Raw genomic sequence first — 57,671 nt, 5'->3', positions numbered from 1 at the left:
CGTAGATATGGTCCTCCGCGACGCCGCGGCCGGTCAGGTCCGTGACGCCGGCGCGCATCATTGCTTCCGGTCCGCACATCATCACGAAGGTGCGCTCCGCCGCAATGTCTGCGACGTTGAAGACTTCGGTGACGCGGCCGACATGCCACGGCCACACCGGTCCGCCGTGGTCGGCCGACAGCAGCACCTGCGTGTCGGGCAAGGTGTTCCAGTAGGCATAGCGCTCGCGCCACAACAGATCTTCCGCATGCTTCACGCCCTGGATGATGGTCAGTTTGCCGAACAGGGTGCGGCGCATGATGACGTAATTGATCACCGACACCACCGGCGCGCAGCCCAGCCCGCCGGTCACGATCAGCACATCATGGCCCGGCGCCTGCCGCAGCGGCCATCCACGTCCGTACGGACCGCGAAGGCCGATGCGGTCGCCCGGTTTCAGTTCCGCCAGGCCGCGCGTGACGCGGCCGACCACGCGTATCGTGTGGTCGAGCACGGCGGGATCGTGCGGGTCGGACACGATGGAAATCGGCACCTCGCCCACGCCGTAGAGGTAAAGCATATTGAACTGCCCCGGCTCGAAGCTGTAGTCGCTGCGCACGGCCGGATCGCAAAACCGCAGGCGCAGCGTGAAGATCGTCGTAGACTCCTGCACCCGCTCGACCACCTCCGCCTCTGCCGGCAGGTAGGGATTCATGGCTTGTCTCCGCAGATCGCTGCTGCTTCTTCGGTAATGTCGATGCCGACCGGGCACCAGGTGATGCAGCGTCCGCATCCGACGCATCCGCTGCGCCCGAACTGGTCGTGCCAGCTGCCGAGCTTGTGCGTCAGCCATTGGCGATAGCGGGTGCGCGTGTCGGGGCGCACGGTAAGCCCGTGAATGTAACTGTGGCCGTGCGTGAAGCAGGAATCCCATTCGCGGACATGCGCCGATTGCGCGCCGTCGATCTGCTGCTGATCATGTTCGCTGTGGCAGAAGCAGGTCGGACAAACCGAGGTGCAATTGGCACAGGACAGGCAGCGATCGGCGACCTCTTCCCAGCGCGGGTGTTCAAGATTGGCGAACAGGGCGTCGCGCAGGTTACGGCTGGGCAGGCTGCGCGTCATGCGCTGCGCGGCCTGCTCCGTCGCCTGGATTGCCTCATCGATCTGCTCGGGCGTTGCCGGTGCCAGGCCCATCTTTTCAACGATGGCGCATGCGCGATCGCTGCCGCATTCGGCCAGGAAACCATCGTCGCGCTCGTCGAGCGCCAGGTCGAAGCCCCGCTGGGCGCGCGGCCCGTCTCCGGTCGAGGCGCAGAAGCAGGTGGATGCGGGATGCGTGCAGTTCACTGCGACGAGGAACATTTCTTCGCGGCGTTTTGCGTAATACGGATCGACGCAAGCGCCATGCGCCTGCTGCATGAAATGCTGGTCATGGATCGCCAGCGCGGCCAGATCGCAGGCACGGACACCGAACACCGCCAGCGGCTTCTCGTTTGGCAACTCCGCCGCGAATACCACTCCGCCATCGGCTTGCCGCTGCGCGCGCCACAGCGTTTCGCGCGACGTGAACAGCCATGGCTTGAGCGCCTGCGGGCCGTTGGCCCAGGCAAACATGCGCGGGCTGCCTGTCTGCTTGAGGCGATAACTGCCCGGCGCCTGTTCATCCTGCATGCCTGCCGGCAGTTCCGCCATGGAATGCAAGCGCTCGTACACGATGGCACCATCGCGAACGCGCGGGCCGACGCACAGAAAACCCGCGTCGCTCAATGCGTCGATCAATGCCTGCAATTGAGCGCGCGGCATGAAAAAGGGCGCGGCGCCTTGTCCGCCGCCTTGCATGGTGTTCATGGCGTTGATTTGCTATCCATCGAGCATCCGTCAGCACGGTTGAGGGCCACATTAGCAAACTGCGGCGCGATTGCCACGGTGCGAGATCAAACGCGCCGCAGACAGCCTGTTGGATTGCGCTATCGGTGCTGAAAGCCCGATAGCCCTTGCTTACTCCGTATCGCCATCCGTTTGAACCAGCTCAAGGCACGGCGACCTGCTGCGCGTAGTGTCTTTATTGCCGCAGCACCTCCACACGAGCGGCAATCCAGACAGGGCGGCCATCATGAACAAACCGATTTCCTCGATCATGCACAGGGTCCTCAGCCCAGCCAGCATGGACGATTCCGTGGAGGAAGTGGAAGCGCAGATGCAAGCACATCATGTTTCCTCCGCTCCCGTCTATGATAGCGACGGCGCCGTCCTCGGTATCGTCACCGCAACCGACCTGCTCAAGTTCCATGCGACGGGAAGAGACCCGAAAACCGTGAAGGCGTGGGAGATCTGCACTTACCGGCCGATCGAGGTCGCGCCCGAGGCATCGATTGCGGAAGTCGCCGAACTGATGCTCACGCACAAGATTCATCACGTGGTGGTAATGCAGGGCAAATCGATGGTCGGCATCGTGTCCTCGCTCGACTTCGTCAGGCTGTTCCTCGACAAGAATATGACCTAGCAAGCTGTTGAAAAACGTTGCGAGCGGGGCGAGATTGGGGTCGAGGAGCGCAAGCGTACGACTGGTACGCAGAGCACCGCAGACCCCAGAATCGGCCCGCGCAGTAGTTTTTCAACAGCCTGCTAGCGCGGCGCCCGCCCGAGCCGCTTCTCCACCTCCAGCACCAGTCGCGTCGTCTTGAGCAGCGTGTCCGGATTCAGGCTCATCGAATCGATGCCGATTTCCACCAGGTACTCGGCCATTTCCGGATAGTCGGACGGCGCCTGTCCGCAGATGCCGGAATGACGTCCGTTGCGCCGCGCGCCCTCCACCGTCAGCCGGATCATTTCCTTGACGCCGGGATCGCGCTCGTCGAAATCGAAGGCGACGATTTCCGAATCCCTGTCCACGCCCAGCACGAGTTGCGTGAGGTCATTGGAGCCGATCGAGAAACCGTCGAACAGACGCGAGAAGGCGTCGATCTGCACGACGTTGTTCGGTATCTCGCACATGACGTAGATTTCCAGGCCGTTCTCTCCACGCCGCAAGCCTTGCTGTGCCATCGCGTCCAGCACGGTTTGCGCTTCCTGGATGCGCCGGCAGAATGGAATCATGAGCTTGACGTTGGTCAGCCCCATGGTGTTGCGCACGCGCTTCATGGCTTCGCATTCCAGCGCGAAGCCGTCGGCATAGGCCGGGTGCGCATAGCGCGCTGCCCCGCGGAAGCCGATCATCGGATTGGCTTCCTGCGGCTCGAACCAGCGCCCTCCCAGCAAGCTGGCGTACTCGTTGGTCTTGAAGTCGGACATGCGCACAATCACCGGCTTGGGATAAAACGCCGCGGCAATGGTGGCGACGCCTTCGGCAAGTTGCCGTACGAAATAATCGGCCGGCCGCGCATAGTCGCGTGTCATCCTGGCGATTTCTTCACGCACTTTTTCATCGTCGATGCGCTCCGGATGTACCAGGGCCATCGGATGCACCTTGATATGTTCGGCAACGATGAATTCCATGCGCGCCAGCCCGACGCCGTCGGTCGGAAGGAAGCTGGTCTGAAAGGCAATATCGGGATTGCCGAGATTGACCATCAGTCGCGTGTGCGGATGTGCCAGTGAAGAGAGGTCGGTGCGTATGGTCTTGAACGGGATCAGGCCGCCATACACATGCCCCACGTCGCCCTCTGCGCAAGCCACCGTCACTTCGTCGCCGCTGCGGATCTCTTCGGTTGCATTGTCACAACCCACCACCGCCGGGATGCCGATCTCGCGCGCGACGATCGCGGCGTGGCAGGTGCGTCCGCCGCGATTGGTCACCACTGCCGCGGCGGTTTTCATGACCGTGCCCCAGTCGGGCGTGGTAGTGTCGGCGACCAGCACTTCGCCGGGCCGGAACTGGTTGAGCTGCGAGACGTCGGTGATCACGCGCGCCACGCCGCTGGCGACCTTGCCGCCCACTGCCCGGCCTTGCGCGCGCACCGGCCCCTTCCCTTCCAGCACGTATTCCTCAAGCATGCCGGCCGTCTTGCGCGAGGCGACGGTTTCCGGCCGCGCCTGCACGATGTACAACTTGCCATCGATGCCATCCTTGGCCCACTCCATGTCCATCGGCATCGGATGACCGGCCTTCGCACTGTAGTGGTCTTCGATCTTGATGGTCGCCTCAGCCAGTTGCAGCACCTCCTCGTCATTCAGGCAGAAACGCCGCCGCTCATCCTTGGGCGTGGATACGTTGCGCGTGGTCTCGCGCCCCGCCGAGCTGGCGTACACCATGCGGATCTTCTTCGCGCCGAGCGAACGGCGCAGCACGGCGCGATGGCCGGCATTGAAGGTCGGTTTGAAGACGTAGAACTCGTCGGGATCGACCGTGCCTTGCACGACGTTTTCGCCCAGGCCGTAGGCGCCGGTGATGAAGACGACATCGCGAAAACCGGATTCGGTGTCGAGGGAAAATGCCACGCCGCTCGTCGCCAGGTCCGAGCGCACCATTTTCATGACACCGACGGAAAGAAAAACCTTGAAATGATCGAAACCGTTGTCGATCCGATAGCGGATCGCGCGGTCCGTAAACAGACTGGCAAAGCAGTGCCGCACGGCTTCCAGCAAACGCGCTTCGCCGGCGATATTGAGAAAAGTCTCGTGCTGTCCCGCGAAGCTGGCGGTCGGCAAGTCCTCGGCGGTGGCGGAGCTGCGCACGGCAACCGTGAGTTCGTTGCCGTATTCCTTCTTCAAGCTCGCATAGGCCGCGGTGATCTGCGCCGCCAGATCCTCGGGCATGGCGGCACGATAAACGATTTCACGCGCTTGCCGCGCGCGGCGCGCAAGGTCATCGACATCGTCCGCCTTCAAGCCGTCCAGCGCATCGTGCAAGGCGGGCCATGCATTGGCCCGGTCGAGCAGGTAGCGATAGGCGGCGGCGGTAATCGCAAAGCCGTTCGGCACGCGCACGCCTTTCGGCGCCAGTTCGCGCACCATCTCGCCCAGCGACGCGTTCTTGCCGCCGACGAGAGCGACGTCGCCGATGCCCAGGTCAGCGAACCAGCGAACCCAGGATGCGCTATCGTTTGCCATGCCGGCGCGGCGCCGCAGGCAGCCGTTACTGGATGGTGATCTGCTTGGTGGTGCCGCCGGCCTTCTTCGGCAGCATCAGGCTCAGCACGCCATCCTGATACTTGGCTTCGACCTTGGATTCATCCACATCCTGCGGCAGCGTGAAGCTGCGATACTGCTCGCCGTAGTGGCGCTCCTTGCGCACCATGTTGCCTTCCATCTTCTCTTCTTTTTCTTCCTTGGTTTCCGCACGGATGGAAACCACGTTGCCGTCGATCGCGACCTTGATGTCTTCTTTCTTCACGCCCGGAATATCGGCCTTGATCTGATAAGCCTGTTCGGTTTCCGATACGTCCATGCGGATGCGCGGCTCGGCTTCCATGCCGCGCAGCGAAGGCATCATGGAAAACTCCTTGAAAAAATCATCCATGTTGCGGAAGGGATCAAACCGCATCATGTCGCTGAAGGGATCAAAGCGGGTCAAATTAGCCATAGTGGCCTCCATCGTGAGTGCGAATCAATTGAAACAACCCGAATAACGCCATGCTCCCCGGCGCGTACGGCCATGCAGTGAACATCCGCACGCCGCAGAGGACAACCGCCCCGGCTCCGCTCGTCGCGAGACGCAAGCCGACCCGGAGCACTGCACTCATCATAGGTATTGGGCCGCACCCCGCCATGAGCGAGGTCAATCGAAACCGCTGCGCGACACAATCGCGGCCCATTGAAGCTTGCCGCAAACTTTGGTCGGATTGCGCCGGATTAATCCGCGCCAATTTATCTTTCCGCAAATCCAGATCCGCAAAGCTGCGCAAACTGACACTTGGCGTTCAACATGTTGTCTTATCTCTTTCTGACCAACGCCTGGGTAGCCATCCTCTATGGAAAATTCCCTGCAGGCGCGCATCGACTCCCTCACGGAGGCGATCAAGCGCTTAAGAAAAGACCTTGCACGCAGCAAGCAAGCGGAAGCAGTGCTGCGCGCCAGCGAAAAACGTTTCCGTGCCTTCTTCAGCGACACGCCGATCGGCTTTGCGCAATTCGCACCGAACGGCCACTTTCTCGAAGTCAACCAGCGGTTCTGTGACATGCTGGGTTACAGTCGCAACGAATTGCTCGAACGCACCATCCTGGACGTGACCCATCCTGACGACCGAGTAAAAGACCAGGAACTTCGAAAACAGATTCTGGACGGCCGTGTCCCTGGTGTCACCTGGGAGAAACGTTACGTCCGCAAGGACGGTACCATCGTCTGGGCCAGCCTGAGCCTGTGGGTGACCCGCTCCAGCAACGGCGGCATGCGCTATTTGCTGGCTGCGGTCGAAAACATCAGTGACCGCAGAGCCTTGCAGGAATCGCTACGTCGGATTGCGACCAATCTGGCGAAGACGGAAACCATGTCCTTGTCGGGGACCTGGAAGTGGGAAATCGACACCAATACGGTGACGGCATCGCCGGAAGTCCTTCCTCTGTTCGGGCTGTCGCCGGATCGTGCATCCGTGCCGCTCGACATGATCCTGCAGCGTGTCCACCCGGAGGACAGGTCTACCTTGAGGGAAGCGCTGCGCCTTGCGACAACCGAACAGAAGCCGTATCAGCTCGAATATCGGGTCTGCCTGCCGCAGGGCACCGAAAGGCTGGTACTGGCAAGCGGCGATATCTACAGCCGCGACAAGGACGGAAAGCCTCTCGTCATGGTGGGCATGGTGCAGGACATCACCTTGCGCAAGCAATCGGAGCGCGCGCTCGAAGAGAGTGAAAGGCTTTTTCGCCAGCTGTTCGACAACGCGGCAGATGGCATCTTCATTGCGAACAGGGATGGCAAGTACACCGATGTGAACATGAGCGCCTGCCGCATGCTCGGATACAACCGCGACGAGCTGATCGGCATGCACATTACGGACCTGATTCCCGACAAGGACAAGGAGCGGCTCGCTCAGTCCCGGGAGTACTTTCTGCAGAGCAGCGAACACGCCCAAGTCGGCGAATGGGAGCTGCGGAACAAGTCTGGCGAATTCGTTCCCGTCGAGGTGAACGCACGAATCCTGGCCGACGGGCGATGGATGGCGATCGTGCGCGACATCGGCGAGCGCATGCGTATCCAGCGCGAACTGGAGCATTACGCCGAGGAATTGCAGGACCTGTATGACCACGCGCCTTGCGGCTATCACACGCTCGACGGCGACGGCGTGTTCTTGCAGATCAACAAGACGGAGCTGGACTGGCTGGGCTACGACAGCGAGGAACTGATCGGCAAGAAGAAGGTGACCGAACTGCTCACAGAGGAAAGCAAGAAGAAGTTCAGCGAAAACTTTCCCAAATTCCTCGACCCCGGGCGCGTGCGCGACCTGGAAGTCGAATTCATACGCAAGGATGGCAGCATCCTGCCAGTGATGCTGAGCGCGTCCATCGTTTTCGACCTCGACGGCGGCATCGTCAGCAGCCGCACCACGCTGTTCGACATGACCGAACTGGCGGAAGCGCAAAAGAAATTGCGGCAAGCCGCCACCGTATTCGAGCACACCACCGACGCCATCCTCATCACCGACGCGGGCGGCACCATCGTCGCCGTGAACAAGGCGTTCTCCCAGATCACCGGCTACCAGCCCGAGGAAGTGATCGGCAGGAATCCGCGCATTTTGAAGTCGGACCGGCAGGACCACGAATTCTATCGAAGCCTGTGGTCCAGCATCGAGCAGACGGGCTCATGGCAGGGCGAAATCTGGGATCGCCGGAAATCCGGCGAGCACTTCCCCGCCTGGGAGACCATCACCGCGGTCAGGGATGACAGCGGCCGGATCACCGATTTCATTTCGGTCTTTTCCGACATTACGACCATCAAGGCGACCGAAGAGAAACTGACGCAACTGGCCTACCATGACGTTCTCACCGGCCTTCCCAACCGGCTTCTGTTCAACGACCGGATCACCCAGGCGCTGGCGCATGCCAAGCGCCATCACACGCGCGCCGCGCTGCTGCTGCTCGACCTCGACCGCTTCAAGCTGATCAATGACACGCTGGGCCATGCGGCGGGCGACCAGTTGCTGCAGGTCATTGCCGCGCGTCTGAAAACGGCGATCCGCGAGGAAGATACGGTCGCCCGCCTTGGCGGGGACGAGTTCGCAATCATCCTGCCGCAGGTCGACAGCATCGAGGATGCGGCGATGTTCGCGCAGAAACTGACCAAGCTGGTCTCCCTGCCCCTGCCGCTGTCCAACCAGATGCTCACCATTTCCACCAGCGTGGGCATCGGCATCTTTCCGGACGACGCGCTCGACCCGGAAACGCTTTCCAAGTCGGCCGACATGGCCTTGTACGGCGCGAAGGACAAGGGACGCAACGCGTACGAGTTCTATACGCCGGAGATGACGCGCACCGCGACCGAGACCCTGCTGATCGACCGCGACCTGCGCCACGCCCTCACACTGAACCAGCTGGAATTGTTCTATCAGCCGCAAGTCAGCCTTGCCACCGGACGTATCGTTGGCGTCGAGGCGCTGATTCGCTGGAATCGCCCGCATCACGGCCTTCAGCTTCCAGGGCGTTTCATTCCAATCGCGGAAGAAACCGACCTGATCGAGTCGATCGGCGACTGGGTGTTCGACACGGCCTGGGCGCAGTTGCAGCTCTGGCGCGCGGAAGGCATGCCGCCGGTTCGCCTGGCAATCAACCTGTCGGTGCGCCAGATCAAGCGGCCGCACCTGGTCGACGAGATCCGCAAGAAACTGGGAGCCGTGCCGCCCTATACCGATATCGGCCTCGACCTGGAAGTCACCGAGACGGCCATGCAGATCGAACCGGATACCGTGGACGCGCTCAGAGAGCTCAAGGCCTTGGGCCTGAACATCGTGATCGACGATTTCGGCACCGGATACTCGTCGCTCAACTCCTTGAAGCATCTCCCCGTCGACATCCTGAAGATCGACCGTTCCTTCATCCGCGGCATTCCGATGGATTCCGGCGACAAGGCCATCGCCAGCGCGATCGTCGCCATGGGGCACAGCCTCGGCATGCGCGTCGTGGCCGAAGGCGTGGAGACGCACGAACAGCTGCAATTCGTGATGGAACAGCATTGCGACGACGTACAGGGTTTCCTGCTCTACCCGCCGATGCCGGCCGATGAATGCGGGCGCTTCCTGATGTCGGGCATGCCCATTGATCTTCATCAAAACGAACAGCGGATGTCGCATTAAATTGAAAGTGCGGCAGCTCGGGGGAAGACGTGGCGCGTACACCAAGTGTCAGGCACTCGATGTAAAAGTGCATTTCTTCATCAACCGGGTCTGCCGCCTCGCCGTCCGCTCCACTTCATTCTTCCCCCCGGAACAACATGACGCCCATTCGCTGGCGCTATTTTGTCGTGCATCATTTACGGGCAGGCAATGAATAGTTTCTCCGACAACAATCGTCTGCCCGACCAGCATTTCTCCCTGGTCAAAACGCTCAGCACCGTTGCCAATGCCGTCTTCGTTACCGATGAAGCGGGCAGCATCATCTGGGTCAACGACGCGTTCTGCAGCCTGAGCGGCTTTGCACCTTCCGAAGCGATCGGCCACACGCCCGCCCTGCTTCAGTCGGGCATGCAGAGCCCCTCCTTCTACACCCGCTTGTGGGAAACCATCCTGGCAGGCCACGTGTGGCAAGGCGAAGTGGTCGACCGGCGCAAGGACGGCTCGTTCTATACCGTGGAAGAAGTGATCACACCGCTGTTCAATGAAGATGGTCTTGTTGTCAATTTCATCGCCATCCAGCGCGACATCAGCAAGCGCAAGAAGGATAGGGAAACCGACCACTACCTCGCCTACCATGATGCGCTGACGGGCTTGCCGAACCGGCTGTTTTTCCTCAGCGTCCTGCAGCTCGCGGTCGCCCACGCCGAACGCGCGCAGCAGATGCTTGCAACCCTGTTCATCGACCTTGACGAATTCGCATCCATCAACGAAAGGCTGGGATCCCGCATCGGCGACCGCTTGCTTGCCGCCGTCGCGGACCGCCTGCGTTCGACCCTGCGCAAGGAGGACACCCTCGCCCGGTTTGGCGGCGACGCCTTCACGGTCCTGATGATCGACATTCACGACAGGGAGGTCGCCATGACCATGGCAAGCGCACTGCTGGAGGCGCTTTCCCATTCGTTCATCATTGAAGGCCAAAAAATCGAACTTGGCGCCAGCATCGGCGTCTCAATCTATCCGGCTGACGGCAACGATGCGAAAAGCTTGCTCAGCCGCGCGGACCAGGCCATGAACGCGGTGAAACGCGAAGGCGGAAATGCCTTTCGCTTTTGTCACACGCCTTGAGCCTTTTTCGGCGGGGGACTGCCTGCAGAGCGGCACCTGCTGCCGCTGCCGGTTTTTTTTGACGAAGCCCTCGAATTCCGGCGCTTCATCCCCATATCGCACACAGGAAAAAAGACCTCGATCAGTTTGCATTTTTGAGGTTGCATTTTTGGCTCTTCCGGCTGTCACGTGGTGTCACACAAACCACACTTAACTACTCCGGATGAACCTCATTCTTTATCAGGAGTAGCAAGAAGCAGTGACTACACGAACCGACACCCCCGCAAACAAGAGCCGCCAGTCGCTTCGCGACATGCCGGAAGCCGCGCGCGAACATCATCGCCAGGACTTCAAGACATTATTGGAGCTGGGCAAGCAGCGCGGCTATCTGACGCACGCCGAAATCATCGACCACTTGCCGGACGACATCGCTGAAGGCGACGCGATCGAAGGCATCATTGCCAGCCTGACGGACATGGGCATCGCCGTCTACGAGCAGACCCCGGATGCGGAAACGCTCCTGTGGTCTGATAACACAACGGCAACTGCCGTCGATGAGGAAGCCGAAGCCGCGATCGAAGCCGCGCTGTCCACCAACGGCAGCGACTTCGGCCGCAGCACCGACCCCGTGCGCCTGTACATGAGCCGCATGGGCACGGCCAGCCTGCTCACGCGCCAGAACGAAATCGACATTGCCAAGCGCATCGAAGCCGGTCTGAACGACATGATGCATGCATTGTCGGCCTGCCCGGCGATCGTACGCGAGATCCTCGCTACGGCGGAAAAGATCGCGCACGATGAAATCAAGGTGAATGCCTTCATCGGCGGAATGGCAGAGCTGCCGGCGTCCGATGATGACAGTTCGACATCAGTCGCCGCCGCGCATGGCAAGGGCGAAAAGGATGACGAACTGGAAAGCGATGCGGAAAGCACGGATGAGGACGACGACGGTGCGACGCTGTCGCCGCGCCAGTTGCAGCAATTGAAAGCCGACGCGCTTGCGACATTTGATCGCATCGCGACGTCCTTCAACGCCATGGACAAGGCCCGCGCCCGCTACGGCTATCGTTCCAGGCCCTATCTCAAGGCACAGGAAGCCATCTCATCCGAGCTGGCCGGCATCCGCCTCGCACCCAAGGCCATCGAGCAGCTGGCCGCGTCCCTGCGCGCGCAAGTCGATCGCATGCGCGAGAGCGAAAAGGCTATCACCGACATCGTGATCGACCGGTGCGGCATGCCGCGTGCGCATTTCAATGCCGTCTTCCCCGGCAACGCCACCAACACGCAGTGGGTGGATGACGAAGCCGCCGCCGGCAAGTCCTACAGTGCCGGCCTGGTGCGTCATGCACCCGCGGTGAAAGAGGCGCAGGAGCGGCTGCAGGAAGTGCAGGCGCATGTGGCGATTCCGCTCACGGATCTGCGCAACATCCAGCGGCAGGTAGCGGCCGCGGAAATGCGCGTGCGCCGCGCGAAGAACGAGATGATCGAGGCGAACCTGCGCCTGGTGGTCTCGATCGCGAAGAAATACGTCAACCGCGGCTTGCCCTTCCTCGACCTGATCCAGGAAGGCAATATCGGCTTGATGAAAGCGGTCGACAAGTTTGAATACCGCCGCGGCTTCAAGTTTTCCACCTATGCGACATGGTGGATTCGCCAGGGGATCATGCGCGCGGTCGCGGACACGGCGCGGACCATCCGGGTGCCGGTGCACATGATGGAAATGGTGAACAAGCTCAATCGCATCGCGCGATCGATCCGCAGCGAAACCGGTGTATCGCCCGACGCGGCTACCCTGGCCGTCAAGATGAAACTGCCGGAAGCCAAAGTGCGCGAGATCATGAAGATCGTTCGCGAACCGATATCGCTGGATATCCCGGTCGGTGAAGAAGGCGACATGGAGCTCGGCGACATGATCGAGGATACGCATACGACGGCGCCGGAAGATGCGGCGGTACAGGCATCGATGAGGACCATCATCAAGGACATGCTGGCCTCGCTGACGCCGCGTGAGGCGAAAGTGCTGCGCATGCGCTACGGGCTCGACACCTCGCGCGACCATACGCTGGAAGAAGTCGGCAAACAACTCGACGCCTCGCGCGAACGCGTTCGCCAGATCGAAGCCGCCGCAATGAGCAAGCTGCGCCATCCGTCGCGTGCCGAGAAGCTGAGAAGCTTTCTGGAAGCCGACTGAGAAAAACTGGTGCGCATGTGCTGTTAGCGAATGAAAAAGCCGCCGATTGCCCGGCGGCTTTTTCATTCTCGGCGCCTTGTTTCAAGGCACTGTTGAGCGTTAGCCGCGCTGGTGTTGCCGGACTGCCTTCTTTTTTGTCCCGATAGCTCCCGACGCGGCCGCCTTCAGAATGCGACGAAAAGTCGGGCATTCCAGATGGCTTGGCGCCGGGCAGACAGCGGCATGACGCAGGCCGTCGCGCATGGCGCAAAGCGTCTTGATGGTCCTGTCCAGATCCTCCGCCTTGCTCGCCAGCATCTGGCGGTCGATATGCAATTCGCCGTTCGGCGCGAACATGACCGCGATCTCATCGAGCGAAAAGCCCGATGCACGCCCCAGGGCGATCAGCGCCAATCGCTCCAATACACCCTGGTCGAACAGGCGGCGCAAGCCACGCCTGCCGATGGAGACGATCAGCCCCTTCTCTTCGTAGAAACGCAGTGTTGACGCGGGTAAGCCGGATTGGCGGACCACCTCGGCGATGTCCAGGCTTTTCACCACTTGACCTCAAGTTGACTTGAAGTGGCACAGTATCACTTCCGTTTTTCGAAAACAAGCGAAAGGAAGCACGATGAATGCGAAGCATATGGGCAATAACGAGCAGGCAACGCTGTGGAACGGCGTCGCCGGACGCGCCTGGGTCGAAGCGCAGGATCTGCTCGATCAGATGTTCCAACCCATCGAGGACATGCTGGTGCAAGCGGTCTCTGCCGAATCCGGACAACGGATACTTGACGTCGGCTGCGGGACCGGCAGCACGACGCTCGCGCTGGCACGGCGCATCGGGACAAGGGGTCGCTGTGTCGGCATCGATATCTCGGAGCCGATGATCAATGCCGCCCGGACTCGCGCGGCACTGGAAGACTCCACTGCCAGCTTTATATGCGACGACGCGCAAAAGCATGCCTTCGAGCCTGGAAGCTTCGACGCGATCGTTTCCCGCTTCGGGGTGATGTTCTTCGATGATCCTATCGCTGCGTTTGCCAACTTGCGGTTTGCCGCACGAGGCAACGCAAGGCTGCAGTTTTACGCCTGGCGAGGTGCCGAGGAAAATCCGTTTATGACAACTGCAGAGCGTGCAGCGGCAGGCGTCCTGTCAAACATTCCCGTGCGGCGGCCGGATGAGCCGGGACAATTTGCATTTGCGAACCAGAGCCGGGTTTACCGCATTCTTGAAGAGAGTGGCTGGGCCGAAATCGAGATCGATCCGATCGACATTGTCTGCACCTTCCCCGAGAAAGGGCTGCTTCGCTATCTGACCCAGCTCGGCCCTCTTGGCCGGGTTTTTCAGGAAGTCGACGAGCAAACTCGCCAACAACTGATCGAAACAGTTCGTGCCGCATTTGATCCTTATGTCGACGGTACTGAAGTTCGCTTTGTTGCGGCCTGCTGGAAAGTGGGTGCTCGAGTGCCGTCCGTGGCAATCGCCTCAAAATAAGCAGAGACATCAGCCAAGAGAACCAATGTTTGAATGGGATTTAGTGAATGGTGGCGACCACCGCCGAAAACTCACTCTGCGGTTGGTCCTGAAAACCCAAGCGGATCACCCTTTTGCGGAAACTCGCCGAGATATCGGCACGCACTACCGGCAGCATGTTGAATTGGAGTTCACATTTCCCTGCAGCAGGCGTGACATTACTGCATTCGATATACGCGCCCGCTTCGCCATTCTGATTGCGATGAAAATAGACGTTTCTGTTGTCATAGCTAGTCTTTCCGGGATCACTGCGCTTTGATTCATCGAAGCCCACTGGCGTATAAACAGCTAGTCCATAAACCGTATTCGGTGATTTCATATAGCGATATGGCGGAGTTTTTTGCTCAAGCGTGATCTTGTAGTTGGCGCTGTAAATCAGACGAATGGCGGCCCCTTCGGCTGTCCCCGGATGGTCTACAATCGGGATTGTCACGGCTGTTACGACAACCGGCTTGTGACGGTAGACTGCGGGGAGGAGCACTTTTCGCAGGTTTCAAATCGACCTAAAGTCAGGAATTCCTCAATGAGACTTACGGCTTACACTGACTATACATTGCGTGTACTGATGTATCTTGGCGTCAATCGCGACCGGTTGGTGACAGCACAGGATATCGCCGACGTGCACGACATCTCCAAGAACCATCTGATGAAGATCGTGTATCAACTGAGTGTTGCCGAGATCATCGAGACAGTACGTGGCCGTAACGGCGGCATCCGGCTAAAAATGGAATCGCAGAGCATCAATATCGGGGAAATAATACGCAGCACCGAGAGCGATTTCTTCATGGTCGAGTGCTTCGATCGGATCAACAACAAGTGTGTGCTGACCCCGACGTGCAAGCTCAGAGGTTTATTGCACCGGGCGACCGATGCCTATCTCGCGATACTTGACAGCGCCACGCTGGATGACTTGATTAACGATAGCCGTCCGCCTGTCAAACGCGTGGTCACCCCACAGCCGATACGGATCCACCGCACCCCCAGAAAGAAGACCGGATAGCGTCGCTGCTTCACTATCCGTCCATCCGGTCCCCTGCGCTGCAATCACGGCAAGGGTCATACGGCACAGCACCAGCCAATACCGGGGAACGACACTGTGTATTTGAGCGGGCATATGCCATCGCCTTCCGCCACTGCTCATCCTCATGTCGCAGGCAGGCCGCAGCCTCCCTGTCGGATGCTTAGTCTATCCTCCACGCCAATCAATAGCCTTGCATGACGTAGCAGAATTCTACATTTTCATTGCAGAAAAATTTAAACATGTATACGATTTACTTGTTTTAAAATTGACCCAGATCAAGAACCGACAAGAAATCGAAGTCATTTTTTTTGCATTTAAAGTGGTATTTAATATACCTGTTTATATAAGGGGGAATTATGCATAGTTGGGGAACGAGATTGCGAAAACTCCTCGCAGCGGGAAGCATCCTGCTCGTAGGCGCTCTCTCTGTCACACAAGCGGTCGCCGCCAAGCGGAACTTCGAGATGAATATTGAAGATACGCGCATCACTTTGGTGGAAAAGCAGCAGTACCACACCTTCGCTTATGGCGGCCAGGTACCCGGTCCCCTGTTTTATGTCGATGAAGGCGATGAGCTGACGGTCAACGTCAACAACATGACGGCCCTGCCGCACACCATCCACTGGCACGGCATGCTGCAACGTGGTACCTGGCGCAATGATGGCGTACCGGGCGTGACGCAAACCGCGATCGAGCCCGGCGACAGCTTCACGTACAAATTCACTGCCGAGCCATCCGGAACATTCTGGTATCACTGCCATGTCAATGTGAATGAACACGTTACCCTGCGCGGCATGTTCGGCCCGTTTATCGTTCGCCCGAAAAAACCGACAGCCCTGGAAAAATCCGTCACCAAGGACTTCATCCTGATGCTATCCGACTGGGAATCGGAATACGCGGAGAAACCCGGCTTCGGCGGCGTTCCCGGTGGCGTCTACAACTACTTCACCATCAACGGCAAATCCTATCCGGAGACGCAACCATTGCGCGTCAACAAGGGCGATGTCGTACGTCTTCGGTTTATCGGCGCAGGCGATCTGGTCCACAGCATTCACTTGCATGGCCACGTCATGAAGATTGCCTTCAAGGATGGCTTCCCGCTGGCCAACCCGATCTCCGGCGATACCGTATCGATCTCGCCCGGCGAGCGCTACGACGTCATCTTCACCGCAGACAATCCCGGCCGCTGGATGATTCACGACCACGTCGATACCCACACCATGAACGGCAACCGCCCAATGGGTGGAATCATGAGCGTGCTCGAATACAACGAGATCAAGAACAACGATACCTGGTACGACTGGAAGGACAAGAAATTCCAGCCCGACTTCTACTACGAAGAATCGTTGAAAAAGGGTCCTGGCATCTACACCAACGAGGTCTTCAAAGGTCAGGCAATTCAATAAACAGGGAGTGACAAATGAATTTCAATCTTGTAGTGGGGGCGTTGGCACTCGGCGCGACGACGCTGACTGCGTGGGCCGGCAGCGGGCAGGATCTTCTGAAGCAGCAGTGCGTTGCCTGCCACGCAGTCAGCAAGCCCGAAAAAGCATCGCTCGACCATCTGTGGGAACGCAAGGGCCCGGATCTGCATTATGCGGGCAACAAGTTCAACCGCGAATGGCTGGTCAGCTGGTTGCAGAACCCGACCACCTTGCGGCCTGGCGGCGTCATGTATTCGAAGGTCGTCAAGGCCAGCGCCAACAAGGAAGCCGACGCCATCGATAGCAGCAAACTGGCGGAGCATATCAAGCTGTCGAAAGAGGACGCCGTATCGGCCGCCGACGCGCTGATGGCATTGAAGGATGACGCGCTGGTCGAGAAAGGCGCATTCAAGAGCGCACCGGTCAACGCGTCGATGGCAGCGATGCTGTTCTCGAAACTGCGCGGCTGTACCTCCTGCCATGCGGCCAAACCCGGCAGTGGCGGCGCATCCGGACCCGAGATGTACACCGCGGGCAACCGCTTGCAACCGGACTTTGTCGTTTCCTACTTGAAGGACCCGCAAAAATTCGATCCGCATGTGTGGATGCCGACACTCGATCTGAACGACGGCGATGTGCAAAAACTGGCCGGCTATATCGCAACCCTCAAGTCCACGGAGAAGAAATGATGCGCCACCCAACCACGCTGGCCCTGGTGGCCGCTTCATTAACGAGTCTGTTGTCAGCTGCCGCATGGGCGGACGATACGCATGCCGCCTCGATCAAGATCTACAACACTTACTGCGTGCAGTGCCATGGCGTCAATCGCGACGGCAATGGCATCAACAGCAAGAGCATGTCGGTCAAGCCGCGCGACCATACCGATTCAAAAGCGATGGGCGATACGCCTGACGCGACCTTGTTCAAGGCGATCAAGGAAGGTGGCCTGGCCGTGAGCAAATCCGTTCTTATGCCGAAATGGGGGGGAGTGTTAAACGACGATCAAATCAAGGAGATGGTGAGTTACCTGCGCTTCGTCAGCAAGACTGCGAGCAATTGAATATCCAAACCAAACAAGGGGAAAAAAGATGAAAATGAAAATAGCACTGGCCGCCGTGTCCGCGGCACTGGCGATGCTGGCGGCGACCGGCGTCGAGGCCAAAACGGTCAAGATATCGATGACGGCAAAGGAAGTTGATTTGCCGATCGATAACAAGGGCACGATGTACCGCAGCTGGACGTTTGAGGGTCAGGTTCCGGGCCCCGTGGTGCATGTCGCCGAAGGCGACACCGTCGAATTCACGCTGTTCAACGACAAGAACAACAAGAATTCCCATTCGATGGACATGCACGCCGGTCAGTTCGACGTCCTCAAGGATTTCGAAGCAGTGAAGCCAGGGGAAAAAGGCAGCTTCACCTTCAATGCCTCGCATCCCGGCATCTTCTTCTACCACTGCGGCGCCGATCCGATGATCCAGCACATCGCGCGCGGCATGTACGGTGCGATCATCGTCGATCCGAAGGATGCCAACGCAATGCCGAAAGCGGATCGCGAATACGTCTTGATCCAGTCCGAGCTTTATCCGAACCCGGACAACCAGAAAGACATGATGGCGAAGAAATGGAGCAACGTCATGTTCAACGGCGGCGTTTTCAAGTATGACCCGGTACACGATCCGGCGGCCACGCGCATGCTGCAGGCAAAGCCGGGCGAACGTGTTCGCATTTACTTCATCAATGCCGGCCCCAACGAGTTTTCGTCGTTCCATGCGATCGCCGGCATCTGGGACAAGGTCTACCCGAGCGGCAATCCGAAAAATGCGATCACCGGCCTGCAGACCTATGTGGTCGGCCCGGGCGATGCAGCAACCTTCGATATCGTTTCACCGATTGAAGGCGCCAACGCGCTGGTATCGCATTCGATGCAGCAGGCGCTGACCGGCGCGATCGCGGTGCTGCAATTCACCAAGGATGCCGATCCCAAGATGGGCCGCGGCGAAAACATCCTGGTCCGCTGATCCTGCGAGATATGAAGGGCGAGGCCCGCCTTTCATATCTCTCCCCATGAGCATTTCGACGGAAGGTATTTTCATGAACATCAAACGACGACTCTTCATCGGTGCCGGTGCAACAATGGCACTATCTTCGGCCATGGTCTACGCCCGGATCAATCACGCGCCGCGCGAAGCCAACCCGCCTATGCCGACCCAGGCGCCCGCGACTTCAGCCGACGCCGGGCACGGCGTGTCGGCGAAGCTTGCCGCGACCCAGGACAAATACACATGCTCCATGCACCCGCGCGTCATGAGCGACAAACCGGGCAACTGCCCGATCTGCAACATGCGGCTGGTCAAGGTCAAGCCGACGTGACACGACGCCGAGCGGCAACATCATGAATACAACACGGAAACGGCTTCTTGGCTGGGGCGTCACGGCGGCGGTTTCGGCAGCACTCGGCTATGGCGCCGCGCTATATCGCCCACTGCCTGCCAGCGTCGCTGCCGGCCCGGCAACCGCCCATCGTGGTGTGCCGGATGCTGTCGGCCTCGGTGAGATATATACCTGCTCGATGCATCCCGACGTATTGCACGACAAACCCGGCGACTGCCCGATCTGCGGAATGACACTGATCAAGACCGCCGCTGAAGCCAGGGATCCTGCACATGACCAGGTGCACATCGATGAAGCGACGCGGATGCGCATGGGAGTCAGAACGGAAGTTGCGTCCCTCACGCAGATGCACCATACCGCCAGCACCTACGCGTCGATCCACGCCGATGAAAGCCGAAGTATTGTCGTGACGCCAAAGTTCGACGGCTGGATACGGCGCTTGCACGTGCAGGGCGTCGGGCAGGCGATCAAGAAGGGGCAGGTCTTGTTTGAGATCTACTCGCCGGAACTGCAGCAGAGGCAGCGCGACTACATCGACCTGCTGACCCGGCGCGATGCGCTCACCGGCGCCGGCATGGAAATCGGCGGACCCAGCGGCACGATGCTGGGAAGCCTGGCGAGGGAGCGCTTCAGGGCGCGGGACCGCCTGCTCGCAGCCGACGTGCCGCCCGAGGTGATTCAGGTCCTGGACAAGCAGCGCCGTATCTTCGATGTCGTTCCAGTACGCGCATCGCAGGACGGCATCGTGACCGGGGTATCCGCGCGCGAAGGCAATGCCGTCAATCCGATGCAGCCCATCCTGACCTATGCGGACTATCGTCGGGTGTGGGCCGAAGTCACGGTGTTTCCGGACCAGCTCAACTGGATCCGGAATGGCGACGACATCGTGTTGACGTCGAGCTTTCAAGAAACGAAACAGCTCAGGACCAAAGTGGATCTGTCGACCTTGCAGATCGATCCGGTCACCAGAACGGCGAAGCTGAAGATCGCGCTGGCCAATGACGGTCAAGCGTTTCTTCCCGGCGCATTCGCCGACGTGGAAATCCACAGCCAGGCGCGGCGCGCGCTGGCTGTGCCGAGAGATGCACTCATTCGCACCGGCCACGGCGACTTTGTCGTCATCAGCGAGGCAGACGGCCGCTTTCACACCGTTGAAGTGAAGCCTGGGCTGGAAGACCACGAGATGGTCGAGGTCCTGGACGGATTACGCGCGGGTACGCGCGTGGCCACCAACGGACAGTTCCTGCTCGATTCCGCGTCATCGATTCAGTCCATGCAGCGCCGCCAGACGGCCGAAGACGCCACCGTTTCCCGCCAAGAGCCGCAAGCCGGCGGTTCTGACAAGGAGATCGCCGCCGTGCAGCATCGCCATCACTCCGGAGAGATGTAAGCGTGATTAAGCGGATCATCGACTGGTCGATCAACAATCGCGTGCTTGTGCTGATGTTCAGCCTGGTACTGACGATACTCGGCATCGAGTCGCTGTCACGGCTTGCGCTCGATGCTTTGCCGGACCTGTCCGATGTGCAGGTTATCGTGAAGACCGAGTTTCCGGGGCAGGCACCGCAGTTCGTCGAAGATCAGATTACCTATCCGCTGACGGCATCGCTGCTTTCCGTGCCGGGCACAAAGGCCGTACGCGGGTTTTCGATGTTCGGCGAATCGTATGTCTATGTGATTTTCAAGGACCGGACCGATCTCTACTGGGCCCGCTCGCGGGTTCTCGAAAACCTCGCTCAAATCAGCAGCCGCTTGCCCCCCGGCGCGACACCGGCGCTCGGGCCCGATGCAACCGGAGTCGGCTGGGTCTATGAATACGCGCTGGTCGACAAGACCGGAGAAACCGCTCCAGACCAGTTGCGCGCCTTGCAGGATTTCTTCCTGAAGTTCGAATTGCAAAGCGTTCCCGGCGTTGCCGAGGTCGCCAGCGTCGGCGGCATGGCCAGGCAATTTCAGGTTGAAATCGATCCGCTTCGCTTGCTCGCCCACGGCGTGACGACAGACCAGGTCGCACAGGCCATCAAGGACGCCAACCAGTCGAGCGGAGGCGCTTCATTCGAAATGGCGCGCTCCGAATATCTGGTGCGTGCGAATGGCTACCTGCGTCATCGTGCGGACTTCGGGGACATCCCCGTGATGACTGATAGCGCTGGTAACGTTATCCGGTTGCGTCAAGTCGCCGATGTGACGCTAGGTCCGCAGGCACGCCGCGGCGTGGCCGATCTCGATGGCAAGGGCGAGACAACCGGGGGCATCATCGTCATGCGCCATGGCGAGAATGCCTTGAGCACCGTCGCCGCAGTCAAGGCGCGCCTTGAAGAACTCAAGCGCGGCCTGCCGCCCGGGGTCGAGATCATCACCACCTACGACCGTTCGCGGTTGATCAAAAGCACGGTTACCACCCTGCGTGACAAGCTGCTGGAAGAATCGCTGGTGGTGGCTTTGATATGCGGGGTTTTCCTGTTTCATCTTCGATCCTCGCTTGTTGCCATCGTCACGCTGCCGATCGGTATTCTGGCCGCGCTGTATGTAATGCGCGCGCAAGGCATCTCGGCCAATATCATGTCGCTCGGCGGAATTGCCATTGCCGTAGGCGCGATGGTCGACGCGGCCATCGTCATGATCGAGAACATGCATCGCCACCTTGAACTACGCGGCCAGCGCGCTGCCGACCGCAGGGACATTTGGCCCGTCGTGAGGCAGGCGGCGGGCGAAGTCGGTCCTGCCCTGTTTTTTTCGCTTTTGATCATTACCGTGTCGTTCTTGCCGGTGTTTACCCTGACCGGGCAGGAAGGCAAGCTGTTCACCCCGCTGGCCTACACCAAGACCTATGCGATGGCCGCCGCCGCCATGCTGGCGATCACCCTGACACCGGTCCTGATGGGCTATGCAATCCGCGGGCGCATTCGCGCCGAAGCGGACAATCCCGTCAACCGAGTGCTGATGCGACTGTACGCGCCTGCACTCAAGGGCGCGCTGCGTCATCCCTGGCTCGTGATATGTGTCGCAGCCTTGACACTGGCGACGCTGATCGTGCCGGTCACCCGACTGGGCAGCGAATTCATGCCGCCTCTGGATGAAGGTGACCTGCTGTACATGCCGACCACGATGCCAGGGGTGTCGGTAGACGAAGCGGGGGATATCCTGCGCCGGACCGACAGCCTGATTGCGACGATGCCCGAAGTCGAACGGGTATTCGGCAAGGCGGGACGGGCCGATACTGCGACCGACAATGCGCCGCTCTCGATGCTGGAAACGACCATCATGCTCAAGCCAAAGTCGCAATGGCCGTCCGGCAGCAGCACCGACGACCTGATCCAGAAGCTGGAAGATGCGGTGCAACTGGCAGGACTGACCAACTCCTGGGGATATCCAATCAAGACGCGGATCGACATGTTGTCTACCGGGATCCGCACACCGCTGGGCATCAAGATCAGCGGGCCGGATCTCAGACAGTTGGAACGCAGCTCGATCGAAATCGAGTCGCTGTTGCGTACATTGCCGGGGACCCGTTCCGTCTTTGCCGAGCGCATTAATGCAGGCCGTTACATCGATATCGACATCCAGCGCGAGAAAGCGGCACGCCACGGGCTGAGTGTCGCCGACATTCAGAAAGTGGTCCAGGGAGCGCTCGGTGGTGAATCGGCCGGAACCATTGTCAGCGGCCGGGAACGCTTCCCGATCACCTTGCGTTATCCGCGTAGCAGCCGCGATTCGGTGGCCGCGCTGGGCGATATCCGGATCAAGGCGCCGGGCGGCGCGATCGTCACCTTGCGCGATGTTGCCCGGCTGCAGATCAACGACGGTCCGACCGAGATCAAGAGCGAAGGTGCGCGGCCTGTGGCCTATGTCTTCATCGACCTGGAAACACAGGATGTCGGCGGTTACCTGGCCGCGGCGCGCGCCTTGCTCGACCAGAAGATCAAGCTCGCGCCGGGCTACAGCATGGCATGGCAGGGTCAGTACCTCAATTTCGAACAAGGCAAGGCGCACCTGTGGACAACGGTCTCCTTCACGCTCTTGCTGATCGTGACACTGCTCTACATTCATTTTCGCAATTTCATCAAGGTGGGCCTTGTGCTGCTTTGCCTGCCCTTCTCGCTGATCGGCGGGCTGTGGTTCACCTATCTGATCGGTTACGAGCTGTCGGTCGCGGTGGTGATCGGATTGATTGCCCTGGCCGGCGTCGCTACCGAATTCGGCATTGTCATGTTGCTGTATCTGGACCATGCATTGGCAGCCGAGCGGAGCAATGCAGCTGCGTCCAGCCCCGATGTCATGCGTGCGCTGATCAACGGCGCATTGTTGCGCCTGCGTCCGAAAGCCATGACCGTCACGGTGATTCTGGGCGGATTGTTGCCCATCATGTTTTCCGACCAGCCCGGCGCCGACGTCATGAAGCGCATTGCGGCACCGCTGGTCGGCGGCATGGTGTCCGCACCGCTGTTTTCGCTGATCGTGATCCCGGTGGCGTATTCGCTGCTGCTCACGCAGGACCGGCGCAGGCAACCCGGCGGTCTGGCTGCCGAACCCTTGGACATGCTCGCTTGAAGGACCTCTTGCGCCTGTTGCGCTCGATGCGCTTCGCCGTTGCGATCCTGACGGTTGTCGCCATGGCGGCATCCATCGGTTCCGTGCTCGAGCAAGGAAAGCCGGCGAGCCTGTACATCAGCGAGTACGGCGAGTTCTGGGCGGAGCTGCTGTCGCTCGCCGGCCTGACCGATATTTATCATGCGTGGTGGTTCTTCGTCCTGCTGGGGTTCATGGCGTCGTCGACGGCGTTGTGCCTGATCCAGAACACGCCATCCATGCTGCGCGAGATGCGCGCTTTCCGGCAGCACAAAGGACTCGACGGATTACGACGTACTCCGCATTGTCGGGAATTCACGCTGGACGCCGGGGACGGCGCCGGCCATGCTGCCCTGCTGGCCGCACTCGGCAGCTACCTGCAGACCAAACGATTCAGCTTCAGAACGCGTGCGCTCAACGGCGGTGGCCAGCTGTTTGCCGCACGTGCCGGCGGTTTGCGGCGCCTCGGCTATTTGCTTGTGCATGGCGCGATCGTGATGATTTGCGTTGGCGGGCTGATCGACGGGAATGTCATGTTACGCCTTCAGTTATGGTCAGGCCTGCTGCAAACCGAGACGCGCGATCTGCCGCTGGACGAGGTGCCGCAGCACAGCAGATTGGCTGCGGATTCCGGATCGTTTCGTGCAACGATGAATCTAGTGGAGGGCAGCACAGGCAGTAGTGCCCTCCTGTTCTTTAACACCGGCTATCTGCTCCAGGAGCTTCCGTTTTCGATTCACATGAAGCGGTTTCGCGTCGAGCACTACGACAATGGCCGTCCCAGGGATTTCGCCAGCGATATCGACATCATCGATGGCAACAAGGTGCAGGCCGCCACATTACAGGTCAATCATCCCTTTACATATAGAGGCATCACCTTGTATCAGTCGGGATTCGGCGACGGCGGCACGAAGGTCGACATGAAGCTGCATTGGCTGGACCGTCCGTCGGAGTCTGTCCATTTTCATGGGACGGTCGGCGCAGCGAGCGCATTGCTGCTGAATGGTGAACCATATTCCGTCGAATTCACCGACTTTCGCGCGATGAACGTATTTGCAAAACTCGCGTCGTCACCCGGAGCGGGCTGGTTTTCGCAACGCGACGTGAGGGCGAATATGGAGGATGTCGGCGCATCACTCAGCTTCCTCCTGCGCGACAAACTAGGCCAGGCGAGCGAATGGAACGTCTATCGTAATCCGATCACGATCGACAACGCCAGCTATGCGGTAATCGGCCGTCGCGACGCAACGGAGAACGCGCTGAAGTATGTGAGATTTCCGCGCGATGCGGCCGGCACCCTGGACAGCTATCGCAAGCTGAGCGCATCGCTCGGACAGACGTCCGCGATTGCGAAAGCGGCGGACCAGGTGAGCGCGTCTGCGAAAAATGCCGAGCTCGCCTTGCCCCTGCAAAAAACGGTTGCCACGCTGCTGGAAATTTTTTCTACGAAAGGCTGGCGCGGCGTGGTCGACATGGTCCCTGCCAATTTGCCGAAAAACGAGCAAGCCAAGGCCGCCCGAATCTATGGTGAACTGCTGCAACGTGCGGCCGCCGCCATGATCGGCGGACCTGCGGCGCAGAATGACCGATTTTTGCATGACGCCCTGAATGCTTTTGACGACGCGCGCGACGCCCGTATCGCCATCTACTTCGAACCGGTGTCGATCGGCCAGGTGAATTCATCGGTATTGCAGGTAACGCACGCGCCGGGTGCGCGCGTTGTCTATGGCGGTACCGCCTTGCTGGCACTCGGCGTCTGCGCAATGTACTTCATTCGCGAACGACGCTTGTGGCTGTGGGTGTCTCCGGCGCAACACGGCACACTTCTGATTGCCTACTCCGCCAATCGCGGCAGCCCGCTTCTCGATGAAGAGTTCGAAGCTCACATCAAGGGAATCGAAAATATCTTCATAGTCCAACGCTACGGCCTGACGCGTCTCTCCACGGGAAAGGCCAATCCATCTTTTTCACCAGGCGAATCTCAAGGAAATCCTCATGCAAGTTCCTGATCTCTCCCTCCACACCCGGGTCGACCGTCGACTATCCCGTAAAAGGTTGGTGCAGCTTGATGATCTGATTTTCGTCTGCGCCGTGGCGGCCGGCAGTCTGTATGCGCTGCTGCATTTCTCGGCACTGATGGACGTTTACGAAATTGGCATATTGCTGATAAGCGCGGCGGCACTCGCGATCGGCGGCATGCGCTGGAGACCTATTCAACGATTGAGCACCACAGCGGTAGCGTATAGCCTGCTGGCAGTACTTTTGTACCATGGGTCGCTGGAATCAATCGAAAGCTCGATGTTGCTGAAGTATCTCCTGTCGAGCCAGGCAAACATCATGTGGATGGGTGCTGCGTTTTGGGGCGCGACCTTCCTTTACGGCCTTGGCTGGATACACCGCTCCGACCAGACCCTGCAGCTCGGGAGCCGCGTCGCCTGGCTGGCATGCTTTCTCGCGCTGGCTGGCTTGCTGATCCGTTGGCACGAATCCTATCTGCTTGGCGCCGACATCGGACATATCCCGGTGTCCAATCTATACGAAGTCTTTGTTCTGTTCTCGCTGACGACTACCGTGCTCTACCTGTACCTTGAACAGCGCTGCCAGACCCGCTTGCTGGGCGCGTTCGTGATGCTGGCCGTGAGCGCGGCAGTCGGATTCACATTCTGGTATGGCGCCGACGCCAGTATCCACGAGATTCAGCCGCTGATTCCGGCGCTGAAGTCCTATTGGATGAAAATGCATGTCCCGGCCAATTTCATCGGCTACGGCGCTTTCTCCATCGCAGCAATGCTCGGTGCGGCGCAGTTGCTGTCAAAGCGTTCCTATTTTTCGTCTCGCCTGCCGTCACACGAATGGATTGAGGAATTCACTTACAAGGCAATTGCGCTGGGCTTCGTCTTCTTCACGATCGCCACCATCCTGGGTGCCTTGTGGGCGGCGGAAGCGTGGGGCGGCTACTGGTCATGGGACCCGAAGGAGACCTGGGCCCTCATCGTCTGGATCAACTATGCCGCATGGCTCCACATGCGCTTGATCAGGAATGTGCACGGCCCTGTGCTGGCATGGTGGGCAATAGTCGGATTCGTGATCACGCTGTTTGCCTTCCTGGGCGTGAATATTTTTCTCTCCGGACTGCATTCCTACGGCTCACTTTGACTATTCCGATTCGTAAGAGCTCCCCTCATGACTACCGAGCAGTCCGCCGTCGTATCGCTACTTTCCGCCATTGCAATGGCAAATGCCCCCTTCCTCATTCAGCGCCGGCTCTTGCCGCCATTTTCGCGCGCGCAGGTGAAGTCTGGCGCGGTTCGCGCATTGGAATGGCTGATTCTCTATTTTCTCTGGATGACTGTTGCTTATTTTCTGGAAGGCCATACAAGCACGTTGGTGACAACGGATTGGAGAATCTGGACGATCAGTTCCGCGTTTTTCGCCGTATTGACTTTTCCCGGCGTGACCCACTGCTACCTGTGGCGCCGGTAGATTCCGCCACGGTGGGCGGCATCCCCCTTCGGCGTTCAGCATGAATATCTTCACCAAAGCCAGCCGCGCTCTGGCGATGTTGCGCGCAGTGCGAGATGACCATGCCGTCAAGCGTGATCGTGCCATGCAGCTTGTAATCATGGGTCATCGTCGCGGCTTTCCCCTTCTTCAACTGCAGTCCCGGCTGCGTGCGATCTCGCGCTTGCACCGCAGCACAGCACCAGCGCATGCTCCGGGGGACTAAGGTACTAACCGACGATGTTTTCCAGCTTCTTCGCAAATTTCGGGTCGCGGGACACCTTGAACGTTTCGACCAGATGCGGCTTGAGACCATGCGCTTTCCATGCCTTGTGGACCGTCGTATCGGAGATGCCCATGTGCGCCGCGCCTTTCGGTGTCGTCTGCGTGGTCAGGCGCACGATCTCGGCGGCGTCGATTCGCGCACGCCTGGTCACCCGCACATCGGTCGTTTGCGATCTCACGCGACGTTCCAGCTCGCTGCGCTGTTCCTCGCTCAACTCGATCGCCGTTGCCTCGTTCATCATTCGCTCCGTTCCAGGAATGATGTTATGGCGACGCGCATCGAATATAGTTCAATGATCTCGAAAGCACTACACTAGACGCCAAATATCTCATTTGCTCGATTTGAAATGATGAAACGTTCAAACTCGTAGACGTGTGCCAGCCGTCCAAGCTGGCGAGGCCTTGCAGCTGGGTCAGTGTACATATAGATGTGAAGCCTGCCGGAAGACCGTTGCTGCGCGTGCTCGTCCAACTCCTCGCGTTTTAGCAACCACACCTTCTCGGTCTTCAAATCTACCAGTGCAACGAGGGATGCCGGGCAATCTTCGGATACCCACCAATCCAAAGCTTCTTTTCCTTTTCCCCCACCCGGCTTCGGCTTAAGGTTGGTTTTCACTTGGATAGTAATTGCGCGTGCAAGCTTCGGAGAGTAAGCAACGAGGTCTATCCCGAAATCTGTGCTCAAAGAGGCGGACTCGATTCCCAACATCAACAGTCGGTACTGCACCAAAAGTTCGCCGGACTTGCCGATCTGGGCGGTCGAAAGGGACACAGTAGGATTCGCCGTCAACGGTTGAAATAACAGGTGCGATTAGTAGCTTGGTTCATTGCCATGCTCTACATCCGCGGAAATGCCCGTGCCGAATCGGCGTAATTCATTTTCCAAGGCATCGAGTCGATCATTCCGTTTTTCGATCCGAGACATTAGTGCAAATGTGAAAAACATCGGAACGCCCCAAAAAAAGGGCTTACACCGTCCAGAATCAAAAGACCCTCGCGACTAAAATACTGCCGAATAGACGAAGGCGGTCCACCGCAAGAAATACGAGCATCGCGAAGTTCAACAGCGCCAGGACAAGCCAAACGTTAAATCTCTTCACTCAGAAACTCCAGATGTAGAACGAATAGTGTTTTTCTACCGCTCGAATACTGCACGTCAAGCCTGTCCAGGTCGTAGCGGCAGATAAACATTGCTGGACTTCCTGCCAGCATCGACGGCATTTATGGAGATTGTAAGCCTGGAAGCTGTTGTTTTGGCAAGGATCTCCACGCCGATCGGCCACGTTTCCCCTCAGATCCAACTGCCCGCAAGCATCTCGGCGGCGATGACCGCACCATCGTTGCCCAATCCCGCCTCGGCCTCGCCGGAACATGCGAACGCGCGCGGCCGATTCCGCCGCATCATTCCTGCGATACAGATTCGGGTGCAATCCTTGGTGCAAAAAAACGTTCTCCCATTTCTTCGAGCCCCAGTTCCCGCAGCACCTCTTGCAAGCGCCGGCTCGGACGCCCGGTGGGCAATCCCTTGTAGCTGGCGATGATCAATTCATTCTTCATGGAATGCTCCCAGCCCACCAGCTCGGTCACGTTGACCTGGTAGCCGTGCGCTTCCAGTTGCAGGCAGCGCAGGACATTGGTGACCTGGCTTCCGAATTCGCGGGTGTGGATGGGATGGCGCCAGATCTCGGTCAAGGCGTCGCGACCGAGCGACTTGCCTTTGTTCTTCTTCAGCACCGAAGCCACTTCCGCCTGGCAGCAAGGCACCAGCACAATGAACTTCGCCTTCTTTTGCAGTGCGAAGCGAATGGCGTCATCGGTTGCGGTATTGCAGGCATGCAGCGCGGTGACGACGTCGACAGTTTCCGGCAACTGTGTCGAACTGATCGACTCGGCTACCGACAGATTGAGGAACGACATGCCGGGAAAGCCCAGTCGCTGTGCCAGCTCCTGCGATTTCTTCACCAATTCGTCACGAGTCTCGATGCCGTAGATGTGCGATTTGTCGTTCAGGTTCTTGAAGAAGAGGTCATACAGGATGAAACCGAGATAGGACTTGCCCGCACCATGGTCCACGAGGGTGATATCGGGATGATCCTGCTGCACTTCCTGCAATAGCGGTTCGATGAACTGGTAAAGGTGGTAGACCTGCTTGAGCTTGCGGCGGCTGTCCTGGTTCAGCTTGCCGTCGCGGGTCAGGATATGCAGCTCCTTCAACAGCTCGACGGACTGGCCGGGTTTGATGTCGTGATTGTTGCTCATGATGGGAAAGTCCGTTTCAGAATTGCCGGTGGCCGAAGCTCACTCCGGTTCGCGATGTTTTACTGTACCACCGATAGGGAACGCCTCGGGCGCTGGAGCCGCCGCCCTTGCTCAGCTCAGCGGCTGAAGCCTTTGTCAGCCCAGGCACTGGCGTTTGCGCGCGTCAGGGCGAAATTGGGTTCAACCTTTTTGCTGGCAATTTCACTGCCCTGTTCATCGATCGCCCTGAGCACGCCGTGCGGCTCATAGTCATCCGGCACGATGGTCAGCGTGACGGTGATGGCCGCGCCGTTGAGCGTGATGGCGACACGCTTGTTGAGCGTGGCATGCAGTTGTTGTTCATGCCGGCGCAGGACTTCGGATGCGGTTTTGACCAGCGTGGAGAAGGCATTGGCATCGAGCGGCTTGGGATTCTTCTTGTCGCGGCCCATGGTCCACGGTCCAACCAGCGCCGGTTCCGACTCACCGTCCTTGAACATGGCGACCGCCCATCCTTCGTCGTCTTCGTTCTTGATGACCCTGGCTGTCCAGCCGTCATCCTTCCAGAGGCGGTCTTCGTAAACGCGGGATTCGGTATTCTGGTCGGACATGGCAAGGCGAGGTGTGGTGCGGCGGGGAGGCGAGATTATACAACGCGACTGGCCTCCTAGGCAGGAACCCTGCCCGGCATACCGGAAGGAAGTCTCGCTGGCAGGATGAAGGGAAATTTACAGGCCGGACGCCGCCGGCGGCCTGCCTGATTCATGCATGGCAAGCCCGCCGGCGTGACGATACAACAGAGCCGCTAGCGCGTCGTGATCGTAATGCGATCGCCATCGGTAATCACATTGACCGGCTCACCGACTTTGTGCACGGATGTCGGGTGGTCAATTACATATCTTCCCTGCGTGCCATCATCGAATTGCACGGTGATGAGGGACGGACCGCCGCTGGCGGACGTGACCACGGCACCGCTGCCGGAGCTTGATCCTACCGTCGTCTGGTCGACTACCGCGGTGGTTTCGACGGCGGCTATTTTCCCGCTGCTAATATTCTTCTGGGTGGAGGCAACTGTCGACGAGGACGGTGACGACGCGCACCCGGCTATCAGGGCGCCTCCCAGGACACAGATAACGGCTGATTTGATTGCTCCGAACTTCATGGTGTTCTCCTTTCTGGTCGGCCAACGTTGAATTAGTTTCTTTGATCGAGACATTGGTAAGGCAATGGTGTGACTTCAAAGAAGGAACTCAGTTCATCAAGTCCGCGTGCGCTGGCCGGAAACCTTGCGGATGCGCAAGCTCCGTCGCCGCAACCGAAATCTTCACCATCCTAGATTGGGGAACCGAGGGCCATCCCTGCCTATCCCACGTTCGCGTCATTCATGCAGGGCGCTCTGCGTCCCGCTTGCGCCGTGAACTCATCATCATCCACGCGTCCTTCAGAGATGCGCTCCTTTGTCGCAATCGGGCCTGCATGCTGCCCGAATAGCCGATAAAGCGCCGGAAACGACAACGACGCCCATCGTTGTATCTGCGTAGCAAGGCCTTGTTCAATCCTGCAGCATTCATGAAGGAGCATATTGTGAGAGCATTTTTGTTCAACTGTACGGCGGCATTCTGTTTCATTGCGGGTTCACCCTCAGCGGCCATGGCGAACGGCAATGTCGCGCCACCGACCGATGGCATTCCTCACCCATTTGCCGTGAAGTACGACTTCAAGACCATCGACGTGCCGGATGCGCCGAGCACCAAGGCGTACGGCATCAACGACCTCGGCCATGTCGTCGGCACCTTCAGCCATCCCCAGATCCCTGGACAGTTTTCCGTGAACCACGGCTTTCTGCTGAAGAACGGTGAATTCACGACGATCGAATATCCGCATGCGCCCGGCGAATCGCCGGACATCGCCGAGTTCGCGTACGACATCAATAACCGTGGGCAGATTGTCGGCTCCTACCGCATGGGACACGGATTCGATTACGGCTTCCGGATCGATGGCGGTGTCTTCAGCACCATCAGCACCTCCGAGTTCGACGTCACGGCGGCGCGCGGAATCAATGATGCAGGCACCATCGTCGGGAATTTCAACTCCACCCGCATTCCCGACCTTCACAGTTTCATGCTCAAGAACAGTGTATTCACCGTGGTCGATGTTCCCGCTTCGATCTCGACCACCGCGCACGGCATCAACATTGCCGAGGACATCGTCGGCGAATATGTCGGCAGCGACGGAAAACAGCATGGTTACCTGTCGCGGCGCGGCAGCATCACCGTGATCGACCGTCCCGGCGCGCAGCTGACGACGCCCAACGGGATCAATGCCCGGGGACAGATCGTCGGCAATACCTTCGGGGAGACGGCCGGAACGCATGGTTTCCTTCTCGCCAAAGGCAAGTACTTCACCATCGACTATCCGGGCGCGGTGTCCACTGAAGTTTTCGGCATCAACAACCGGGGCCAGGTGGTAGGCGACTACCAGGATGCAGAAGGACGCACGCACGGCTTTGTGGGCACGCCGAAGTATCGCGTGGACACCGGCGACGATCAGAGCGGCAGCATGCTGTTGCTGCCCTTCTCCAAACCGTAAGTTCTCGTCCGCCGGGGCGCATGCATGCGATTTGCGGCCATTTTGCGTCTCTGCTTCGCGCCAATAGCCGCGCCATTGGCTTGTCGTCGAAACGCGAACTGACTCGCAAGTCGCGCACCGTCACTCCGCATTCCGGTCAAATATTCGGGCTAGGTGCGAATGGCCCAGATCTTTACCCAGCCATCGCCCAGACCGGATTCGTCGCGCCACCTGCGAATGTCGCCTCCCGTGCGTTTGCCGAAGTTGAAGGCCGGATTAACCTCCTTCACTGCCCACTCGTACCTTGGCTCGATTGCATTGCGCTGCGAAACAACGACGGCAAAAGCGCCAAGCAAAGTGCCGGTGGAAATGGGGACATTGACAATCGTCCAGTCGGTCCCTATTAGCGAAGACTCAACAACAGCAGACGCAACCGGCCAGCTTTGCGGCTTGCCATCCTGGCCCAGCGGATAGATCCAAACCATAAGGTCCGTTTGCCCCGACTGGAAGAATTTTCTGAGCTTCAGTTGAACACCCTTTATTTGCAATGCGCCATCGGGAACGATTGTCTGATATCTCATGTATGCATCGCGGGGATCACCAAAGGAATATCCAATCAGGGATGCATGGGCAAGGTCTATGATTGAGAGAGGTTCTTCTATCCACAATCTGGCGAAGGCGGCTCCTCTCCCTGCCTCGACCACCCACTCCGTCCCATTCCATTTGCCAAAGCGATGTTCCTCGATGCCTGCTCCCGTTGCCCACTCATATCGAGAGGCGTGAGGCTCACGTTGGCTTAGCACGAGCGCCACCTTCGATGGCAGATCACGGCACCAAAGCGGCGCATGCACGATAGCCCAGTCATTAGGTATCGAGTACGCAGGAACCACCGTTTCCCCGAGAGCCGCTCCAATGGGTAATTCCTTGGAATCGACGTCGTAAAGTTGAACCGTGATGTCCGTTTGGCTGCACCCATTATATTTTTTCAATCGTAAATCGACGCCCATCAGCGCCTTTCCGATATTCTGCGCGAGGTCGATGACTTGAAATCTCTTTATCTCGTCTTCCGAATTGCCGAATCCGTGGGCGACGTTGCCATGCTGTGCCACCGGGAATACAGTGGTCTTGCGATGCCCCCATAGCTTCATCCATCCATCACCGAGATTCGGCTCCGCGATCCAGGACGATCCATTCCATTTTCCGAAGAAGCTTCCGTCGTTCATTTTGCGCACTGCCCACTCATAGCGCGGCGGCCCTGGCGTGCGCTGACCAAGAACAATGGCATACATCATGTATGGCATAAGCTCATTGGCCATGAGTGGGGCATGAACGATCGTCCAATCTTCTCCAATGGATGATGATGGAATCGTCGCCGAGGCCAAGGGACTGTTTGGCTGGCTTCTCGGCGGATTGAATTCGTCGACGGCAACGGTATAGAGCTCAACGGTAAGGTCGCCTTGCCCGATGCCGTTAAACTTTCTGATCTTCAGGTCTATTCCCGTGATTCGTTCACAATGATCCGTCGTGAAAAATGTCTGATATCGCTTTACCTCGTCCGTGTAATTTCCAAATCCGTTGCCGTCGGTGCCCGAGTGAGTGAAATCGATTATTTCGCCTTCGCCTTCGCCTTCGAGCTGCATCCAGCCGACACCATGCTCGGATTCATCTTTGTAGTCGATTGCGGTTGCTCCGATGATAGGCGTATTTCCCGAACCAAAGAATAAGCCTTCCCGACGCGCGCCTACGCCCCACTCATAGGCCGCATTCGAAGCAGGCTCGCCTTGACCGAGCACAAGAGCATATTCCCCTGGACTTAGATCGCAATGAACAGAGCAGGAAACATTTTGCCAATCCGACGACACCGAATGCCGATCCACAACAAAACCAGCGATCGCGCTATTGAGGGGTTTGTGGTCGTTGACCAGCCTGATCGAACCCACGATGTTGCTATGAGCGATTCCGGCCGGACATCTGATCTTCGTAATTATTTTTCTAAGCTGGAATGGCTCTCCAAGGAAAAATGTCTGATACCTCTGCACGTTCGTGATTTCACGACCGAACGGAAAACTTGCCCAAAAGTCCGAGACGTAACTGATTGCCCTGGTTTCCGAGATCACGATAAGCCTCCGCGAAAACTACCTCCAAGCCGAGTGGTAGCCGGCCGTCTCTTTATAGGCACCGGCTAAAGGTTTTTCCAGATTCCGCGGTTACCGCCAGATCAAAGCCTGATGAATCTCAATTACTTGCGCCTTTGCGTAACTCTTCTCGCGCGTTGCGCATCTTATTCGATAAGCTCCCTGCGCACTGTGCTTCTCATCGCGTGCCGTTTTCGAATTTCCGTAAAGCGTATCGACCGGCGGCAGGCAGCTATTCATCACAGGACTGATTCATACAGGAGTCATAAATGGACGATCAGGTGCGCGCCGCGCCATATCACTTCGATCCCTGGCCGTATATCGCTCCTTATAAGAGCGCATTCGGGAACATCGACGATTTCATGAAAGCCATCGAGGTTGATGCTCGACAGAGGCTGGCAGATGTTGGGGAAGCGGCCGTGCCCATGAGCCCGAAGTATGCGGCGCATGTAGCGACGAAGGCCGTCACGCCGCTCGCTTCGGCACTTCACGGAGTCATGTCCATATGGAATGCGGCGGTGGATATCATGTATTACGATGTCACGGCACTAAAGCCGGCGGAATTGTCCATGCTATCAGCAAGCATGCTCAGCCAAGGCACAGTGCTCATCGTTCCTCCGGGCATAGCGTCGGCACGAATCGAGATGCTGAGCGGCGAAGACTTTATTGCCGCGCAGCAGACTGGAAAGCCACTGGTCAAGGCACTGATCGTGCCGGGTGTAGGGAGTACAGCCATTGCGGCGGCGGCCCTGGCGCGCAACGTCGCGGACTTCCTGAACCAACCGGTGGCGGGTGTGGTGCCAGGTTATGGAGCGGCCGACTTTCTTGCCGATGCATGCGGTGGCTGGTTTGTTCTAGGCACGAACAATGCCGTTCTCGATATTGCCGAGCAAGTGAGAGCCTTGGGGTATGGGAAAAGCGCACAGTTAACGAAGGATAAAGCGGCAATCACACCTGACTATATGGATGCGGCGCGCAACGAGTGGCCCAGCCCTTGGGCGTTACTTTTGGATGAGTCGAGCGAAGTGCTTATGCTTCGGAAGCTGTTCTCGAGGCCCAACAGTCTTGCGCTCCTGGTTGGCCATAGCAAAGGATGCCTTTCGCTAGCGTTTGCCTTGAACGCGATTGCCCAAGCCAATTCAAATACGCTTCCGGCGAATCCTCATGTGGTAACAATCGGTTGCGTCGCTTATTTTCCGGAACATATCTCGACCTCTCAGTACCTGGGATCTCTCGATGTGCTGGGGTATGCCAACTCGCGACGAGACCTGCGACGCAGCTATCTGCCCGGTCGAACGCACAGTTTGAATTCGCTCTTTCCGACCTCGGTAAGAGTTGCAGATGTGCTGATGAAGGCGGGGGCGAGGACCCATGCGGCGTAGGTTGCCCCAAGCGCGATCGGGCGGAAACAGGCATAAAGTAACGCGGAACAAGTAGATCCGATAGCTCGCCGCGCTTCATAGGTGCTTTTGAGAGCCGATCCGGAGAACAACGATGAAACAACAGGCACTGGTGTTCGACGAGGAACGCGGACAAAAGACGTTGACACAATCGAAGGCGCTTCACCAATGAACGCGTGCGCAAGCACAAGGATGCGCCGATCGACGACCTCAATGCGCCCTTAATCTGCACCAAATAACCGGCTCAACGCCACTGATTTCCGATTCGAATCGAACACGTCGAGAGGAATTCGAAATTCGCCGGTTTGTTCAACGTCGCCTAATATGAAAATGCGGCCTGCGCCGGTGCGCAGAAGGCGGACAGAAAGCGAACAGAAAACGGATAGCGCGATGAAGAAACTGCAAGTGGCGGTCATCGGCCTCGGCAGGCTCGGACAAGCATGTGCCGATGCGCTCGCCGGCGAGGACGACATGACGCTCGCGGGCATCGTACGGCGTCCCGATTCGCTTCGCGCGGTGCCGCAGAGGTTTCGGCGCTTTCCGGTCGCGGAGCATGTGCGCGAACTCCCGCCTGTCGATGTGGCGCTGGTGTGCGTTCCGGCTGATGCCGCGCTGGGCGTGGCACGCGAGCTGATCCAGGCGCATTTCCCCATCGTCGAGTGCGCGCGCCTCGAGGGCGCCACGCTGGAGGCGCATCATGCCGACATCGACGCAGCGGCGAACCATTACCGGATCGCGTCTGTGGTCGGTGCCGGCTGGAGTCCCGGCGTGCTGCCCTTGTTTACCCGCGCCTTCGAAATCCTGATCCCGCGCGGCCACAACCTGTTCCATCGCCATCCCGGCATCAGTCTTCATCACAGCGCGGCGGCCGCGCATATCCCCGGCGTCAAAGGCGCGCTCGCCGGCCAGTTTCGCGCTGCGGATGGCATGCCACAGCAGTATGTCTACGTGGAACTGGCGCGTGGCGCCGACATCGCGGCGGTGCGCGCGGCCATCGCAGCCGATCCGCTGTTTGCGGATGAAGAAACGCAGGTATTCCAGGTGGCCAGCCTGTCCGAACTGGAAGCCGAAGAGGGACAAGGCATGGTGCTCGAAAGGCGTTCGGCACCCGTTTCCGGCGTGCATGAAAGCCTCTTGCTGGAAGCGCGCTTCGAGATCGCCGCATTCGCGGCGCGCGTGATGATCGATGCCGCCCGCCGGATTCCCGTCCTGCCCCACGGCGCGCATCGGTATTCGCTGGGGATCTAGGGCGTGTCATCAATTACTTCGGGAGTGCAAAGTAATTGATGACACGCCCTAGAAAAAGATACCGCGGTCTGCGCTGGCTCAAGCCCGCCCCGGGGCATCGTTCTAATCTAAATGCGGTAGCCCATGCCCATCAACGGGACAAGATCATGAAAATCCCTCTGCATATTACCTTTCTCAATATCCCTCCTTCCGATGCCATCGAGGCGGAAATCCGCAAGCGGGCAGAAAAGCTCGACCACTTCTCCGAACATGTGATGCATTGCCATGTGACTGTCGATGCTGCCGGCAAGCATCATACGCAAGGCCGCATGTTTGAAGTGCGTATCGACCTGACCGTGCCGCAGACGGAGATTGCCATCAGTCATGTCCATCAGCATGAGGATGTATTCGTCGTCATCCGCGACGCGTTCGACGCTGCGGCGCGGAAATTGCAGGATTACGTGCGCGAGCAACGCGGCGATGTGAAAACGCATGAAGAACCACTGCACGGTCACGTCACGAAGCTGTTCGAAGACGGCTATGGATTCATCGAAACGCCGGACGGGCGGGAGTTCTATTTTCACCGCGACAACCTGGTCTATCCCGATTTCAATGCGGTGGCGGTCGGCACCGAAGTGCAGTTCCTGGAGCAAGGTGGCGCGGGCGAAGGCCTGCAAGCCAAGAGGGTGACTGCCGGCCATCATCATATTTCGGGTTAGGAGAGCCGATGAGCACGCAATTCGATCATGTCTCCGTCGCCAAGAAGGGGAACATCTACTTCGACGGCAAATGCATCTCGCACAACGTGATTTTTCCCGACCACACCAGAAAGACGATCGGCGTCATCATGCCCTCCTCGGTCAGCTTTGCGACCGATTCGCCTGAAATCATGGAGATCGTCGAGGGAAAGTGCCGCGCGCGCGTGGGCGAGGAAGGTGACTGGAAGACCTATGAAGGCGGCCAGCGCTTCCGCGTGCCGGGCAACACGCGCTTCGAGCTTGAAGCGCTGGAACCGGTGCATTACGTTTGCCACTTCGTGAACGACTGATACGGCGTGAATGGCCGCCGCATCAAGGTTTCAGGGTGCGTGGCCTTCGATGCGCAGCGTGTCCGCCTCGCGGCGTACAGGCGTTCCCATTTCGCGGCAGAGCGAGCTCATCCAGCCGGCAATGTAGTCGACCTGCGCCCCGCTGGCGCGACGGACCTGGCAGTCCTCGATGAACACCGGATACAGCGTGATGCCGCATAGGGCATCGCGCGTCAGTGCCATTTCCAGCAGCAGTTGATGGTCGTTCCTGAAGTCGGGGTCGACATAGTAATCATCCACCAGGTCGCCCGCCGCGTACATGATCGGGCAGCCCCTATGGATCTCGATTCCCTGGAACACGTGCGCGCTGTGGCCGAACAGGATTTTCCATCCCATCTCGATGGCGGCATGCGCGATCCTGCGAAATTTCTTCGATGGCCGGAACACCATGTTCGGCCCCCAGTGCAAGGACAGGATGGGCCAGTCGACTGATGCGTCGCGCAAGGGCTCAAGCGCCTCGCGCAAGGCGGCCATGACGGCGGATTCATCGTCGAAATCGAGATAGGCCATGCCGGGCCGGTCGCCCCGTGCGGCAAAATCATCCTGATGATCGCAGAATGCCGCCATGCCAAAGCGGATGCCGCCGCAATCGATCGTCACCGGCGACAGAGCTTCGCGCCTGTCTTCACCGGCACCCGCGAAGCGGATGTCACGGCGGCGCAGGAGGCGCAGCGTATCGCGTAATCCTTCGATGCCAAAATCAAGGACGTGGTTGTTGGCGAGGCTGACCAGATCGACCCCGGCCCTGGTCAAGCTCTCGACGGCCTCGGGCGGCGCGCCGAAATAGAATGCCTTGGGCGCGCCCTGCCACTCCTCGGTCGACGCGGTGATGGCGCACTCGAGATTGACCACGGTCAGGTCGGCGCCGCGCATCAGATTGGCGATCGGGCCCAGCGGGTAATCCGGCCCGTAGCGCAGGATGGCGTCCTTGACCAGGCGTCCGAGCATCACGTCACCGCCGAACATGACGCGGATGATGTGGTTCTGCGCTTGGTTCGATTGCATCATGGAATGCAACTCCTTGCGATCGCCGGTGCCGTGCTCCTCTTGAAGCCGCGAGCGCTCATGCCTCTCCGATTCCGGATTCGCGCTCGCTCAATCCGCCCGCAGACGGTGCCTTCCCAGCGCCACCGTCCCCGGCACCTGCACGAATTCCAGGAAGGTATCGGTCACGCGTCGCGCCCGTCGCTCTTCACTACTGTTTCTGAACACGGTTTGCCCCAACAGTTCGGACACGTTGAGCGAGATGCCGGCATACACGTTGCGCGAGCGTCCGTCGCTGCCGGCCGGGCTGGACGAGTAGCCGCGCGTGCCGTAGCCGACCGCGAATTCAAGATAGCGCATCAAGGGCATGTTCTGCAAAGCGGGAATGCCCTTGCCCTTGACGACGAACAGATAGGTTTGCCCGGAATAATCGCCGAACGGATCGAAGCCGCCGCCGTCATCACGCGACGGACGATAGAGAAGACGCAGGTCCACGATACGATCCAGCTCGGGCTTCTTCTCCATCAGCAAGGCCGCGCCGACGCCGGCCGCGTTCATGATCACGTCTTCCTTGCTCAAGCGCCAATTCCGGGAGAATCCATCGAGCACTTCCACCGCCGTGAAGGTGCCCAGGGTCAGCCAGGCGGCTTGCCTGAGCGATTGATCGGGTGTATTGCCGGCCCATGTGAACGCACGGGCGAACAGGCGTGTGCCGGCGTAGTTCATGTAGAAATGACCGAGCTTGTCGGCGCCGCCGCTATAGGTGTTTTGACCAAACCAGCCTTCGCTCACGGTCCGGAAACGGCCGCTGAATCCATCCTGCCACCAATGGGTTTTGCCGTAGATACCGACGGCCAGCGCGTTGGCCACCATGAGGCCGAGAGTGCGCCGTCGCACCTGCTGCGGATCGAGATCATCCGGCTGAGGTTGCGGGTGCACCAAAGGCGTTTCCGCGTCGGAGAAAGGCAGAGCTTGCGCCGATGCCAGCGGCATGCAGAACGCCATCGCCAGGCAGGCGCAAAGGTGTTTCCACCGCTGGAAGAAAATGCATGTTTCCATTCACGTCTGCGCCGCGCGCTGTCCGCGCTCCGCATCGACCGCCGCGAGCATCAGCAAGCCCGCGACGAAATAGCCGCCGGTGATCAGCATCGCCAAACGATGGTCTCCGCGCGACAGCCAGGTCGCCAGCCCATAGGTCAGCGGGCCGACGATCGAGGCCAGTCGCACCGCCATGCCCCACAAGCCGAAAAATTCGGCGCGCCGCAGGTCCGGACTGAGGATGCCGACGAAGGCGCGCGCGGCGGACTGGCTCGCGCCAAGGCAAAGGCCGGCGATATTGGCCGCCAGCCAGAACAGCGCCGGGCCTTGCGCCATCCATGCCAGTGCGACCATCAGGATCCAGCCGACGAGCGTGATCGCGATGGTCGCGACGTGGCCGATGCGGTCCTGCACGTAGCCGAATGCGAACGCGCCGATGGCGGCGGTGATGTTTACCACGATGATCAGCATCACCGTGTCCTGCGTGGAAAAGCGCATCGCCTGCTGCGCGTAAATCGCGGCCAGCGCGATGACGGCCTGTATGCCCGACTGATACACCACGATGCAGAGCAGGAAGCGGCGCAGATCGGTGTAATGATGCGTGCGATGCAGTGTCTGCATGAGACGTGCGGCGGTCTGTCGTGCCAGGCCGGCGCCGCTCGCTTGCCATTGGCGCGGCGCGCGTTCGCGCAACAGCAGGAAGGTGGGCAGGCTAGCCGCGCCGAACATGGCGGCAGTGATCAGCATCGTGACAGGTACGTAATGCCAGGCTTGCTGCCCCTGCGCCGCTGCCCAATTGACATAGGCAAGGCAGATGCCGAGCGAGAGCAAGCCGCCGATGTAGCCGAGGCTCCATCCCCAGCCGGACACCTTGCCCTGGCTCTCGCTGCCGGCCAGCTCGGGCAGGAAGGCGGCGACGAGATTTTCGCCGATGCCGTAGAAGAAACTGGACAGCACCAGCATCAGCACGCTCAGCCAGAGTGTGGCCGGCCCGGACAGCGCCAGTGCCGCGGTGGTGGCGACACAGCCGACCGTGGACGCAAGCAAGATGCGCTTCTTGTTGCCGCGCAAGTCGGCATAGGCACCGAGTACCGGTCCGATGACCATCAGCAGCAGGTTGGATACTGCCAGCGCGGCGGTCCATGCCAGCGTCGCCCAGGTCTTGCCGCCGGCAACGACGGCGACGAAATAGGCATTGTAGATGGCGGTGATGACGACAGTGGTATAGCTGGAGTTGGCGAAATCATACATTGCCCAACCCCACACCTCGCGGCGTGAAACGCCGGGCGCCAGGACGCTCCCCGCGCCGGGAACAGCCGTGCTTGTGGTCATGTTGCCATCCGTTCTGTGGAAAGAACAGGATAAGACCGGCAGGTGCCGATGGAAAGCCCGAGCAGAGCGCGTGCTTGATCCATAACAATGATGCGGGTTCGGGAAGTTTTATGGTGAGGCTTGACTGTTTCGACATCGATCCTTGTGAACGATCATCAGATTCACCGCGCCACATCTTCCGCCGAGCAATTGCTGGCGATCGTACAGCAACTCGCTCGCGAAACGCATCCCGAGCAAGCGCCCGAGGTCGGTCTGCACACTTCTTTCGAGCGCGACCTCGGCCTGGACAGCCTGGCACGCGTGGAGCTGATGCAGCGCGTGGGAAAAGCTTTCGGTGTCGAATTGCCGAGCGAGGCGCTGGGGCAGGCCGACACGCCGCGCGAGCTGTTGCACTGGCTGGGACAGGCAGCACCGGAGCAGACGCCTGAGCTTGCCCCTGCGCTGACCGGTTCGCGGACGCCTGGCGTGCCCACCGACGCGCAAAGCCTGGTCGATGTGCTGGAATGGCACGCCGAGCGCCAGCCGTACGAGGTCCACATCCTGCTGCACGACGAACAGCACCAGGAACACCCCATCAGCTACCGCGAGCTGCTGGATGAAGCGCGCGGCATTGCGGCCGGCCTGCAGGCGCAAGGCTTGCAGCCGAAGCAAACCGTTGCACTGATGCTCCCCACCGGCCGCGATTACCTCGCCTGTTTTTTCGGCGTGATGATTGCCGGCGGCATACCGGTGCCGATCTACCCGCCCGCGCGCATGGCGCAGATCGAAGACCATCTGCAGCGCCACGCACGCATCCTGTCCAATGCCGAGGCGGTGCTGATCATCACGTTCAAGCAGGCAAAACAGGTCGCTCTCATGCTGCAGGCGGCCGTGCCGAGCCTGGCGGCAATCGTCACGCCCTCCGATCTGCATGCCCCGCCCGCGCCGCCGCGTTACCGGCCGCAGGCCGGCGATATCGCCTTCCTGCAGTACACCTCGGGCAGCACCGGCGACCCCAAGGGCGTGGTGCTGACGCATGCCAACCTGCTGGCCAACATCCGCGCGCTGGGGCAGGCGACGCAGGCCGGGCCGGACGACGTGTTCGTGTCCTGGCTGCCGCTCTACCATGACATGGGCCTGATCGGCGCCTGGTTCGGCACGATGTACCACGGCATCCCGCTGGTGCTGATGTCGCCGCTCGCCTTTCTCGCGCGGCCCGCGCTCTGGCTGCAGACGATCACGCGCCACCACGGCACGATTTCCGCCGCACCTAATTTTGCGTATGAATTGTGCGTGCGGCATATCAGCGACGCCACGCTTGCCGAACTCGATCTGTCGCGCTGGCGGCTGGCGCTCAACGGCGCGGAGCCGGTCAGCCCCGCCACGCTGGAATCCTTCGCAACGCGTTTTGCCCGGTGCGGCTTGCGCCGCCAGGCGCTCACGCCGGTCTACGGTCTGGCAGAATCGTCGGTCGGGCTCGCCTTCCCGCCGCTGGAGCGCGGGCCGCGCATCGACGTCATTGCGCGCGATGCGTTTACCCGCGAGGGCAAGGCCGTGCCGGGCAGCGGCGCGGATGCCTTGTCCATCCCTTCCTGCGGCCGCGCGCTGCACGGCCAGGAGATCCGCATCGTCGACGACGCGGAAGTTGAATTGCCCGAACGCTGCGTCGGCCGCCTGGAGTTCCGGGGCAGCTCCGCCACCTCCGGCTACTATCGCAATCCCGAGGGCACGAGCAAGCTGTTTCGCGGCGATTGGCTCGACTCCGGCGATTTCGCCTACATGGCCGAGGGCGAGGTCTATGTCACCGGGCGGGTGAAGGACCTCATCAAGCGCGGCGGACGCAACCTCTATCCCTACGACCTGGAACAGGCGGCAGGCAATGTGCCGGGCATACGCAAGGGCTGCGTGGCGGTCTTCGCCAGCCCGGATCCCGCCACCGGCAGCGAACGGCTGGTGATCATGGCCGAAACCCGCGAACGCGACGAAGCCGCTCGCTCAAAACTGCGCCAGGCGCTCAATCAGACCGCGGTCGATGTCATCGGCATGCCGGCCGACGACATCGTCCTCGTGCCGCCGCATGCCGTGCTCAAGACGTCCAGCGGCAAGATCCGGCGCCTGGCCAGCAGGGATGCCTACGAGCATGGCAAGGCGGAACAGCCGTCCGCCCTGCCTCGCCTGCGCACAGCCCGCTTCGCCGCGAGCGCCGTGCTGGCGGACCTCCGGGTCGCCGCAAGGCGCGCAAGTGCATGGGCATATGGCGTGTACATGTGGCTGGTGCTTGCGGTGCTCGCGCTGCCCGTCGGCGGATTGATCCTGCTGTTGCAGAGCCCCGCGCAAGGGCGGCGCATTGCCCGCTTTGCGGCGCGCTTGCTGTTCCGCCTTGCCGCCGTACCGCTGTCGGCCAAGGGCATCGAGCACTTGCCGCGCGAGCCGCATGTGCTGCTGGTCAATCACTCCAGCTATCTCGACGCCATTGCACTCACCGCGCTGCTGCCCGCCGTGCCCGGGTATGCGTTCGCGGCAAAGCGTGAATTCGCCGGCCAGCCCGTGATGCGCAGCCTGATGACCGGACTCGGCGCACTGTTCGTCGAACGCTTCGATGCGCGACGCGGAGCGGAAGATGTGGAGCGGATGGCCGAGGCCTTGCGCGGCGGCCAGAGCGTGGTGGTTTTCCCCGAGGGGACATTCACTCGGGAAGCCGGCCTGAAACCCTTTCACTCCGGCGCCTTCCTCGCGGCAGCCAAGGCCGCCGCACCGCTCGTGGTTGCCGGCCTGCGCGGCACACGGACGGGCTTGCGTGCCGACACCTGGTTGCCGCGCCGCACCCGCATCGGCTTCGAACTGGGACCGGTGCTGGCGCCACCGGGCCGTGAGTGGGCTGCCGCCGTGCAATCCAGCACGCAAGCGCGCGTGGCAATGGCGCAACTCTGCGGCGAATTTGCTGCCATCGGCTGAGTTTTCCGTAGCGCATGGAGGCGAGCCAGTTGTTGCGGAGCGGTTTGAGAAGGCGCAAACCTGCCCCGCCCTGCGCTGCTAACGTGGGAGGACGAACCATCCGTACGAGGAGACGGCACCATGCAAACCTTCATCCTGCTGACGCGACTTTCTCCCGAGGCATTGAAATCGCCGACTTCCATGGAAGACTTTGAAAAACGTGCCGTCCAGCACATCGAGCAGGAGTGTCCGGACGTGAAGTGGCTGCAGAGCTACGCACTGCTGGGGCCGTACGATTACCTCGACATTTTCACCGCGCCGGACATGAATGCCGCGCTCAAGGTGTCGGCCATGATCCGCACCTTCGGCCGCGCGCACTCGGAAATCTGGGGTGCGACCGACTGGAACAACTTCAAGAGCATCCTGCACTCGCTGCCGGCACATTGAACCGGCAAGCAGTGGTCTGAAAATGCGTCAGTGGCCACGCTGCCGACGCTTCCAGAGCTGGGATTCATGGCGCACGAGCGCGGCTTCGAAGGCGGCGAAATCCTTCGATTTCATTCCGTCCGATCGCCATGCGCTCTCCAGGCCCTGCAGAATGCGCGCCGGGTCCTTGGCGGCGGCATGAATGAAGCCGAGTGCCCTGGCCGCCCGTATCGCACGTTCCGAAGGAAGCGGTTTTGCCTGCGGCCAGATACCGCGCATTTCACGCAGGAAGATATTCACCGTGACGGGGCCGATCCCCTTGCCGAGCGCCATGAGGCGTTGCTCCAGGTCGGCCTCGTCGCGCGCGTCCTCATGCAGCGCATTCAGATCGCCCTGGTACTGCTCCTGCAAGGTCTGGCTGAGGTCCAGCAGCTTGGTCGCCGTCTTGAAGTCGTAGCGGGTATAGCCGCCGCGATCGAGCAGTTCGACCAGCTTGTCCCATCCCGCGTCGAGCATCCGGCTTGGCGAAAGAACGCCGGCCTGCTGGAATTCGCGATGCGTCCTCATGGCGAGCGATTCGGAAATTCGCGCGCCGAACAAGACCGCCGCGATGAACCATTTGAAGACTTCTCCCGAGTCATGACGATGCAGGTCGATGCCCAGCTCTTCGGCGTAGGTGCCGCCGACTTGTTCGACCAGTTGCGACGGGCGCATTCGCTCATGCCCGGCAGCGTGATGGCGTTCAGGGCGCGCACCCTGCCCGGCATGTGCAGGAAGCTGCCTGACCATGCCTATCCCTTGATGCACACCCGCGGTTCGAGCCGCGCGACGATGCGCGCCAGCCCTGCCTTGTCGGCAGCGTCCACCACCTCGGTCACATCCTTGTAGGCTTCCGGCGCTTCCTCCGCAACGCCACGCATGGAAGGGCTGCGTATCAGGATGCCGCGATGCGCGAGCGAATCGGTGACTTGCCTGCCGCCATAGCGCCGCAGTGCCTCATGCCGGCTCATGCTGCGGCCCGCACCGTGGCAGGCGGAGCCGAACGAGAGCTGCATCGAGCGGCTGGTTCCCGCCAGCACATAGGACGCCGTTCCCATGCTGCCGCCGATCAGCACCGGCTGGCCGTAAGGCCGCAGCTGTGCAGGCAGCGATGAATGATCGGGCCCGAATGCACGGGTGGCTCCCTTGCGATGGACGAACAGCTTGCGCATCCGGCCGTCGATTTCATGCTCTTCCACCTTGCACGTGTTATGCGATACGTCGTACAACAGTTCCAGGCTGGCCTGCGGGAAGAACCGGGTGAACACTTCGCGCGTGAGGTGGGTCAGAATCTGCCGATTGGCCAGCGCACAATTGATTGCGGCGCGCATCGCACCGAGGTAGCGTTGACCGAGTTCGGACCGGATCGGCGCGCAGGCCAGTTCGCGGTCCGGCAGGGACATCCCGTGCTGCATGGCGACCCAGGCCATGTCGCGCAGGAATTCCGTTCCGATCTGATGCCCCAGCCCGCGCGAGCCACAGTGCACGCTGACGACGATGTCCCCGACATGCAGACCGTATCCTTCGGCAATCGCCTCGTCGACAAGCGCGCTGACACGCTGCACTTCGAGATAATGGTTGCCGGAACCCAGCGTGCCCATTTCATCGCGCTGGCGGTGTTTTGCCGCATCCGATACGAGGTCGGGGTCGGCGCCTTCCATGCGCCCGGACTCCTCGGTCACGTTCAAGTCGTCGAGCGTGCCGTAACCTCGCGCGACCGCCCAGCGCGCCCCATCCAGGAGCATCCGGTCCATTTCCTCCGGACTGAGGCGCAATGCCCCGTGACTGCCGACACCGGCCGGAATCGCATGGAACAAGGCGGAAGCCAGCTCGAGCTTGTGCGACTCCAGATCCTCGTCCTTCAGCCCCGTCTTCAGCAAGCGCACGCCGCAGGAGATATCGAAGCCGACGCCGCCGGCCGACACCACGCCGCCCTGGTCGGGATCGAAGGCTGCCACGCCGCCGATGGGAAAGCCGTAGCCCCAATGCGCGTCCGGCATCGCATAGGCGGCCTTCACGATGCCGGGCAGCATCGCGACGTTGCAGATCTGCTCGCGGACCTTTTCGTCCATGGCCTGCATCAGTTGTTCGGTTGCGAAAATGATCGCGGGGACATGCATGCCACCCTGCGGCGGCATTTCCCAGGTCATTTCCGATTGGCGAATGAAATGTGAGGTGTCCATGCTATACATCCACCACGCATTGCGCGGTCCAGATGCCGTTGTCCGACCGTTTCACCTTCAGTTCGGTCAAGGTCGCGCCCTTGGGCTCCACGGCGGGGCAATGACGGGCGACATCGACCGGTTCTCCCCACACGCTGGCATGCAGCGTGGCGCCGTCCTGCGCCAGATGAAAGCGGCCAAACAGCATGCCGCGCGTGGCCATTTCGTAAATCAGTGCATTGATCCAATCGAGGAAGAGAAATTCGTCATCGTCGCTGCTGCAACGGATCTCGATGCCATGCACGGCCCTGACCTTTTCCGGTTCGGTCACCACCGCGGTCAAGGCCAGCGCCGCCTGCTCGAATGCCTGCAGCTTGCTGCCGCCGGTTCCGCGGATGCCGATATCGGCACCGTGGTGGAAATGTTCCCATCTTGCGGCTGCGGAACCATCGTGCAACATGGCGTCCCCATTCTGTGGCCGGACACGGCCGGAGAGCGTCAACAGACAAACTCAGCTTAGGCGCGCAAACCCTCCAGACATTGAGATCCATCAAGCCGGGGGGCCATGGTCCGTAAGCCGAAGTTCATCAAGGCAAGAGCCGCTTCCGGGAATTGAATGATCTGGCGCAATGATCGCCGCGCCGGGCGATCTACGATGGTAAATGCCAGCGATCGGAGTGTCTTTGCAGCAAGCGCATTCCGGAATCGCAGGAAAAAAGCGTCGCCAGGAATACCCGGCAAGGGAGTCGATACCGGGCACCAGCGAACCGAACAAGGCGCCCGTGGCCAGACGGTCGTCGTCACCTGTCCGACAAGAAAAATGACAACCGCCATCGCCTTGCCAGCACACCAGCTCTATCAGGCCTGCGACCCCGAGCAGTTCCGCTTCCGCAGCACGGAAGAACTCGAGGATCTGGGCGAAATGATCGGCCAGTTGCGCGCCATGGATGCGGTGCGCTTCGGCGCCGGCATCCGCCACGAAGGCTACAACATTTTCGCGCTCGGGCCTTCCGGTCTGGGCAAGCGCACCATGGTGCACCGGTTCCTGGAAAAGAAGGCCAGCAGCGAACCCGGCCCGGACGACTGGTGCTACGTCAACAACTTTGCGCAGCCGCACATGCCGCGCTCGCTTTGCCTGCCGGCCGGCCGGGGCACGGAATTGCGCATACAGATGGAGCAACTGGTCGATTACCTGCAATCGGCCATCCCGGCCCTGTTCGAAAGCGACGAGTACCGCGACAAGATCGGCGCCATCCAGGAAGAATTCAGCAAGCAGCAGGAAGTGGCCCTGGGCGAACTCGAAAACGAGGCCCATCAACAGGAGGTGGTGCTGCTGCGCACGCCCGGCGGCTTTGCATTCGCCCCGACCCATTTCCACGAGATCATGCCGCCGGAGGAATACGACAAATTGCCGGAGGAGGAAAGAAAACAGATCGAGGAGAAAATCGCCGGACTGCAGGAACGCCTGGAAAAAATCCTGCGCCGCCTGCCGCAATGGCACAAGGAACGCAGCGAGCGCGTCAAGCAGCTCAATCGCGACACCATCCTGTCCGCCGTCGAGCATGCCATGAACGAAGTGCGCGCCGTCTTTCACGACTTGCCGCAGGTGCTGTCCTACCTGGATATCGTGCAGCTCGACGTGATCGAGCATGCCGACGACTTCCGCAGGCAGGAAGAACCCTCGAACGCCGGCGTCGCCGTCCTCATGATGCACGAGGATTTTCATCGCTATCAGGTGAATGTACTGGTGACCAACGGCATGCATTCCGGTGCGCCAATCGTCAGCGAAGACAATCCGACCTACAGCAACCTGGTGGGACGGGTCGAACACCTGTCCCAGCTCGGCGCGCTGGTCACCGATTTCACCCTGATCAAGCCGGGCGCGCTGCATCGCGCCAATGGCGGCTATCTGTTGCTGGATGTGCGCAAGGTGCTGATGCAGCCCTTCGCCTGGGAGGGCTTGAAGCGGGCGCTGAAATCGCGCGAGATCCATATCGAGTCGCTGGGCCAGGCCTACAGCCTGGTCAGCACCGTGTCGCTGGAACCGGAACCTATTCCGCTCAATGCCAAGGTGGTCCTGTTCGGCGATCGCATGTTCTATTATCTGCTGCAGGAATACGACCCGGAATTCGGCGAGCTGTTCAAGGTGGCGGCGGACTTCGAGGACCGTATCGAGCGCAACGCCGACACGCACATGCTCTATGCGCGCATGATTTCCACGCTGGTGCGCCAGGAATCCCTGCTTCCCTTCGAGCGCGCCGCAGTGGCCAGGATTATCGAGCATGGCGCGCGGCTGGTCGGCGATGGCGAGCGGCTGTCCACCCACATGGGCAGCGTCAAGGACTTGCTGCGCGAATCCGATTACTGGGCGCGCGAAGAAGGCCGGAACATGGTCCTGCGCGCCGACGTGCAGCGCTCGATCGACACCCAGATCGTCCGGCAGGCCCGCTTGCGTGATCGGCTGCATGAGGAAATCCTGCGCAACACCCTGATGATCAGCACCGACGGCGCGGTGGCCGGGCAGATCAACGGACTGTCGGTGATCGAACTCGGCGGTTTCGCCTTCGCGCAGCCGACCCGCATTACCGCGACGACGCGGCTGGGTGAAGGTGAACTGATCAACATCGAGCGCGAGGTCAAGCTGTCCGGCGCGATCCACTCCAAGGGCGTGCTGATCCTGTCGTCTTTCCTCGCCGCGCGCTACGCCAGGAACCAGCCGATGGCCTTGTCGGCCAGCCTGGTGTTCGAACAGTCCTACGGCATGATCGACGGCGACAGCGCCTCCATGGCGGAACTGTGCGCGCTGCTGTCCAATCTCGCCGGCCTGCCGATCAGCCAGTCGCTGGCGATAACCGGCTCGGTCAACCAGCTCGGGCAGGCACAGGCCATTGGCGCGGTCAACGAAAAGATCGAGGGCTTCTTCGACATCTGCGCGGCGCGCGGCCTGAACGGCGAGCATGGCGTACTGATCCCGGCCGCCAACGTCAAGCACCTGATGCTGCGCCATGATGTGGTGGCGGCGGTCGAGGCAGGACAGTTCAGCATCCATGCGTATGAGAATGTCGATCAGGCCGTTTCCATCCTGACAGGCGTGCCCGCCGGCGCTGCCGGTCCCGGCGGCTATCCGGAAGGAAGCGTCAACTACCGGGTGGCGCTCAGGGTGACCGAGTTGACCGAACTGATGCAATCGTTCTCACGTCGGCCAGGAAACGGCTCGCGGGAAAGGAAATCGGGCAAGGGCGAATGAAACGGCCCTTGTATGCGCGATGGCTTGCAATCGTCTGGGAGCATGGCTCTGGAGCGTAAGCCAATCCCGGCCATGCGACTTCTCCAGCTCAACGCGACACTGCCTTGCGCACCATGGAGTAGAACGCTCGCTCCGGCAGCACCCGCCGCAGGGCGAGAATGCTTGCGGAGTTGGGCGAATAGCGCATGCGTGCCGACTCGTCGGTGGCCGCGCGGAAGATCGCTTGCGCGACAAGCTCCGGTCCCGGAGCGGTGTAACCGGCTTTCTGCATGTTGGGCATCGTGCCTTCAACGTAGCCGTCATAGGCGGTCAGGCCCGGCTTCGACATGAGATCCATCGAGCGGTCGTAGAAATCGGTCCTGATCGGCCCCGGTTCGATGATCTTGACCCGTACGCCGAAGGGTTCGAGCTCATACTGCAAGGATTCGGTAAATCCCTCCACGGCCCATTTGGTGGCGTGGTACACGCTGTAGAGCGGAAAGGTGATCCGGCCACCCATCGATGCGACGTTGATGATGGTGCCGCCGCGCCGGTCGCGCATGTGCGGAATGACTTCGCGGCACACATTCATGAGGCCGAACACGTTGGTCTGGAACTGGCGCTCGACCTGCTCGGGTGTGGAGGCTTCGAAAGGTCCGACGAGGCCATAACCGGCATTGTTGACGACCGCATCGACGCGGCCGAAGCGATTCAGCGCGCCGTCAACCGCGCCGCGAATCGATCCGGTGTCGGTGACATCCAGGCGGGCTGCCATGAAGCCGGCGCCGGACGGTGCCCAATCCGCTTCCTCCGGCTTGCGCATGGTGGCGACCACCTGCCAGCCTGCGGTGTGGAACTTCAGGGCGCTGGCTTTTCCGATGCCGCTGGATGCACCGGTAATCAAAACGGTTTTCCTCATCACTGCTCCTTATAATCAAACGTTTAAACATATCGACCTATTGGTCAAATTTTTTGCCGGCACAAGGCCGGCAAGCCGGATCCCGCGTTCATGCCACCGCGTGAACGCAGGAATTCAATTCAAACGCACGACTGCTCTGCCTGCATGACGAGCTGCTTGAGCTGCAGCAGTCCCTCGTCGAGCGTCAGGGAATAATAATTTTCGCGCGACTCGCTTTCCACCTTCACCAAGCCGGCCTGGCGCAGCACTTTCAGGTGATGCGAGATCGCCGGCCGCGACAAGGGCATTCTTTCGGTGATCGCGGACACGTTCAGCCGCTCGCTCTCGGCCAGCAGCATGATGATGTCCTGTCGTTGCTTGTCGCCCAGCGCATGGAAAAGCGGTGCGCAAAGCCGGAAACTTTGCAGAACGTCGTCGAGCGTCGGCGCTTTCTCTTTACTCATCTAAAATCAATGCGTTTAAACATATAAACATATTAATGACAAAAGGAGAAGCAGGCAAGCGCTATTTTTCCCATCCGATGTTGCCGTCCGGCCACCGGCATCAACCCTTCGCCTGCAGATAATCGAGCAGCTCATCCAGCGTTCGCAATTTCGCGTAATCCGCTTCCGGAATCTCCACCTTGAGCTCGCGGTGCAAGCCGATCAGGAAATTGAGCCAGTCCATCGAGTCGAGGTCGACCTGCTCGCGCAAGGGCTGCGCCGCGACCAGCTCGCCTTCGTCCACTTCCGGCGCAATCGATCTCAGCGTGGCCATCACGACGGCGAGGAGTTCCTGTCGATTCATCGTCTGCCTTTCAGAGTTGTTCCGGCCGCTGCAGCCACTCGCGCACTTCCGCCAGGAACAGCGCGCCGTAGTGGCCGTCCGACACGCGATGATCGGCGGCGAGACTTGCGGTCATCGCCGGCATCGTACAGAGCATGCCGTCGACGGCCCACGGCATTTCCCGGATACGGCCGAAGCCGACCAGCGCCACCTGCGGCGGATAGATGACCCCGAAAACCGTTTCCACACCTTGTTCGCCGAGATTGGTCACGGTGATGGTCGGATCAGTCATCTCGGAACTGCGCAGCGACCCGGCGCGGGCGCGCTTGACCAGGTCGGTGAGATCGACCATCAACTGGTCCAGGCTTTTTTCCGACACGTCATGGATCGCCGGTGCAATCAGGCCTCCCTGGCGCAGCGAAACCGCCACCCCGATGTGGATAGCCGCGGATGGACGATGCACGCCGTCGAGGTAGAAGCCGTTCATGTCGGGATACTTTTTCAGCGCCAGCGCGACCGCCTTCAGTTGCAGGCATGCCATCAGCAGGCGCTCGGTGATGCTGCGTTTTTCATTGGCGGCCGTGAGCCAGCCCTGCGCGCGGCGCATGGGCACGGTTTCGCCCAGGTAGTAGTGCGGAATCTCCCGCTTGGAACGGCTCATGGCGGCGGCGATGGCCTTGCGCATCTCGGCATGCTTGTCCGCCTGCGCGGCTGGCGGCTTCGCTTCGAGCCGTTGCACGTCCTGCAGGGTTACCGCGCCATCCGGGCCCGTGCCGACCACGCTGTCGATGTCGATGCCATGATCCTCCGCATGCTTGCGTGCGGCGGGAGAGATCCTGCGGCGTGCCGAGACCGGCTGGCGTGGCGCAGCCGGTTCGCCGTGAACGGCGACAGGCATGGCAGGCACTTCCGGCGCACGTATCGACCGTTCTGACCGTTCCGTCCGCTTTGCCGTTTCCGGAGATTCGCCGGCTTCCAGCAAGGTCGCGAGCACGGCACCGACGGGCAAAGTTTCGCCGGGCTGCGCGAGCAGCTCGAACACGCTGCCCTCCTGCCAGCTTTCCACATCGACCGCCGCTTTCGAGGTATCGACCACGGCGACCACCTGCCCGCGCCGGATTGTGTCGCCGGGCGCAATCTTCCACTGGAGCAGCTTCCCCTCGTCGACATCGGCGCCGAGAAATGGCAGCTTGAACTCGATCATGTCTTGCCCATCAGTTGTTTCGCGACGGCCGCGATCGTGTGCGGCTGCGGCAAGGCGGCTTCTTCCATGTGGCGGGCATAGGGAATCGGCACTTCCGCGCTGCATACGCGCGCCAGCGGCGCATCGAGGTCGTAAAAGGCATGCTCCATGATGCAGGCCATGATTTCCGCCGACAGGCTGCCGGTTTTCCATCCCTCGTCAACCACGACGGCGCGATGCGTCTTGCGCACCGAGGCAGCGATGCTTTCAATGTCCAGCGGCCGCAGCACGCGCAGGTCGATCACTTCCGCGTCGATGCCTTCCTCGGCCAGCCTTTGTGCGGCATCCATTGCCTTGGGCAGGCATCCGCCATAGGCAAACAGGCTGAGGTCGGCGCCCTTGCGCCGCACGGCGGCGAAGCGGATGTCGCATGCCGCCGCCGGATCGATGTCGTCCTCCATGTTGTAGAGCTGCGCATGTTCGAAAATGATGACCGGGTCGGGATCGGCCAGCGCGGGCGCGAGCATGCCGCGCGCATCGGCGACCGTGGCCGGCGCAAGCACCCGGATGCCGGGGATGTGCGCATACCAGCCCTCCAGGCTGTGCGAGTGCTGCGCGGCCACCTGCCGCCCCGCGCCGGTCGCCATCCGGATCACGATCGGCACGTTGAACTGTCCGCCCGACATGTGACGCATGGCTGCCGCCGTGTTGACGATCTGATCCAGCGCCAGCAGGCTGAAGTTGACCGTCATGACTTCCACGATGGGTCGCATGCCGCCCAGAGCCGCGCCGATGCCGGCGCCGACGAATCCCAGTTCGGACAGCGGCGTGTCGCGTATGCGTTCCGGCCCGAATTCCTCGATGAAGCCTTTCGAGACGGCATACGTGCCGCCGTACTTGCCGACATCTTCGCCCATCAGGAACACGCGCGGATCGGTGGTCAGCGCTTCGCGCATCGCCTGCCGCAATGCCTCGCGATAGCTCATTTTCATGGCTGCGCCTCCGGGGCCACCACATCCTTCATCAGCGCTTCGACGGGTTCCCATTCCGAGGCTTCGGCGAAGGCGACGGCCGCCTGCACTTCCTGTTCGGCCTGCGCATCGATAGCCAGGAATTCCGCTTCAGTCAGTTTTCCCTCTTCCTTCAGGCGAGCGGAAAACGTGTGAATCGGTCCGCGCTTTTTCCACTCTTCGATTTCCGCCTTGTCCCGATACAGGTCGGGATCGAACATCGAGTGCGGACGGAAGCGGTAAGTCTGGAATTCGACGAAGAAGGGGCCTTCCCCGGCGCGCACATGTTGCGCCGCCTGCTTCGTCGCTTCGTGCACCGCGAGCACGTCCATGCCATCCACCTTCATGACGGGAATCTTGTAACTGGCCGCCTTGATGCACAGATCGGTTTGCGATTCGGAGCGCGCCAGCGCCGTGCCCATCGCATAGAAGTTGTTCTCGCACAGAAAAAGCACCGGCAAGCGCCACAAGGCGGCGAGATTCATCGATTCGTGGAAGGCGCCCTCCGCGACGGCGCCCTCGCCGAAGAAGCAGGCATTCACGCGCCGGATATCCTGCATCTTGTCAGCCAGCGCCAAACCGACGGCCAGCGGCAGTCCGCCGCCGACGATGGCATTGCCGCCGAAGAAGCGCGTGGCGCGATCGAACAGATGCATGGAGCCGCCGCGCCCGCGCGAGCATCCATCCCGCTTGCCGAACATTTCGGCCATGATCGCGTTCATGGGCACGCCGCGCACCAGCGCGTGGCCGTGTTCGCGATAGGTTGCGACGATATTGTCCTGCGCATCGAGTGCGTGCAGCGCGCCGACAGCGACCGCTTCCTCCCCGATGTACAGGTGCAGGAAGCCGCGGATTTGCCCACTGCCGTACAGCTCCGCCGATTTCTCTTCCATGCGCCGGATGCGCAGCATGTCGGTCAGGAAGGATAATGACGTGGACTTGTCGGCGGCGTTCATGATTGTCCCTCCAGCGTGGAGGTGTCGCCTTCCGGCAAGCCGAGCTCGCGCGCCTTCAACAGCCTGCGCATGATCTTTCCGCTGCGCGTGCGCGGCAGCGTCGGGAGGAAGTCGATTTCTTTCGGCGCCACCGCGGCGCCCAGGCGCTTGCGTGCGTGGCCCAGCAATTCCATGCGCAAGGATTCGGATGCCGCGTAACCGCTCTTGAGCGACACGAAGGCCTTCACCATTTCGCCCACGGTTTCATCCGGCTTGCCGATCACTCCGGCTTCGGCGACAGCGGGGTGTTCCATCAGCGCGCTTTCCACTTCGAATGGCCCGATCAGGTGGCCGGAGGATTTGATCACATCGTCGGTGCGGCCGATGAACCAGAAATAGCCGTCCGCGTCGCGCTTGGCGAGATCGCCCGTCAGATAAAGATCGCCGGCGAAGGATTTGCGATAGCGCTCTTCGTTGTTGAGGTAGCCGCGAAACATGGACGGCCAGCCGCGCCGCAGCGCCAGTTCACCCTCGGTATCCGGTTCCTCGACGATGCGCACCTGTCCCTGTTCATCCCGAGCGACGATGAAGGCATCGATCCCCGGCAGGGGCCGTCCCATCGAACCGGGCCTGATGTCGAAGGCCGGCGTGTTGGCGATCATGATGCCGCCGGTCTCGGTCTGCCACCAGTTATCGTGGATGGGCAAGCCCAGCGCTTCCTTGCCCCACCAGACCGCTTCCGGATTGAGCGGCTCGCCCACGCTGGCGACGAAGCGCAGATTCGGGAACGCGTATTTCCGCGCCACTTCTTCGCCGGCTTTCATCAGCATGCGAATGGCCGTCGGCGCGGTGTACCAGACTGTGACCTTCTGCTCCTGCAGAATGCGATACCAGCGGTCCGCGTCGAACTCGGCTTCGTCCACGATGGACGTCACGCCATGCAGCAGCGGCGCGATGATGCCGTAGGAGGTGCCGGTCACCCATCCCGGATCGGCGGTGCACCAGTAAATGTCGTCCGGATGCAGGTCGAGCGCGTATCTGCCGGTGGCCCAGTGCGTGACGGCCGCGCCGTGCACATGCACCGCACCCTTGGGCGTGCCGGTGGTACCGCTGGTGAAATGCAGCAGCGCCATGTCTTCGGGCCGGGTTGGCACGACGTCGAATGCGTCGCTCGATTCCGCGAGCAGGCGCGCCAGGTTCAGCGTTCCGGGGATGTCGGCTGCCTGCGCGCCCTGCTCCTGCACCAGCAGCACATGCTGCAAACCGGGCAGGCTGCCGCGTATCTTTTCGATCTTGCGGCGATAGAGCTGCTCGGTCGTCACCAGCACCTTTGCTTCGCCCAGCGTCATGCGCGTGGCGATCGGTTCCGGGCCGAACGCGGAAAACAGCGGGCAGGCCACCGTGCCATTCTTCAGGCTGCCCAGCACGGCGACATACAGCTCGGGAATGCGGCCCGACAGCACGAACAGACGATCGCCCTTGCCGATGCCGAGGCCGCGCAGAAGACTGGCGAAGCGGTTGGTAAGTGCGGCGAGTTCGCGATAGGTGATGACGCGATCCGCGTCCGCACCGAGGAAGCGAAAGGCAATGCGATCGCCCTTGTCCGGCACATGTCGATCAACGGCTTCGAACGCCATGTTGAGGCCGCCGCCCGGCATGCCGGCGAGTTCCCGCCGCGCATTTTCCCAGGAGAATTCATTGCGGGTTTCAGCGTAATCCACCCAATTCGGCGCTACATGAAAATCGGATGCGGTCTTGCGAATGACGGAAGTGCGTGGCATGACGATCCTTCCTCTTCTGCAGTCAGCAATCCATTGTCCTGCGCGGGTGGGAGGTGGGCTATTGATCGGCATCAAAGGGGTGGCGAACGGGCGGATGACGAGGCGCATACCCTGATAAGGGGATGGAATTTCCCTCACTGCAGCCTTATCGGAAATTGTTTTGTGCTTTTGGAGTCATATCCATATTCCCGCCCGAGGATCGTCCCATGGATATGCCTCAAACCGCTGCCACCGGCAACGCGGCCTTTATCCTCACCCGTTCCCGCTTCGACGCCGTGCTGTTCGACCTCGATGGCGTGGTCACCAAGACCGCCACCGTGCATGCCCGCGCATGGAAAGCCATGTTCGACGACTTCCTGCGGGAATGGTCGAAACAGAACGGCCGTGAGCAACCGCCCTTCGACATCGTGCAGGACTATGCGCGTTTCGTCGACGGCCTGCCACGTCATGAAGGAATACGCCGTTTCCTTGCATCGCGGGATATTGTGTTGCCGCAAGGCGATGCTTTCGATCCGCCGGAAGTGCATACCATGTCCGGCCTCGGCAAGCGAAAGAACGCCCTGCTCCTTGATGTAATCCATCGCGACGGCGTCGAGGTTTACGCGTCGACCGTCGCACTGATCCGCGCCTTGCGGCGTGATGGTTTCCGCATCGCGGTGGTTTCCTCCAGCGCCAATTGCCGCGAATTCCTCGCGGCCGCCGGCGTGCTCGACCTGTTCGACGCTCGTGTCGACGGTCTTGATCTGGTGCGGGGCGAATTGCGCGGAAAACCGGCGCCCGACACCTTTCTTGAAGCCGCGCACCGCCTGGGCGTCGAGGCATCGCGCGCGGTGGTGGTGGAGGATGCCAGCGCCGGCGTCGAGGCCGGTCGTGCGGGCGGCTTCGGCGCGGTGATCGGCGTCGACCGCCTCGGCCGGCCGGACGCACTGGCGCGTGCCGGCGCGACGGTGGTAGTCAGCGATTTGTCACTGATTGCGGAAAGCACCGAATGAACGAGGACACGATGATGGATTCGAGCGAATGCCTTTCCTCTCCGTTCGCCCCCACGACCGATCCCTTGTGGCTCATGATCGACGATGAATTCACGCCCACGCGCGAGCATGAGTTCGAGGCGCTGTT

Annotated in this window: 50 protein-coding genes and 1 pseudogene (2 of these 51 running past the window's edge); 26 read left to right on the top strand and 25 right to left on the bottom strand. The window is 60.5% G+C overall.

Annotation, left to right across the window (positions count from 1 at the left end; all coding sequences use genetic code 11):
- Together E6W33_RS08755 and E6W33_RS08750 are read right to left on the bottom strand one after the other, a co-directional pair.
- On the bottom strand, window positions 1-694 hold the 5' portion of the coding sequence (locus E6W33_RS08755) for an FAD/NAD(P)-binding protein (RefSeq protein WP_136416484.1). The gene continues 137 nt to the left of window position 1, outside the view; 694 of the gene's 831 nt are visible here — the first part of the coding sequence; it begins with the start codon at window positions 692-694; the stop codon falls past the left edge of the window.
- Window positions 691-1,830 carry a 4Fe-4S dicluster domain-containing protein gene (locus tag E6W33_RS08750; protein WP_247869581.1) on the bottom strand — a complete coding sequence of 380 codons (1,140 nt, stop codon included), beginning with the start codon at window positions 1,828-1,830 and terminating at the stop codon, window positions 691-693. Before E6W33_RS08750 ends, E6W33_RS08755 begins: the two co-directional genes overlap by 4 nt.
- A 265-nt stretch (window positions 1,831-2,095) precedes the next feature.
- Here E6W33_RS08750 and E6W33_RS08745 point away from each other — a divergent pair, with 265 nt between their 5' ends.
- A complete protein-coding gene (locus E6W33_RS08745; RefSeq protein ID WP_136416482.1) occupies window positions 2,096-2,485 on the top strand; it encodes a CBS domain-containing protein in 390 nt (129 codons plus the stop codon).
- 122 nt (window positions 2,486-2,607) lie between these two features.
- Here E6W33_RS08745 and ppsA read toward each other — a convergent pair whose 3' ends face one another.
- Together ppsA and E6W33_RS08735 are read right to left on the bottom strand one after the other, a co-directional pair.
- Window positions 2,608-5,031: a phosphoenolpyruvate synthase gene (gene ppsA / locus E6W33_RS08740; RefSeq protein ID WP_136416480.1), complete on the bottom strand. Its 2,424-nt coding sequence runs from the start codon at window positions 5,029-5,031 to the stop codon at window positions 2,608-2,610.
- Between the two features lie 25 nt (window positions 5,032-5,056).
- The gene (locus E6W33_RS08735; protein ID WP_136416478.1) at window positions 5,057-5,503 is read right to left on the bottom strand and encodes an Hsp20/alpha crystallin family protein; all 447 of its coding nucleotides are present in this window, start codon (window positions 5,501-5,503) and stop codon (window positions 5,057-5,059) included.
- A 388-nt stretch (window positions 5,504-5,891) separates the two neighbouring features.
- On the opposite strand from E6W33_RS08735, the gene E6W33_RS08730 reads away from it, so the two are divergent.
- The 3 genes from E6W33_RS08730 (at window position 5,892) to rpoD (ending at window position 12,477) form a co-directional block, all read left to right on the top strand.
- Window positions 5,892-9,203 (top strand): PAS domain S-box protein, encoded by a 3,312-nt coding sequence (locus E6W33_RS08730; RefSeq protein WP_136416476.1) that lies wholly within the window; start codon window positions 5,892-5,894, stop codon window positions 9,201-9,203.
- A gap of 189 nt (window positions 9,204-9,392) precedes the next feature.
- The gene (locus E6W33_RS08725; protein WP_136416474.1) at window positions 9,393-10,307 is read left to right on the top strand and encodes a sensor domain-containing diguanylate cyclase; all 915 of its coding nucleotides are present in this window, start codon (window positions 9,393-9,395) and stop codon (window positions 10,305-10,307) included.
- A gap of 238 nt (window positions 10,308-10,545) precedes the next feature.
- The gene (gene rpoD / locus E6W33_RS08720) at window positions 10,546-12,477 is read left to right on the top strand and encodes an RNA polymerase sigma factor RpoD (protein WP_247869580.1); all 1,932 of its coding nucleotides are present in this window, start codon (window positions 10,546-10,548) and stop codon (window positions 12,475-12,477) included.
- A 99-nt stretch (window positions 12,478-12,576) separates the two neighbouring features.
- Here rpoD and E6W33_RS08715 read toward each other — a convergent pair whose 3' ends face one another.
- Window positions 12,577-13,014: a helix-turn-helix domain-containing protein gene (locus tag E6W33_RS08715; RefSeq protein ID WP_136416471.1), complete on the bottom strand. Its 438-nt coding sequence runs from the start codon at window positions 13,012-13,014 to the stop codon at window positions 12,577-12,579.
- A gap of 73 nt (window positions 13,015-13,087) precedes the next feature.
- Here E6W33_RS08715 and E6W33_RS08710 point away from each other — a divergent pair, with 73 nt between their 5' ends.
- On the top strand, window positions 13,088-13,954 hold the full coding sequence (locus E6W33_RS08710; protein ID WP_136416469.1) for a class I SAM-dependent methyltransferase: 867 nt from the start codon (window positions 13,088-13,090) through the stop codon (window positions 13,952-13,954).
- Between the two features lie 40 nt (window positions 13,955-13,994).
- On the opposite strand, the gene E6W33_RS08705 is transcribed toward E6W33_RS08710, so the two are convergent.
- The gene (locus E6W33_RS08705) at window positions 13,995-14,426 is read right to left on the bottom strand and encodes a hypothetical protein (RefSeq protein ID WP_136416467.1); all 432 of its coding nucleotides are present in this window, start codon (window positions 14,424-14,426) and stop codon (window positions 13,995-13,997) included.
- Between the two features lie 90 nt (window positions 14,427-14,516).
- On the opposite strand from E6W33_RS08705, the gene E6W33_RS08700 reads away from it, so the two are divergent.
- The 11 genes from E6W33_RS08700 (at window position 14,517) to E6W33_RS08650 (ending at window position 26,881) form a co-directional block, all read left to right on the top strand.
- The gene (locus E6W33_RS08700) at window positions 14,517-14,993 is read left to right on the top strand and encodes an Rrf2 family transcriptional regulator (protein ID WP_136416464.1); all 477 of its coding nucleotides are present in this window, start codon (window positions 14,517-14,519) and stop codon (window positions 14,991-14,993) included.
- Window positions 14,994-15,478: 485 nt separating this feature from the next.
- Window positions 15,479-16,420, top strand: coding sequence for a multicopper oxidase domain-containing protein (locus tag E6W33_RS08695; RefSeq protein ID WP_247869579.1), 942 nt, complete (start codon window positions 15,479-15,481; stop codon window positions 16,418-16,420).
- A 14-nt stretch (window positions 16,421-16,434) separates the two neighbouring features.
- Entirely contained in the window at window positions 16,435-17,127 is a 693-nt protein-coding gene (locus E6W33_RS08690) for a c-type cytochrome (protein ID WP_136416460.1), read from the top strand.
- On the top strand, window positions 17,124-17,498 hold the full coding sequence (locus E6W33_RS08685) for a cytochrome c (protein ID WP_136416458.1): 375 nt from the start codon (window positions 17,124-17,126) through the stop codon (window positions 17,496-17,498). Before E6W33_RS08690 ends, E6W33_RS08685 begins: the two co-directional genes overlap by 4 nt.
- A 28-nt stretch (window positions 17,499-17,526) precedes the next feature.
- Window positions 17,527-18,456, top strand: a complete 930-nt coding sequence (locus tag E6W33_RS08680) for a multicopper oxidase domain-containing protein (protein WP_211097270.1) — start codon at window positions 17,527-17,529, stop codon at window positions 18,454-18,456.
- Window positions 18,457-18,529: 73 nt separating this feature from the next.
- Window positions 18,530-18,808: a heavy metal-binding domain-containing protein gene (locus E6W33_RS08675; protein WP_136416456.1), complete on the top strand. Its 279-nt coding sequence runs from the start codon at window positions 18,530-18,532 to the stop codon at window positions 18,806-18,808.
- 22 nt (window positions 18,809-18,830) lie between these two features.
- Window positions 18,831-20,219: an efflux RND transporter periplasmic adaptor subunit gene (locus E6W33_RS08670; protein WP_136416453.1), complete on the top strand. Its 1,389-nt coding sequence runs from the start codon at window positions 18,831-18,833 to the stop codon at window positions 20,217-20,219.
- A gap of 2 nt (window positions 20,220-20,221) precedes the next feature.
- Window positions 20,222-23,380, top strand: a complete 3,159-nt coding sequence (locus E6W33_RS08665) for a CusA/CzcA family heavy metal efflux RND transporter (protein ID WP_136416450.1) — start codon at window positions 20,222-20,224, stop codon at window positions 23,378-23,380.
- On the top strand, window positions 23,377-25,407 hold the full coding sequence (locus E6W33_RS08660; protein WP_136416448.1) for a cytochrome c biogenesis protein ResB: 2,031 nt from the start codon (window positions 23,377-23,379) through the stop codon (window positions 25,405-25,407). Before E6W33_RS08665 ends, E6W33_RS08660 begins: the two co-directional genes overlap by 4 nt.
- Window positions 25,394-26,554, top strand: a complete 1,161-nt coding sequence (gene ccsB / locus E6W33_RS08655) for a c-type cytochrome biogenesis protein CcsB (RefSeq protein ID WP_136416446.1) — start codon at window positions 25,394-25,396, stop codon at window positions 26,552-26,554. Before E6W33_RS08660 ends, ccsB begins: the two co-directional genes overlap by 14 nt.
- A 27-nt stretch (window positions 26,555-26,581) precedes the next feature.
- On the top strand, window positions 26,582-26,881 hold the full coding sequence (locus tag E6W33_RS08650; protein ID WP_136416444.1) for a DUF2818 family protein: 300 nt from the start codon (window positions 26,582-26,584) through the stop codon (window positions 26,879-26,881).
- Between the two features lie 112 nt (window positions 26,882-26,993).
- Here E6W33_RS08650 and E6W33_RS27285 read toward each other — a convergent pair.
- The 5 genes and pseudogenes from E6W33_RS27285 to E6W33_RS08625 all read right to left on the bottom strand — a co-directional run.
- Window positions 26,994-27,423, bottom strand: a pseudogene (locus E6W33_RS27285) (IS630 family transposase); the annotation flags it as partial.
- Between the two features lie 74 nt (window positions 27,424-27,497).
- Window positions 27,498-27,956 (bottom strand): hypothetical protein, encoded by a 459-nt coding sequence (locus tag E6W33_RS08640; protein WP_136416441.1) that lies wholly within the window; start codon window positions 27,954-27,956, stop codon window positions 27,498-27,500.
- Window positions 27,957-28,585: 629 nt separating this feature from the next.
- The gene (locus tag E6W33_RS08635) at window positions 28,586-29,443 is read right to left on the bottom strand and encodes an SAM-dependent methyltransferase (protein WP_136416439.1); all 858 of its coding nucleotides are present in this window, start codon (window positions 29,441-29,443) and stop codon (window positions 28,586-28,588) included.
- Window positions 29,444-29,559: 116 nt separating this feature from the next.
- Window positions 29,560-30,033 carry a hypothetical protein gene (locus E6W33_RS08630; protein WP_136416437.1) on the bottom strand — a complete coding sequence of 158 codons (474 nt, stop codon included), beginning with the start codon at window positions 30,031-30,033 and terminating at the stop codon, window positions 29,560-29,562.
- Window positions 30,034-30,227: 194 nt separating this feature from the next.
- A complete protein-coding gene (locus tag E6W33_RS08625) occupies window positions 30,228-30,584 on the bottom strand; it encodes a hypothetical protein (RefSeq protein ID WP_136416435.1) in 357 nt (118 codons plus the stop codon).
- A 422-nt stretch (window positions 30,585-31,006) separates the two neighbouring features.
- On the opposite strand from E6W33_RS08625, the gene E6W33_RS08620 reads away from it, so the two are divergent.
- Window positions 31,007-32,011, top strand: coding sequence for a hypothetical protein (locus E6W33_RS08620; protein WP_168798575.1), 1,005 nt, complete (start codon window positions 31,007-31,009; stop codon window positions 32,009-32,011).
- 149 nt (window positions 32,012-32,160) lie between these two features.
- Here E6W33_RS08620 and E6W33_RS08615 read toward each other — a convergent pair whose 3' ends face one another.
- Window positions 32,161-34,107 (bottom strand): hypothetical protein, encoded by a 1,947-nt coding sequence (locus tag E6W33_RS08615; protein WP_136416431.1) that lies wholly within the window; start codon window positions 34,105-34,107, stop codon window positions 32,161-32,163.
- Between the two features lie 287 nt (window positions 34,108-34,394).
- On the opposite strand from E6W33_RS08615, the gene E6W33_RS08610 reads away from it, so the two are divergent.
- The 4 genes from E6W33_RS08610 (at window position 34,395) to E6W33_RS08595 (ending at window position 37,800) form a co-directional block, all read left to right on the top strand.
- Entirely contained in the window at window positions 34,395-35,507 is a 1,113-nt protein-coding gene (locus E6W33_RS08610; RefSeq protein WP_136416428.1) for a hypothetical protein, read from the top strand.
- Between the two features lie 408 nt (window positions 35,508-35,915).
- A complete protein-coding gene (locus tag E6W33_RS08605) occupies window positions 35,916-36,773 on the top strand; it encodes an NAD(P)-binding domain-containing protein (protein ID WP_168798574.1) in 858 nt (285 codons plus the stop codon).
- A 146-nt stretch (window positions 36,774-36,919) separates the two neighbouring features.
- Window positions 36,920-37,471, top strand: coding sequence for an HPF/RaiA family ribosome-associated protein (locus E6W33_RS08600; protein ID WP_136416425.1), 552 nt, complete (start codon window positions 36,920-36,922; stop codon window positions 37,469-37,471).
- Between the two features lie 8 nt (window positions 37,472-37,479).
- Complete coding sequence (locus E6W33_RS08595; protein ID WP_136416423.1) at window positions 37,480-37,800, top strand: pyrimidine/purine nucleoside phosphorylase; 321 nt, start codon at window positions 37,480-37,482, stop codon at window positions 37,798-37,800.
- A 30-nt stretch (window positions 37,801-37,830) separates the two neighbouring features.
- Here the strand turns inward: E6W33_RS08595 and E6W33_RS08590 are convergent, their stop codons facing one another.
- From E6W33_RS08590 to E6W33_RS08580, 3 genes are all read right to left on the bottom strand, one after another.
- Entirely contained in the window at window positions 37,831-38,847 is a 1,017-nt protein-coding gene (locus E6W33_RS08590; RefSeq protein WP_136416421.1) for a CapA family protein, read from the bottom strand.
- Between the two features lie 87 nt (window positions 38,848-38,934).
- The gene (locus E6W33_RS08585; RefSeq protein WP_136416419.1) at window positions 38,935-39,882 is read right to left on the bottom strand and encodes a DUF2279 domain-containing protein; all 948 of its coding nucleotides are present in this window, start codon (window positions 39,880-39,882) and stop codon (window positions 38,935-38,937) included.
- On the bottom strand, window positions 39,883-41,193 hold the full coding sequence (locus E6W33_RS08580) for an MFS transporter (RefSeq protein WP_211097267.1): 1,311 nt from the start codon (window positions 41,191-41,193) through the stop codon (window positions 39,883-39,885).
- 120 nt (window positions 41,194-41,313) lie between these two features.
- On the opposite strand from E6W33_RS08580, the gene E6W33_RS08575 reads away from it, so the two are divergent.
- Together E6W33_RS08575 and E6W33_RS08570 are read left to right on the top strand one after the other, a co-directional pair.
- Complete coding sequence (locus tag E6W33_RS08575; protein WP_247869578.1) at window positions 41,314-44,127, top strand: AMP-binding protein; 2,814 nt, start codon at window positions 41,314-41,316, stop codon at window positions 44,125-44,127.
- Window positions 44,128-44,247: 120 nt separating this feature from the next.
- The gene (locus E6W33_RS08570) at window positions 44,248-44,553 is read left to right on the top strand and encodes a GYD domain-containing protein (protein ID WP_136416417.1); all 306 of its coding nucleotides are present in this window, start codon (window positions 44,248-44,250) and stop codon (window positions 44,551-44,553) included.
- A gap of 27 nt (window positions 44,554-44,580) precedes the next feature.
- On the opposite strand, the gene E6W33_RS08565 is transcribed toward E6W33_RS08570, so the two are convergent.
- The 3 genes from E6W33_RS08565 to E6W33_RS08555 are packed head-to-tail and all read right to left on the bottom strand — an operon-like array spanning window position 44,581 to window position 47,193.
- Window positions 44,581-45,321, bottom strand: a complete 741-nt coding sequence (locus E6W33_RS08565) for a hypothetical protein (RefSeq protein WP_211097266.1) — start codon at window positions 45,319-45,321, stop codon at window positions 44,581-44,583.
- A 2-nt stretch (window positions 45,322-45,323) separates the two neighbouring features.
- The gene (locus E6W33_RS08560; RefSeq protein WP_136416415.1) at window positions 45,324-46,754 is read right to left on the bottom strand and encodes an RtcB family protein; all 1,431 of its coding nucleotides are present in this window, start codon (window positions 46,752-46,754) and stop codon (window positions 45,324-45,326) included.
- Window position 46,755: 1 nt separating this feature from the next.
- Window positions 46,756-47,193, bottom strand: a complete 438-nt coding sequence (locus E6W33_RS08555; RefSeq protein ID WP_136416413.1) for an archease — start codon at window positions 47,191-47,193, stop codon at window positions 46,756-46,758.
- A gap of 360 nt (window positions 47,194-47,553) precedes the next feature.
- On the opposite strand from E6W33_RS08555, the gene E6W33_RS08550 reads away from it, so the two are divergent.
- Window positions 47,554-49,980, top strand: coding sequence for an ATP-binding protein (locus E6W33_RS08550; RefSeq protein ID WP_136416411.1), 2,427 nt, complete (start codon window positions 47,554-47,556; stop codon window positions 49,978-49,980).
- Between the two features lie 88 nt (window positions 49,981-50,068).
- Here E6W33_RS08550 and E6W33_RS08545 read toward each other — a convergent pair whose 3' ends face one another.
- From E6W33_RS08545 to acsA, 7 genes are all read right to left on the bottom strand, one after another.
- Window positions 50,069-50,878, bottom strand: coding sequence for an SDR family oxidoreductase (locus E6W33_RS08545; protein WP_136416409.1), 810 nt, complete (start codon window positions 50,876-50,878; stop codon window positions 50,069-50,071).
- Between the two features lie 119 nt (window positions 50,879-50,997).
- Window positions 50,998-51,321, bottom strand: coding sequence for a metalloregulator ArsR/SmtB family transcription factor (locus E6W33_RS08540; protein ID WP_136416407.1), 324 nt, complete (start codon window positions 51,319-51,321; stop codon window positions 50,998-51,000).
- 100 nt (window positions 51,322-51,421) lie between these two features.
- Window positions 51,422-51,664, bottom strand: a complete 243-nt coding sequence (locus E6W33_RS08535) for an acyl carrier protein (RefSeq protein WP_136416405.1) — start codon at window positions 51,662-51,664, stop codon at window positions 51,422-51,424.
- A 10-nt stretch (window positions 51,665-51,674) separates the two neighbouring features.
- Window positions 51,675-52,847: a dihydrolipoamide acetyltransferase family protein gene (locus E6W33_RS08530; protein WP_136416403.1), complete on the bottom strand. Its 1,173-nt coding sequence runs from the start codon at window positions 52,845-52,847 to the stop codon at window positions 51,675-51,677.
- Entirely contained in the window at window positions 52,844-53,818 is a 975-nt protein-coding gene (locus E6W33_RS08525; RefSeq protein ID WP_136416401.1) for an alpha-ketoacid dehydrogenase subunit beta, read from the bottom strand. Before E6W33_RS08525 ends, E6W33_RS08530 begins: the two co-directional genes overlap by 4 nt.
- Window positions 53,815-54,792, bottom strand: coding sequence for a pyruvate dehydrogenase (acetyl-transferring) E1 component subunit alpha (gene pdhA / locus E6W33_RS08520; protein ID WP_136416399.1), 978 nt, complete (start codon window positions 54,790-54,792; stop codon window positions 53,815-53,817). Before pdhA ends, E6W33_RS08525 begins: the two co-directional genes overlap by 4 nt.
- A complete protein-coding gene (gene acsA, locus E6W33_RS08515) occupies window positions 54,789-56,552 on the bottom strand; it encodes an acetate--CoA ligase (RefSeq protein WP_136416397.1) in 1,764 nt (587 codons plus the stop codon). The genes pdhA and acsA overlap by 4 nt, the downstream gene beginning before the upstream one ends.
- 206 nt (window positions 56,553-56,758) lie before the next feature.
- Here acsA and E6W33_RS08510 point away from each other — a divergent pair, with 206 nt between their 5' ends.
- Both E6W33_RS08510 and E6W33_RS08505 read left to right on the top strand, forming a co-directional pair.
- Complete coding sequence (locus tag E6W33_RS08510; protein WP_211097265.1) at window positions 56,759-57,544, top strand: beta-phosphoglucomutase family hydrolase; 786 nt, start codon at window positions 56,759-56,761, stop codon at window positions 57,542-57,544.
- On the top strand, window positions 57,541-57,671 hold the 5' portion of the coding sequence (locus E6W33_RS08505) for a glycosyl hydrolase family 65 protein (protein WP_136416394.1). The gene runs 2,242 nt beyond the window's last position; 131 of the gene's 2,373 nt are visible here — the first part of the coding sequence; the start codon lies at window positions 57,541-57,543; the stop codon falls past the right edge of the window. Before E6W33_RS08510 ends, E6W33_RS08505 begins: the two co-directional genes overlap by 4 nt.

Origin of the sequence: Herbaspirillum sp. ST 5-3 (assembly GCF_004804275.1) — a bacterium.
In the GTDB taxonomy this organism is placed as follows: domain Bacteria; phylum Pseudomonadota; class Gammaproteobacteria; order Burkholderiales; family Burkholderiaceae_D; genus Noviherbaspirillum.
Note: the sequence above shows the minus strand (reverse complement) of the source record. Positions and strands in the feature narration are given on the sequence as shown.

Coding starts and splice junctions, on each gene's coding strand:
- E6W33_RS08690 (WP_136416460.1), top strand. CDS start 16,435: ATGAATTTCAATCTTGTAGTGGGGGCGTTGGCACTCGGCGCGACGACG.
- E6W33_RS08560 (WP_136416415.1), bottom strand. CDS start 46,754: ATGGACACCTCACATTTCATTCGCCAATCGGAAATGACCTGGGAAATG.
- ccsB (WP_136416446.1), top strand. CDS start 25,394: ATGCAAGTTCCTGATCTCTCCCTCCACACCCGGGTCGACCGTCGACTA.
- E6W33_RS08735 (WP_136416478.1), bottom strand. CDS start 5,503: ATGGCTAATTTGACCCGCTTTGATCCCTTCAGCGACATGATGCGGTTT.
- E6W33_RS08585 (WP_136416419.1), bottom strand. CDS start 39,882: ATGGAAACATGCATTTTCTTCCAGCGGTGGAAACACCTTTGCGCCTGC.
- E6W33_RS08680 (WP_211097270.1), top strand. CDS start 17,527: ATGAAAATGAAAATAGCACTGGCCGCCGTGTCCGCGGCACTGGCGATG.
- E6W33_RS08540 (WP_136416407.1), bottom strand. CDS start 51,321: ATGAGTAAAGAGAAAGCGCCGACGCTCGACGACGTTCTGCAAAGTTTC.
- E6W33_RS08630 (WP_136416437.1), bottom strand. CDS start 30,033: ATGTCCGACCAGAATACCGAATCCCGCGTTTACGAAGACCGCCTCTGG.
- E6W33_RS08710 (WP_136416469.1), top strand. CDS start 13,088: ATGAATGCGAAGCATATGGGCAATAACGAGCAGGCAACGCTGTGGAAC.
- E6W33_RS08625 (WP_136416435.1), bottom strand. CDS start 30,584: ATGAAGTTCGGAGCAATCAAATCAGCCGTTATCTGTGTCCTGGGAGGC.
- E6W33_RS08750 (WP_247869581.1), bottom strand. CDS start 1,830: ATGAACACCATGCAAGGCGGCGGACAAGGCGCCGCGCCCTTTTTCATG.
- E6W33_RS08555 (WP_136416413.1), bottom strand. CDS start 47,193: ATGTTGCACGATGGTTCCGCAGCCGCAAGATGGGAACATTTCCACCAC.
- E6W33_RS08530 (WP_136416403.1), bottom strand. CDS start 52,847: ATGATCGAGTTCAAGCTGCCATTTCTCGGCGCCGATGTCGACGAGGGG.
- E6W33_RS08580 (WP_211097267.1), bottom strand. CDS start 41,193: ATGACCACAAGCACGGCTGTTCCCGGCGCGGGGAGCGTCCTGGCGCCC.
- E6W33_RS08535 (WP_136416405.1), bottom strand. CDS start 51,664: ATGAATCGACAGGAACTCCTCGCCGTCGTGATGGCCACGCTGAGATCG.
- E6W33_RS08545 (WP_136416409.1), bottom strand. CDS start 50,878: ATGAGGAAAACCGTTTTGATTACCGGTGCATCCAGCGGCATCGGAAAA.
- E6W33_RS08675 (WP_136416456.1), top strand. CDS start 18,530: ATGAACATCAAACGACGACTCTTCATCGGTGCCGGTGCAACAATGGCA.
- E6W33_RS08745 (WP_136416482.1), top strand. CDS start 2,096: ATGAACAAACCGATTTCCTCGATCATGCACAGGGTCCTCAGCCCAGCC.
- E6W33_RS08570 (WP_136416417.1), top strand. CDS start 44,248: ATGCAAACCTTCATCCTGCTGACGCGACTTTCTCCCGAGGCATTGAAA.
- E6W33_RS08685 (WP_136416458.1), top strand. CDS start 17,124: ATGATGCGCCACCCAACCACGCTGGCCCTGGTGGCCGCTTCATTAACG.
- pdhA (WP_136416399.1), bottom strand. CDS start 54,792: ATGAACGCCGCCGACAAGTCCACGTCATTATCCTTCCTGACCGACATG.
- E6W33_RS08670 (WP_136416453.1), top strand. CDS start 18,831: ATGAATACAACACGGAAACGGCTTCTTGGCTGGGGCGTCACGGCGGCG.
- E6W33_RS08565 (WP_211097266.1), bottom strand. CDS start 45,321: ATGGTCAGGCAGCTTCCTGCACATGCCGGGCAGGGTGCGCGCCCTGAA.
- E6W33_RS08650 (WP_136416444.1), top strand. CDS start 26,582: ATGACTACCGAGCAGTCCGCCGTCGTATCGCTACTTTCCGCCATTGCA.
- E6W33_RS08595 (WP_136416423.1), top strand. CDS start 37,480: ATGAGCACGCAATTCGATCATGTCTCCGTCGCCAAGAAGGGGAACATC.
- E6W33_RS08730 (WP_136416476.1), top strand. CDS start 5,892: ATGGAAAATTCCCTGCAGGCGCGCATCGACTCCCTCACGGAGGCGATC.
- E6W33_RS08605 (WP_168798574.1), top strand. CDS start 35,916: ATGAAGAAACTGCAAGTGGCGGTCATCGGCCTCGGCAGGCTCGGACAA.
- E6W33_RS08590 (WP_136416421.1), bottom strand. CDS start 38,847: ATGATGCAATCGAACCAAGCGCAGAACCACATCATCCGCGTCATGTTC.
- E6W33_RS08700 (WP_136416464.1), top strand. CDS start 14,517: ATGAGACTTACGGCTTACACTGACTATACATTGCGTGTACTGATGTAT.
- E6W33_RS08550 (WP_136416411.1), top strand. CDS start 47,554: ATGACAACCGCCATCGCCTTGCCAGCACACCAGCTCTATCAGGCCTGC.
- E6W33_RS08635 (WP_136416439.1), bottom strand. CDS start 29,443: ATGAGCAACAATCACGACATCAAACCCGGCCAGTCCGTCGAGCTGTTG.
- E6W33_RS08725 (WP_136416474.1), top strand. CDS start 9,393: ATGAATAGTTTCTCCGACAACAATCGTCTGCCCGACCAGCATTTCTCC.
- E6W33_RS08610 (WP_136416428.1), top strand. CDS start 34,395: ATGGACGATCAGGTGCGCGCCGCGCCATATCACTTCGATCCCTGGCCG.
- ppsA (WP_136416480.1), bottom strand. CDS start 5,031: ATGGCAAACGATAGCGCATCCTGGGTTCGCTGGTTCGCTGACCTGGGC.
- E6W33_RS08695 (WP_247869579.1), top strand. CDS start 15,479: ATGAATATTGAAGATACGCGCATCACTTTGGTGGAAAAGCAGCAGTAC.
- E6W33_RS08510 (WP_211097265.1), top strand. CDS start 56,759: ATGGATATGCCTCAAACCGCTGCCACCGGCAACGCGGCCTTTATCCTC.
- E6W33_RS08600 (WP_136416425.1), top strand. CDS start 36,920: ATGAAAATCCCTCTGCATATTACCTTTCTCAATATCCCTCCTTCCGAT.
- acsA (WP_136416397.1), bottom strand. CDS start 56,552: ATGCCACGCACTTCCGTCATTCGCAAGACCGCATCCGATTTTCATGTA.
- E6W33_RS08525 (WP_136416401.1), bottom strand. CDS start 53,818: ATGAAAATGAGCTATCGCGAGGCATTGCGGCAGGCGATGCGCGAAGCG.